A 56,172-nucleotide genomic window follows, 5' to 3' on the forward strand; every position below is an offset into this window, starting at 1 on the left:
GAGGCGCCTTGAACTTGGATAGCTGATCGGAGGCTTGGTCGAAGCTGCGTAGATGTTCAGGCGTTGCCTCGTAGTGCGAGACATCGTCCATGGGTAAGCCATCCTGGCCCAGCATGAGGGAAACTTTATTACGGTGCTCGGTCATGTCGCTCACTCCCCTTGGTAGGTTCTTGTCCAGGCCAGCAGTAGATCACTCCGGCTTTCTTTTAATTCGGGATCGCCCGGCTGTTCATGTCTGGTCAAAATCCATGCTTTTATATAAATATTGATGATGCGATCATTGATTTCCAAATAAATTCGTGCATGATGTTTCATGTAAGTGGCCCAGTACTCATGGACACTTTCGCGTGGCACGTTATGCAGGATTTCATGCCCCGGAAATACCGTCTCCAGGTCTATCTCCGTTTCGCGTTCGATGCCATCCAATGCCGTCCATTTGATGTCGACAGGCGAAGGGAATCCGTGAGTCTCGAACGCTTCCGTACTGCCAAACGAAGCGCTCCAGTTTTCCTTGGGGAGAGGTTTCCCAGAAGGTTCGTCGAGATATAAAGAGAGCTGGCGGCGATTGAAGATGATTCTGCACTTGAGTGTATTGAAGCAATATGCACCCAATGAATAACTATCGAACCGAAGTGGCCACGGCTCTTTCGGTTCTTTTCGTCTGAAAAGGTTGTCGATGATCTTCATGGTCTGGCTTCCTGGGTGGAGGTGTTTTCACAGGGATAGCTGAGGGGTTTGAACTTGGATAGCTGATCGGAGGCTTGGTCGAAGCTGCGTAGATGTTCAGGCGTTGCCTCGTAGTGCGAGACATCGTCCATGGGTAAGCCATCCTGGCCCAGCATGAGGGAAACTTTATTACGGTGCTCGGTCATGTCGCTCACTCCCCTTGGTAGGTTCTTGTCCAGGCCAGCAGTAGATCACTCCGGCTTTCTTTTAATTCGGGATCGCCCGGCTGTTCATGTCTGGTCAAAACCCATGCTTCAATATAAATATTGATGGTGCGATCATTGACTTCGAGAAAGATCCAGGCGTGGTGCTTCATGTAAGTGGCCCAGTACTCATGGACACTTTCGCGTGGCACGTTATGCAGGATTTCATGTCCCGGGAAGACCGTCTCCAGGTCTATCTCCGTTTCGCGTTCGATGCCATCCAATGCCGTCCATTTGATGTCGACAGGCGAAGGGAATCCGTGAGTCTCGAACGCTTCCGTACTGCCAAACGAAGCGCTCCAGTTTTCCTTGGGGAGAGGTTTCCCAGAAGGTTCGTCGAGATATAAAGAGAGCTGGCGGCGATTGAAGATGATTCTGCACTTGAGTGTATTGAAGCAATATGCACCCAATGAATAACTATCGAACCGAAGTGGCCACGGCTCTTTCGGTTCTTTTCGCCTGAAAAGGTTGTCGATGATCTTCATGGTCTGGCTTCCTGGGTGGGGTGTTTTCACAGAGACGGCCGGTCTGGCGCTGTCCCCGCACGGATCGATGTTTGCCGTTCGCCACGGATGTTTGCGGCTGCTGCTCGTTTCCCTCGCGGCCAGCATAACCGGCGTGGTCTGTGGGTGTGGATGCCGTATTTGCCGGTGGCGTTCGGATCGAGCGCGAGGGCGGTGTTGGCCGGGTCGAGGCCGGCCCGGACGCGGGTGGTGTTCACCGCCAGATGGACGGCGGCCAGTGTTTCGGTATGGGGAGCCACGCCGTGGCTGGCATAGGTATTGGCCAGCTGGGCGAGGTCGCGTTGCTCCTGGGTCGGGGCCTGCCAAGTGGGCAGGGCGGCCATCGTCCGGGCGTGCTGGGCCAGTTGAGGTTGCAGGGCGGCGCGGGTGGCCGCGAGTTCGGCGGCGATAGGGCCAGTCGCTACTTCATCGCCGTGCCGCCACAGGCCATCGTCGCCGCGTTGGTAGGGGCGGGCGTTGGAGGCTTGCAGGTGGTCGGGGTCGCGGGCGGTGTGGATGGCGGCCGGGATGGAAACGGTCTCGATGTTCGCCCAACCATTGAGCCGGTGGGCCACGTCGTAGCGGGCGGCGAGGGCGGCGGGGCCGTGGGCGATATTGGCCTGGATGACGTCGGCGGCCTGGCGGTCGAGTTGGGCGGCGCGTTCGGGGGAGGCCACTTCCGGCTGATAGTGATAGCCGCCGTTGGGCCGCGCGTCGGTGGCGCGATTGCGCTGCCATTGCTGGGTATCGGGGTCGTGCAGCCAGGGGGCCGGGGTAAGGCTGGGGCGATCCTGGTCGTTGACGTCCAGTTAGCGGGTATTTTCGGCCTTCGCTTCGCGGCGGTGCATGACGATGCCGGCAATCGCCACGCCAGCGGCCACCACGGTGACGATTAGGGTCGCCAGTGCGTTGATTTCCGGTGTCACGCCGAGTTTGACTTTTGAATAGATCACCATCGGCAGGGTGCTGGCGCCGGGGCCGGAGGTGAAGCTGGCGATTACCAGGTCGTCCAGCGAGAGGGTGAAGGCCAGCAGCCAGCCGGCCACCAGCGCCGGGGCGATCAGCGGCAGGGTGATGAGGAAGAAGACCCGCCAGGGGCGGGCGCCGAGATCCATCGCGGCTTCTTCCAGGCTTTCGTCCAGGGCCACCATGCGCGAGCGCACCACCACGGTGACGTAGCAGGCGGTGAGCGTGATGTGGGCGAGGGTGATGGTCAGCATGCCGCGCTCGGGCCAGCCCAACAGTTGTTGCAGGGCGACGAACAGCAGCAGCGAGGACAGACCGAGCATCACGTCCGGCATCACCATCGGCGAGGAGTTCATCAGGCTCAGCGTGCCGCGCCCGGGAAACTTGCCGAAGCGCGAGAGCGCCAGCCCGCTGGCGGTACCGATGCACACCGCGGCACTCGCCGAGATCGCGGCGATGGTCAGGCTGCGGCCGAGCGCGGTCATCAATTGCTCGTTCTGGAACAGCGCCGTGTACCAGTGGATGGAGAAGCCGCCCCAGACCGTGGCGAGGCGGGAGGCGTTGAACGAATACACGATCATCGAGACGATCGGGATATAGAGAAAGGCGTAGCCCGCCAGCATCACCGCGCCCAGGCCCCAGTTGCGTCGTTTCATGCGTGGGCCTCGCGCTCGGCGCGGCGGTTTTCGAAGTATTCGAACAGCAGGGTGGGGATGACGATCAACAGCAGCATCGCGATGGCGACCGCGGAGGCCACCGGCCAGTCGCGGTTGGTGAAGAACTCGGTCCAGAGCACGCGGCCGATGGTCAGCGCATCGGGGCCGCCGAGGATGTCGGGGATGACGAACTCGCCCACCGCCGGGATGAATACCAGGAGCGCGCCGGCGATGATGCCCGGCATCGACAGCGGCAGAGTGATGCGCAGGAACGATTGCCACGGACGAGCGCCGAGATCGGCGGCGGCTTCCAGCAGCGTGAAGTCCAGGCGCATCAGGGTGGCGGTGAGCGGCAGGATCATGAACGGTAGGTAGTTGTAGACGATGCCGATGTAGACCGCGAGATCGGTATGCAGGATGGCGCCGCCCGGATCGATGAGGCCAAGCGCCGCCAGCGCCTGCGAGGCCAGGCCATTGGCCTTGAGGATGCCGATCATGGCGTAGGTGCGCAGCAGCGAGCTGGTCCAGAACGGCAGGATCACCAGCACCAGCAGCAAGAGCCGGAGTACCGGCCTGGCGCGTGCGATGCCGTAGGCGATGGGGTAGCCGAGCAATAGGCAGAGCAGGGTGGAGACGCTGGCGAACAGCAGCGATTTCAGATAAGCGGCGACGTAGAGCGGGTCCTGCAACAGCAGTGCGTAGGCCGAGGTGTGCAGGCGCAGGCTGGTGGCGCCCTCGGCCGTGGTTTCGAGCAGCGGCGTGTAGGGGGGCGATTGCCCGAACACCGCTTCGGCGAAGCTGATCTTCAGCACGATGAGGAATGGCACCGCGAAGAACAGCAGCAGCCACAGCACCGGCAGCATGGTGACGAGGAAACGGCCGCGCCGGGTGCGGAACTCCGTGCCCACCGCGCGGAACCAGCCGAACAGGTTGCGCACCACCTCGTCCCAGAACGACCATGCTCCTTGCGCGCGCGGGTCGTGCGCGTTCATGCCGTGAGCACCACGGCGCTGGCCGCGCTCCAGGTCAGCCACAGGGTTTCCTCCCACTCGTAATGTGGCTCGGAGCTGCGTTCGATGTGGGTTTCCTGCACGCGGATCACCGTGCCGGATTCGGTTTCGACGTGGTAGATCGAGACATCGCCCAGATAGGCCACGTCGCGCACCTTGCCGACGGCGACGTTCTCGTCGCGTACTTCGGCCTCGTGGACGTCGATCTTCTCCGGCCGCACCGCCACGCTGACCGCCGTGCCCTCCGGCAGCGGGTCGGCCTGGCGGGCGAGGATGACGCCCCCGGCCACCGCTTCGCACTGGATGCGGGCGATGCCGCTCGTGGCGTCGTGCGCGAGCACCCGGCCCTCGAACACGTTGATACCGCCGATGAACTCGGCGACGAAACGGGTGGCCGGGTATTCGTACAGCGCCGCCGGTGTGGAAACCTGGACGATGCGGCCGGCATCCATCACCGCGATGCGGGTGGACATGGTCATCGCCTCCTCCTGGTCGTGCGTCACCATCACGAAGGTGGTGCCGACCCGCTCCTGGATGTTGACCAGTTCGAACTGGGTGCGTTCGCGCAGGCGCTTGTCGAGCGCGCCCAGCGGCTCGTCGAGCAGCAGCAGCTTGGGTTGTTTGGCCAATGCGCGGGCCAGCGCCACGCGCTGGCGCTGGCCGCCGGAAAGCTGGTCGGGTTTGCGGCCGCCCAGTTGCGGCATCTGCACCAGCTCCAGCATCTGCCGCACGCGGTCCTTGATCTCGCCGCCGGCCATGCCGTCCTGCTTCAGGCCGAAGGCGATGTTCTGCGCCACCGTCATGTGCGGGAACAGCGCGTAGCTCTGGAACATCATGTTGACCGGCCGCTTGTACGGCGGCAGTGCGGTGACGTCGATGCCGTCGATCAGCACCCGGCCACTGTCCGGGGTTTCGAAGCCGGCCAGGACGCGCAGCAGCGTGCTCTTGCCGGAGCCGGAGCCGCCGAGCAGGGCGAAAAATTCGCCACGGTAGACGTCCAGCGAAATGTCGTCGCAGGCGTGCAGTTTGCCGTAGGTCTTGGTCACGGCCTCGATGCGGACGAAGGGTTTGGCGTCGGCGTCGCGCCAAGGCTCGACCGGGAGGGGGCGGGGCGAGCTCATGCGCTCAGCGCCCGCTCTTGATCGCGGTCCAGGCGCGCACGCGCTGGCGTTGCATGCTTTCGGGCAGCGATTTCGGGTCGACCAGTTTGGCGCGCACCGCTTCCGGCGGATATACGCCGGGATCGTTGGCGATGCCGGGATCGACCAGCGCGGTGGCGTCCTTGTTCGGGTTGGCGTAGGCCACTTCGTTGCTGACCGCCGCGATCACTTTCGGGTCGAGCAGGTAGTCGATGAAGGCCATCGCGTTGCTCGGGTGCCGGGCGTCCTTCGGCACCGCGATGACGTCGATCCAGCGGATCGCGCCTTCCTTCGGAATCACGTAGCGGATGTCCGGCACCGACCGGCCGGCGGCTTTGGCGGCCTCCACCGCGACGTCGCGGGCCTGACCCACGTCGCCGGAATAGCCCATCGCCACGCAGACGTCGCCATTGGCCAGGGCGTCCTTGTACTCGGCGTTGTTGAAATTGCGGATGTGGGGACGGATCGCGCCGTACACCCGCTTGACCCGCTCGATTTCGTCGGCGCTGCCGGCATTGGGGTCGCGGCCTTGCCAGATCAACGCGGCGCCGAAGGCTTCCTGGTCGTCGTCGAGCACGCTGATGCCGCATTGGGCGAGCTTGGCGGCATTGGCCGGGTCGAACAGCAGCGACCAGGAATCGATGGGCGCGTCCTCGCCCAGGATTTCCTTCACTTTGCCGACGTTGATGCCCAGGCCGGTCGTGCCCCACATGTAGGGCGCGACGTGGGCGTTGCCCGGATCGATGTCCTCCAGGCCCTTCAGGATCGCCGGGTCGAGGTGTCGCCAGTTCGGCAGTTTGGTCTTGTCCAGCGCGGCGTACATCCCGCCCTTGACCTGGCGCTGGGCGAACGGTCGCGCCGAGGGGAAGACCACGTCGTAGCCGGAATTGCCGGCGGAGAGCTTGGTTTCCAGCGTCTCGTTTTCGGAATAGACATCGTAGTTGACCTTGATGCCGGTCTGTTTCTCGAAATTGGCGATGGTGTCCGGGGCGACGTAATCCGACCAGTTGTAGACGTTCAGCACCTTCTTCTCCGGGCCCGGAGGGGCGGCGGCGGTGTCGCCGGCGGGCTTGCCGCCACAGGCGGCAACGAGCAGGACAACGCAGGCGAGCGGGGCAAGGCGCAGGGTCACGGGTGGCTCCGGGGTGAGATGTTCGATGCGAATTCTACGTGCTGAGCGCAGCCTTGCCGCGCAATTCGGCGCGACGAAGGCGATGTCTGGCGCTATCGTATGCGCCTCTCGATTTCCGCCGTGGAGGCGATCATGCGTGTTTCTTCTCTGGGCCTGGCCTTGAGCCTGTCGCTGCTGGCCGCGCCGGCTTTGGCGCAGGAGGTCGGGCCGGAGGTTGGGCGGGAGGCCGCCTGGACGCTTGGCGGCGGTGTCACCGGCGTCAGCGATTACGTCTGGCGCGGGATTTCCCAGACCCGCGGCAAGCCGGCTTTGCAATTCGATCTCAACCTGAGCCATCGCAGCGGCTTCCATGCCGGGGTCTGGGCCTCGAACGTCGATTTCACCGCGACCGGCGACGAGAACGACGGCATCCGCTACGAGCTTGATCCCTACATCGGCTGGTCGGGCGAGGTGTTCGGCAACGGCAGCGAGCTGGAGCTGTCGCTGAGCCGCGTCACCTATCCACGCGCCAAACCGGGCTTCAACGTGAATTACACCGAGATAGAAGGCAAGCTGACCTTCCCGCAACACGTCTATGTCGGCCTCGCCTATTCGCCGGACATCTTCAAGCTGGGCGCGCGCGGCATTTATTACAACGCCGGTGTCGATCTGCCGTTGGGCGAATCCGGCTGGGGCCTGAAGGCGCAGGCCGGCCACTACGATCTGAAGAAGGCCGCTGGCGACAGTTACGACGATCTCCTGCTTGGCGTGAACCGGCAGTTCGGCCCGGTCAAGGCCGAACTGGCCTGGACGGATACGACGAGCTATGGCGAGGCGTTATCAGAAAACCTCGACGAAGCCAGTCAGGCCGGCGCGCGATGGGTGTTGAGCCTGGGCTGGGAGTTCTGATCCGCCTTGCGCCGCTGCCGGTTATTGGTTACCCGAGGCTGAGGCCCATGTCCGGCCTGGGGTGACGATCGGTCTCCGGGCGGTGGTTTTATCCTGCCCGGCCTGACATTCATCCTGGGTGGCCCGGGCATCCGGTAACGGCCGGACGCCCGGGCCATGTTTCCGGCGCGGCGGTGCGGTTATCGTCGATCCGTATGGGCGGGCAGGGATGGCGGTGCTCTTCCCAGCGACACCGCGACAAGCACGAGGGCGATCAGGGCGAACGGCGCCCATTCGCGCCACTGGTACACGAGCGTGCCGATGACCGGCGCGACCACCATCGATAGTCCCTGCGCCACCGATATCGCCCCGGCGCAGGCGCCCTGTTCGTGCGCCTCGACCGCGTTGGCGGCCAGCGCCGAGGTGGCGGGAAACGCCATGCCCAGGCCGAAACCGGCGATGAAATAGCCCAGGCAGATCGATAGCGGATGGGCGAAGAGCAGCACGGAGCCGAAACCGGCCGCACCGAGCAGCGTGCCCCAGCGCAGCCATCGCGCGGGCGTGACATCGGGCCGGCGCGAGACCAGCGTCTGCGCCACGATCAGGGCCAGTCCGGCGCAGCCCAGCGCCGCGCCGACCCAGGCGGCGGAGTCCCGCGCCTCCACGCGCAGCCGGTCGATCAGAAAGAACCCCAGGCAGATGTTGGCGATGATCACGCTGCCGTACATGGCGAAGGTGGCGAGCCAAGCTCGACGGATGCGGCGGTCGCCAGGGTTCATCCGGGCCATTTGTGTGGCGGCGGCGGGCTGACGGGATTCTTTCAGGCGCGAGAGCAGGGGGAGCGCGAATAACGGGAGAAGCGCGAAAACCGCCAGCGAAAGCGCGATGTCGTGACGGCCCACCCAGCCGGCCAGCGGAGGCGAAAGCACCATGCCGATGGCCCCGGCCGCGCCCAGACGGGCCATTGCCGGGGCGCGCTCGGTGTGGGCGGTCCGGTCCGCCACCCAGGCCATCGCCGCCACCGGGATACCGGCGTAGAAGCCGCCCATCACGCCGCGCGTCAGCAGCATTACCGCCAAGCTCAATGTCGCGGCGGGCGTGGCGTGCGGCGTCTGTCGCAGCGCCCACCAGGCATAGGCGGCCAGCGCCAGATAGGCCAGGGTGAAGCCGATCATCGAGATGCGCAGTGTCGTTACCCTGCCGCGCCTGTCGGCCACCTGGCCCCAGGCGCCGGCCAGTCCTATCCATATCAATCCCACCACGCCGAAGAGCATGCCGATGTGCCATGCCTTTAGGTTCAGGAGATGCGCCAGTGGGCTGGCCAATGCCACGAAGGCATAGATGGCGGCCATGCAGATCAGGTTGACCAGCAGCAGCGGCCGCATGTCGTTCATGGGATTTCCCAGTGCGGATGCTTCCGGATTCATGCCGCGGCCCGCCATTGCTTGACACTTTGCCGTACCCGCCACGGTGCGGCATGGCGGCCGTCTCTCGCCGGTAATTCGGCAGGGGGGCCGGCTTCGGGTAACTGGTCGTCGTCGATGACCAGGATCTGCCGCGCTCCGGTCGTGGTCGAAAGCCGGTGTGCGATCACGATGACGGCGTGTTCTCTCCCCGGTGCTGAGCTTGCGTGTTGCACGGCGCGTTTTTCGTCGGTCTCGAACGCTTGGCTCGCCTCGCGGTGGCCTTCGCGCATGTATGTCGTGGACGGGGGTGGAGCTTGCCGCGACGGATGCCACGCGTGGTGCGGCGGTTCGTCGAAGGACCGGGAAGCCTCACGGCGGTGATGGGACGGCGGGAGTGCGGAGGGGGACGTTTGCTTGGGCATGCCAGTTTCCGTATCGGGATGGAATGGCTGGGTCATGCCGGCGGATGCCCTGGGGCGCTTGCCGCAACCTGGCTGCGAGGGTCGAGTATGGGGGTGTCTTGTCGCCATCACCATTTCCGCCGAATGGAGAAATCCACCGGAATCATCACTTCCACAGGCATCGGGGTGATGTCGGGCGGCGGCGGCGGTACCGGATTGGCGCGTTGCACGGTGGCGAGTGCGGCTTCGTCGAGCAGGTCGTGGCCGCTGCCGCGCGTGATGCGCCAACCAAGCAGATTGCCCTGCCGGTCTACCGAGATGCGCACGTAGACGGTGCCTTGCAACCCGGCGCGCTCGGCTTCGCGCGGATAGCGGCGGTGGCGTTCCAGGTGCGCTAGCAGCGCGCCCTGCCAGTTGGACACACGGGTTTTTCCAATGCCCGAGAGCGCCTGCCGGCCCGCCGCCTGCTCGGCGCTCGGCAAGGCGGCACTGGGGGGCGCGCTGGCGAGGGAGGCTTCGCTTTCGTGGGCATTGTCGGCTTCGGGTGTTTCCGCGGGCGCGGGGTCGGGTACCGGTGCGGGCAGTGGCTCCACGTCGGGGTGCGGCGGCTTCGGCTGCTCGGGTTTGGGCTTGGGGCGCGGCTTGGGGCGTGCCGCGTCCTGTGCCGGTTGTGGCGGCCCGGGCGGCAAGTCCGTGGGCGGCGCGGCGGTTTTCGGTTCCGGCGTCATGTCCACCAGCAGCGCCGGCATCGGCGTGGTGGGGGTATCGGGCAGGCGCGCCCAATATAGCGAGGCGCCGATGGCGGCGGTGTGTAGTGCCAGCGCGGCGGCGAACCCGCCCGCCCATCGCACCCAGCCCCGATGGCATCCGTTCATGGCGCCGACCCCTCCAGCCCGACCAGCGCGACTTTCAGATAACCGATGCGGCGCAGGCTGTTCATCACCTCGACCAGCTCGCCGTAGGGCACTTGCTTGTCGGCGCGCAGGTGGATGCGCTCGTCATGGTTGCCGTCGGTCAGCGCATCCAGCGCCGCGCCCAGTTTCTCGGGTTCGACGTGTCTGTCGTTCACGTGCAGGGTGTCGTCGGCCCGCACGGTCAGGAATACCGGGGGCTTGTCCGCCGGGCGGGGCGGGGCGTTGCTTTCGGGCAATTCCACCGGCACGTTCACCGTCGCCAGCGGCGCGGCCACCATGAAGATGATCAGCAGCACCAGCATCACGTCGATGAAGGGGGTGACGTTGATCTCGTGGTTTTCCTCGGGCAGGTCGTCGCCCGCGTCGCGCATTCCGATCGCCATGACGTCCTCCTCAATCCGCGTTGCCGGTCGCGCCGCGATCCAGCTCGCGCGAGACGGTCTGCTCGATCAGCGCCGAGACATCGCCCAGTTCCCCGCGTAGGCTGCCCAGCGAGCGGGTGAAATGGTTGTAGATGACCACCGCCGGAATCGCCGCCACCAGTCCCAGCGCCGTGGCCAGCAGGGCTTCGGCGATCCCCGGCGCGACCACCGCCAGGTTGGTGGTATTGGCCTGGGCGATGCCGATGAAGCTGTTCATGATCCCCCACACCGTGCCGAACAGGCCGACGAACGGCGCGACCGCGCCGATGCTGGCCAGGATGCCGATCCCCTGGCGCGCCTCGCGCAGCCAGCCAAGCTCGATGCGCGAAAACCGCGAGGCCACCCGCTCCTTTACCCCGGCCGGGGCATCCAGCGTGCTGGAGAGCGCCAGCTCCGCCCGGGCCGCTTCCAGCAGTTGGCGGGCGGTGTCGTCGCCATCGGCGGGGAACTCTCCGGGGTCGGGTAATTGCCGGCTTCCGGCCAACAGGTTCCGCGCCGCGCGCAGGCGGCGGCGGCGGCGGGCGAGTTCCCGCTGCTTGACGATCAGCACCGTCCAGGTCACGAGCGAGGCCAGCACCAGGCCGATCATCACCGCCTTCACCACCCAGTCGGCGGAAAGATACATGCCCCAGGGGGTGAGGTTGGCCGCGTGTTCGGGCGAAAAAGTCGGAGTGTTCTGCATGGGGTTCGGCTCGTATGGAAAAGGATGGATGACGATGAGGCGGCGTCCCTTGCCGCTCATGCGTCGGGGGGGCGGGCGCGTTGCGGCAGCGGCCGTGTCGCGACGAACACGGCCCCGGCCAGCAGCAGCGCCAGCGCGGCGAACGCCGGCAACGCCGGCGGGCGGGTCAGCCCGATGAAGAGGGCGAACCCGAGCGCCATCCCGGCCAGCGCGTAGCGCTTGCCCCGGCGGGAAATCGCGCCTTCCTCGTGCCAGTCGCGCAGGGTCTGCCCATAGCGGGGATGCGCCAGCAGGCGTGCCTGCAAGCGCGGCGAGGAGCGGGTGAAACAGGCCAGCGCCAGGAGCAGGAAGATGGTGGTCGGCATCACCGGCAGCAGCGCGCCAATGAAGCCGAGCGCCACCATCAACCAGCCCAGGGCCAGCCACAACGTCCGCATGCCGGCCGGGCGCTCAGGCGAAGCAATGGGCGGCATGGGCATGTACCCGTCGGAACGCCGTGCGCGCGGCCTCGGTGGCCTCGGCGCGCGCCGCCTCGTCCAGCGGCTCGCTGTCGAGCACCTGGGTGAAGGCGCGCCAATGCGGCGCGCGGCCATCGGGATGCGCGGCCAGGTGGCGCGCGCCGAAGTTCGCGCCCAGGCCCAGCCGAGCGGCCTGCTTGAACAGGATCGCCGCGCCCAGGTTGGAGCCTTCGGCCACGTAGAACCAGCCCAGCGCGGCCGGCAGCGGCATATCGGCATCGATCACCGCGGCGGTGTCCTCGGGCACGGGGATGTCGAGATCCCGCATGTCCTGGCGCAGGGCCTCCAGCCGCTGGCGCTCGGTCAGGTCGGCCACGCGCGCGCGCAGGCCGGCGTGGGCGAACAGCGGCGCGATGTCGCGGTGGAACAGGTACTGCATGCGCAGGAAGCGGCCGTAGTGCGCGCGGCTGGCGAACGGCTCGCTTCGCATGATCGTCTGGTCCAGCGCGTCATGGGTTTCGCGGGTGGCTTCCTTGAGCTGCTTGCTGAAAGGAGAGGGCATCGGGTCGGTCATGATTTCGTGTCGGTTGGGGTGGAGAAATTCGGATCAGAAGCGGCGTTCGAGCCGCAGGCTCGCGCTGTTTCGTTCGTGGCCGTAGAGCCAGTCCACGCTGCTGCGGGTGCGCCCATGCCGCAGCAACAGGCCGGGCGTCAGCCCGAAAACGTCGAATGCGGGCGCGCGCAGCAGCAGCGTCCAATGCTGCTCCAGGTCTTCGCGGCGGGCGCCGAGCAAGGGGTTGAAGGCGGCATGGCGGCGTTGCCGCAAGGTGGCCATCAGCATGGCGTCGAAGCGCTCGCCGAAGGCTTTGTGCGCGCCCAGCCGAAGCCCGTACGAGTGCCAGCTTTCCACCTCCACGCGGGCGCGGCGGCGGGTGATGTCCGGGCCGCCGAAGAGCGTCCAGCGCCCGGGTAGGCTCTGCCAGAGGGTGGCGAAAACCGCGCTCTGCGTGCCGTCCAGACGGTCGTAGCCCTGCCGCAAGTGCCGTAGATAACGGTGGCTGCCTTCCACTTTCAAGAAGCGCTGGGGGGAAAGCGAATGCGACCACTCCGCCTGCACCCCGTACCCGCGATACAGCGTGCGGTTGCCCAGCAGGGCATGTTCGTAGAGCGGGGCGAGGGTGAATTGATGGCGGGCGTTCTCGAAACTCCAGCCGGCCTGGAGGCTGGCATTGCCATCGTTGAAGGCGCTATGTCCGCGCCATGCCTGCCCGTAGGCCAGTCCGCGCACGTACAGGCCGTGGTGGCCCGAAAGTGGGAAGCGCCGGGCGATGGCGGCCTCGTAATCCAGCCCCGGCGCGGCGATGGCTTCGGGCGCGATGCGCTCGACCAGGCATTTGCCACTGCCCGTATCCAGCCACAGGCAGGTGCGGTCGCGCGAGGATTGGTTGAGGTTGCTGCTCCAGAGCGCGCCGACGGCCACCGAGCCTTGCCAGCTCCGGCGCTTTTCGAGCGATTTGATGAAAGTATCGACGTTGTGCGTCACGCCGCGCGTTCTGATGTCTTCCGTGTCCAGCCCGGCGCGGATGTCGCGGAACATCCGTTCGGCTTCCCCGTCCTGGTGGTTTTCGAACAGCACCCGCGCCAGCTCCAGTCGGCCCGGCAGGAAATCCGGCTGGATCGCCAGCAGCGCGCGGTATTCCGCCTCGGCCTGGGCGAGGTGCCCCGCCTGTCGCGCCAGCGCGCCCTGGGCGTGGTGCACCAGCATGTTGTCGTGGCCGGGCAGTTGTAGATAACGGTCGAGAAAGCGCCGCGCGTCCGCCCATTGGCGGCGGCCGATGGCCAGGTACAGCGCGCGCCCGGTCTGGTCCACGTCGGGGGCGACGGTATAGGTCTGGCCGTCGATGGTCAGGGTGTCGGCGGCGCTGGCATCCTGACGTGCTTCCTCTTCAAGCAGGGCGCGCTCCTTGGCGCGCGCATCGCGCTCGATGGCGTGGTCCAGCCGCAGCCGGGTATCGTCGCGCGCCTGCGCAAGCAGGGCCGGCGGAACGACCAGCAGGCAGGCCAGCAAGGCGCGGGCTTGCCGGGCGGCGGGTCTCGGTAATGGGGTTTCGTGCATATGAATCGGGTTGTCCGGCGTGTTCCGTGCCGGGGCATGGCTGGCCTCCTGCTGGCTTTGCCCCACCGCTTTTTGAATCATCGCGTGTGCCCGGTTCGTCCTGAATCGGGCGGGTGTCGGGACGTCAATCCCCGAGTAGTGCCTCCGGCACCGGGATTACGGCTGCTTGTTGCCGCCAAAGGCCGTGTCGTACTGGCTGCCGCCGGCAAAAGTGGCCATGCCGGCCAGCGCGGCCGCCTGGTTGCCGTAGAACTGGCCCTGCGAGCTGCCGCTGGCGCCATTGGGCGTGGACGTGTTGGTGGACATGGCCGTGGCCGTACCGTTGAAGCCGGAACCGCTGATGTTGGCGTTGATCGTTACCTTCAGGTCGCTGTTGGCAATGCTGCCGCTCAGCGTGTTGGCACCGAAATCGGCGGTGAAGGTGCCGGACATCAGGTTGGTGCCAAGCGTGTTGTGCTTGTTGATGCCCTTGACCGCGTAAGTGGCGCTGCCGCCGGTGGGCATGGTGGTGCCGGCCTTGTCGCCCACGTAGTAGACAGTGCGGTCGGTGAAGCCGCCGATGCTGCCGTTGGTGGACCACTCACCGAACCAGACGTCGCCCGCGCCGACCTTGGCGAAGCTGAACACGCCCATGCCCAGATGCGAACCTGGCAGATTGACGACTGGCAATGCCAGGCTGTAGACGGAGACGCCATCGGACGTGCCGTAGGGGATGCTCAGCTTGGCGACGCCTTGCAGGTCGACAATCTTCAGGTTGTATAGGGTGCGGACACCAATACCTGCAAACCCGGGCTTATGTGGCCCGCCATTCCCTACCGATTTGCCGGTGACGACATTTTTGGTATTGCTGGAACCGCCAACAAACTGATCCTCAGCTTGCGCCGAGCCGATCATACCGATCGCCAGCAGCGCCAACGCCAGGGTGGAAAACTTGTATTGCTTTTTCATGAGATATTCCTATTCAAGTTGAAGTTAAAGATGCCGGGCATCCCGCCCGCCTGCCACAGCTCCATGCATGGCCGCACGGTTCAGAACCGCGCGGTCAAACCCAGTTTCATGGTGCGCCCGGGCGAGGGCATCAGGCCCAGCGTCAGCGCGTCCATGTAGTAACGGTCGGTGAGGTTGTCGATGGTGAAATCCAGCGCCACCCGCTTGTTGAACCGGTAATTGGCGTAGAGGTCGGCCAAGGTATAGGGCGTCCACACCACGGTGGTGGAGCTGCTGCCCGGGGCGATCACCAGTGAATCCGCGCGTTGGCCGACATAGGTCACGCGCCCGCCCAGGCTCAAGCGCTGGTCGAACAACCTGACCCCGGCCTCCAGCGTGCCGGAGGTCTTGGGCGGGATATGGTTGACCGCATAGCCCAGCCCGGCGGCGGCATACCGCCTGTCCGCGATGCAGGGCTCCAACTGCGCACCAGGCTCAAAACTGAAATTGCAGAATTCGATCTTGCTGTAGCGGTTTCCAGAAATGGCGGCATGCCAGCGCGGTGTTTCGTATTCCAGGCTGGCCTCGTAGCCACGGAAGTCGGCATAATCGATATTGATCAGGCCACTGCCCTTGAGGTCGTTGGCGTAGGTGATGTAATCCTTGACGTGGTTGCGGAACGCCGCCAGCTTGAAGCGCAGCCGGTCGTCCTCGCCCAACACATCGCTTTTCAGCAGGTTGAAGCCGATCTCGCGGTTACGCGCGTGTTCCGGGCGTACGGGGTTGGCCGGGTTGGGGTCGGCCGAGCCGCCTCTGGATACTTCGAACAAAGCCGGCATGCGTAAGGCCTCGGCATGGCGGAGGTAGATTTGCATGCCTTCCAGTGGCATGAAGGTGACTGCGATGATCGGGGCGGTGCCGCTGGCGCTTCCTTCGTAGTTTCCCTTTTCACAAAGCTGTTTCGTGAGTTTGCAATTGCTGTTGCGGTCGTAAGAGCTGAATCGGCTGTGGCGCAGGGTGCCGTTGAATTTTAGCCAGTCCAGTGGTGTCCATTCGGCTGACACATAGGCGCTGCTTTCCTTGCGTTTGGCATCCCGGTCGCCTGAGAACAGGGCGAATCCCGCGTTGGCGTTGCGGTCGCCCTCGTCGGTGGATTGTCCGGGTAATGGCTGCAAGTTCTCCTTTTGCAGGCTTGCGCCGTAATCGAGCATAAGCATTCCCATGCCGGTATCGATCTCGGACTGGTTGCTGATATTCAGCCCGCGTCGCACGGACTGGAAGTGCATAGTCGTTGTGTGCTTGAAAAGGCCAAAGGCCGGAAATGAATAAGCCAGCCGCATGATGTTGTTCACCCGTGTCTGCCACAGGTTGAGCTTGAGGGAAATCAGCGGATTCCGGGGGTCGAGCTTGTAGCGCACGGTATGGGTATTGGCATCCACCGTGCTGATGCCGGATTGGATCGGGCCTTCGCCACGAATCACCATGGAGGGCATCAGTTCACCGTATTCGCTCTTGTAATTCATCAGGCCGATTTCCAGCGCCTGGTCGGGCGAGGGGTTCCATTTCCCTTTCAGCAGCCACGAGGTGTTGTCGGTTGACGTGTTGAGGATTTCCTCACCGCCGCGGAATTGGTTGAGGTTGGTTTGCGCCACGGGCTTGACATAGGTCATCCAGAAGTCGGGCAGGCTTGGGTCAAGAATGACGTTTTCTTTTTGGTAGCCCATGAACCTGGGAATGGCTGGCCCGTTTTTACCGGAAAAATAATTGCCGCTTTTGCGCCGTGCGTAGGCCGTGACCAGCTCGAAATTCGTCCATTGCTTGGCAAAGGCCAAGCTGCCGTAGCCGCCGGTTGGCTGACCAAAGCCAGGGCGTGCCAATCGTTCTGAATGGGGTTGATTGGCGGATGGCGCGGCGCTTATTTTGGCGCAAGGCGCGTAGCCCATTTGTAGTAGTGCTGGTGAGCAATCAACGAGATAAATGGTGTTGGGCAGGCCACCGCTGGTAAACGCCGGCGGCGGGCTGCGGCTGTTGTCGCTGTAGCCCAGCCGTACCCGCAGGCCCCAGTCCTTGTCGTCGGTAATGATGTCGCGCGCCTCCAGGGTGCGCATGCTCACCACGCCGCCGGTCGCGCCCTGGCCTTCCGCGCCGCCACTGGGGCCTTTGCTGACGGTGATGCCGCCAATCAGATCCGGGTCCACGTAGGTGCGCCCGGCCACGCCGGAATAGCCGCGATACACGGTGTTCTGCTGTTGGCTGCCATCGATCACCACCGGCACCCGGCCCACGCCCTGCATGCCGCGGATGTTCACGTCCAGCGCGTTGCCGCCCATGCGGTTGTCGCCGTTCAAGACGCCGGGGATGCCCTTGAGCACGTCGCCGGCCTGGGTGCCGCGGAAGCGCTCGATGCGTTGCTGCGAGATGTGCGCACCGGATTGCGGCGCTTCATAGAACGTATCGGCCGGTGTGCCCTCACTCGTGCCGCGCCCTTCCACCGAGAGCACGTCGGTGACCATCACGTCATCCGTATCGGCCGGGGCGGGGAGGCGTTGGAGGGTCAGCGCGCCGGGCCGTGGCTGGCGCCAGGTCAGGCCGCTGCCGGCCAGTAGCTGGCGCATGGCCGTCTCCAGGGTGTAGTCGCCCCGCAGCGGCGGGCCTTGCAGGCCGTGGGTCATGGCCGGGTCGAAGCTGATGGAGACGCCGGTGGCGGCGGCCAGCCGGTTCAGGCTGGTGGCGAGCGGCGCGGCGGGCAGGTCGAGGGCATGCGCGCGCGCCTGCGCCTGGGCGGGCACGGGGCTGGCGAGTAGCACGGGCGAGGCCAAGGCCAGCGCGCAGGCGAGCGCCAGCGGCAAGGGGCGGGGAGAGGGGCGTGATGGCACGGTGCTGATTCCTATTGAAAGTCATTATCGTTTTCATTGCCCGTCGAGTCAGGCAAAGGGGCCAAGCCGTTCCATCCCGGTGGGTTTTCTGGGCGCTGGGGACGCTTGCCGCGTGGTACCGGTGCGCTGTCGGTTTCCGGGGTGTCCCAGAGGGTTTTCCGGGAGCTGGAAGCGCTTACTGGGCCAAGGGGAGCGCCGGGCGCAGCCGTACCCACCAGCGGGTGCGGTGCTCGATGCGGATGGGGAAGGCGTCGGCAAGCAGGGCCAGCGCGGCATCGATATCGGCTAGTTGGAACATGCCCGAAACCAGGATGCCGGCGATGGCGGGGTCGCAATCCAGCCAGCCACGGCGGTAGCGGGCCAGCTCCGCCGTGAGCTGCTCAAGCGGCATGGCGTGCGCGGCGAGGCGGCCATGCAGCCAGTCGAAGGCGGTTTCCGCAAGGGCGAGGCTGGCGCCCGCGCCATCGGCGCCGAAACGCATTTCCTGGCCGGCCTGGACGATACGTGCGCGTTGCGGTGCGCGCGCGGGGATGGCTTTCACTTCACCGCGTTCCACGGCGAGGCGGGTGGCGGTATCTTCCAGGCGCACGCCGAAGCGGGTGCCGAGGGGGTGCAGCATGCCGTGTGGCGTGTGTAGCCGCCACGGGCGCGCGGGGCGCATGGGGTCGGCGGCGGTCTCGATCATGACCTCGCCACGGATCAGCCGCAACAGCCGCTGCTGGTCGTCGTAGGCCACTTCGATGTGGGTACCGGTGTTGAGCCGGAGGTGTACGCCATCGGGCAGGCGCACGTCGCGTTGCTCGCCGATGGCGGTGTGAATGACTTCGCCGGCGGGCAGGGCGCCGGTTTCGCGTAGCGTCAGCCAGCCCAGGGGCGCGGCGACGGTCAGTGCGGCCGCCGTTCCCAGCCATTGCCGGCGCTGTCGGTCGATCTTGGCGGGGGGGAGGGCCGTGCTGCCAAGCGAGGGCGGCAATGTGTCGAACAGCGAGCGGAGCGCGCCGGCCCGCCGCCAAGCCGCCGCGTTGGCGGGGGCGGCGGCCAGCCAGTGGCGATGCGCTTCCAGCTCGTCCGGGCCAGTGCTGTCATCCTCCAGGCGCACCAGCCAGTCGGCGGCTTCGCGCAGGGCTTGTGGGAGGTCGGTGGCGCTGTCCATGCCTATTCCATCGCTTGCAGGCAGTCCAGCCAGGCGGCGGCCATGTCGCGCTTGACGGTGCGCACGGATATGCCGAGGCGCTGGGCGATTTCCGCGTAGCCCAGCCCATCGAGCCGGGAGAGCAGGAAAACCTCGCGGGTGCGGGCGGGCAGGTTACCCAGCATCCGGTCCAGCCGGAGCAGGGCGTCCAGCGCGGCCTGCCGCTCCTCCGCTGGGGGGCACCAGGGCAGGGACAGCGTGGCGAGGTGCTCCAGATACGCGCGCTCGATGTCGCGGCGTCGCCAGAAATTGATGAGCAACCCTTCCGCCACGCAGGTGAGATAGGCGCGTGGCGTGCGCAGGTCGGGGGCTTCCTGCTTGTTCATCAGGCGCAGAAAGGTGTCCTGGGCCAGGTCGCGCGCGGACTCTTCCCCGCCCATGCGCTTTCTCAACCATCCCAGCAGCCAGTGGTGATGTTGAAGGTAGAGCGTGTTCAGTTCCGCGTGCGGGAGGGACAAGGCAGGAATGTCTTCCAGTTGAGAATCATTATCATACAGGCCGGTGGCCGTTTTGGCTTCCCGCGCTTCATGGATCGGCCGGGCTGGGAGCAATCGGGCTTGCAAGCGCGTGGGGGCGTCGGCGTCGTTCGCCCGTCATCGCGTCTGGCGTATGACGCATGGTCAACGACGCGCGCGCTTCATTGGCGTGCCGCGATTTGCCGATGGTTCGAGGATTGCGCGCGGTGTCACTCCAGGCCAGGGGGCGTCGATGTTTCGCTGGCGGCGGGTTGGCTGGCCGGTACCGCTCGGTTGCCGGCCGGCGCCCTTCGTCGGGTAATGCGCATTTCGCTTGCATGCGCGCGGCATCGCGGCTAGGCTGCGCTGCCGTTGCGAATCCGCGCAACGTGTTTTCTTCGAGTCGAGCACGCTTTCGATCATGCCGAATCCCCACTACATCGCCAACCGCCCGATGCCATCGCCGCTCAAGCGCGTTGCGGGCCTGCGTGCGTGGTTTGCATACGAAGGCAAGCGCCCCACACCCTGATCGACTCCTGCCCGGGAGATCGGTCACCCCGATCTCCCGAGGAACCGCGAATGCCCTCGGACACCAACCCGGGGGCATTTTCGTTTGAGCATTCGCAAAGGAAGTTCTGGACAAGCGTGCATCGCGCGATCCCGAGGCACACGGGCATGCTGGCCGGTGGTATGGGGCGCGCAGGACGCGACGAGCGGGCCTCGCCCGTATCGGCGCGGCGCCTTGGGTGCCTTCGGTGCGGGCCGTGGCGCGATGCGACGCAACGAATTGCCGCTTCGAAGGAGGCGGCAATGCGCAGTCGAAATCTTGGGCGGCAACAGCGGTACGGGCTTTCGTTCCCGTCCGGTGCGCACGGCGTTGCCGCAAGCGTATGCCGATGCCGCTTCGAGACGGCTGCGACGACGTTGGCTCAACTGGGAGAGCAACAGCTTCGGATGCTGTCGGTTGCGGGTTCGAGTCCCGCACGTTGACCACTGGATAGCTCAGTCGGGTAGAGCAGTGGACTGTTAATCCACCTGTCGCGGGTTCGAGTCCCGCTCCAACGATGGCTGGTTTCAAATCAGCACGTCGGGCGCAAGCCCAAACCGGAACCGCCCCGCGCGTGTTTCGCCAGGCGCGGCAGTGGATCGCGGCGCGCAACGAATCACGCGGCGGGTGCCTGGCCGGCACCGCGTCCTGGCGGTGGCAGACAACGTGGCGAAACAGCGGCGCGTCGGCATGGGCGCAACCGTGGAACCACGATAGATGCCAACGCCAGCACCGGCCGCCCACCAGGCGCGCGTCAGGGGCGTTTCCACTTTTTCCGCCGAACGCATCGCGCGCGCGGCACGAACGCGGCAACCGGCTCCCCGCGCCTCAGCGAGCCGGATCACCAGAGCCAAACCACAAGGAGAAAACCCATGATGTTCTGGACCCAACGGGTCGTGATCGGTGATGCTGAGCGCGGCCTGGTGTATCGCAATCGTCGTTTCGAGCGCATCCTCGCGCCCGGCGTGCATCGCCTGTTTGCATGGCGTGGCCGGCCGGAAGTCGTCGTACACGACATTCGCAAGCCGGAATACGTCGGCAACGATACCGACGCGCTGGTCGCCGCGCTGGGCGACAAGCTCGGTGAAACCTTCGTGCTGGCCGACGTGGGCATGGACGAGGTTGGCCTGGTGTCGAAGAACGGCAGGCTTGAGGACGTGCTGCCGCCGGGTTCGCGCAAGCTGTACTGGCGCGGCTTGGTACGGGTCGGGCTGGAAAAGCCGTCGCTTGCCGAGAGCCTGCGCGTCGTGCCAGCGGTGACGCGTCGCCTACGCCAGTTGGGCGTGCTGGCGCGCGTTGCCGTGGTGCTTGATGTTCCGGTGGAATCGGCGGGCCTGGTGTTTGTCGACAACGTGCTGGCGGAGGTGGTCGGTGCCGGTAGCTACGCCTTCTGGAACTTTCAGAAGAATGTGGCGGCGGAAACCGTCGAGCTGCGAGTGCAGAGCATGGAAGTCTCGGGCCAGGAACTGTTGACCCGGGACAAGGTGAGCCTGCGCGTGAACCTGGCCGCTTCGTTGCGAGTGAGCGACCCGGTCGCCGCGCGTACCCGGGTGGCGAAGTATGGCGATTACCTCTACCGCGAGTTGCAGTACGGTCTGCGCAAGGCGGTGGCGGTGAAGACGCTCGACGAGTTGCTCGGCGACAAGGCCACGCTGGATGCGGAAATCCTTGCCTACGCGCGTGCTCGCGTGGAGACGCTCGGCATCGATGTGATCGGTGTCGGCGTCAAGGACGTGATCCTGCCGGGCGAGATGCGCGAGATCCTCAATGGCGTCGTGCAGGCGGAGAAGCAGGCGCAGGCCAACGTGATCCGCCGCCGCGAGGAGGCGAACGCCACGCGTTCCCTGCTCAACACCGCCAGGCTGATCGAGGACAGCCCGGTCTTGATGCGCCTGAAGGAGCTGGAGGCTCTGGAGAAGGTGACGGAAAAGATCGACAAGCTGACCGTGTTCGGCGGCCTGGATGGCGTCATCAAGCAACTCGTGACGCTGAAATAAGCCAACGACATCCCGCGCGCCGGTAAGGATTCGGCGCGCGGGTTCTTCAAGGAAAGGAAACATATGAACGCTTCAAACTTCGAATGGCTGCATATGGAGGGCCGGACCCCGATCAAGGGCTGGGTGCGTGGCGTGCAACTGGAGGCGCGGGCGCGCGAGCAGTTGCGGAATATCGCAAGCCTGCCCTTCGTCGGCCCTTGGGTGGCGGTGATGCCGGATGTCCATCTGGGTATCGGGGCCACGGTGGGGTCGGTGGTGCCGACGCAGGGGGCCATCATTCCCGCCGCGGTGGGCGTGGACATCGGTTGTGGCATGGCCGCGGTGCGCACCACGCTCAATGCGCGGGATTTGCCCGATTCCCTGGCAAGGCTGCGTTCGGCCATCGAGCGGGCGATCCCGGTCGGCAATGGCCCGGGCGGCGATCATCGCAAGATGCCCGACAGCATCGAAACGGCTCTGGCCAACTCTGGTCTATGGCAGCGGCTTGAGCGCATCAAGGCCAAGCACCCTCGGGTCCGGATCGACAAGGTGGACAGGCAACTGGGCACGCTTGGCGGCGGCAACCACTTCATCGAGGTCTGTCTGGACGAGAGCGAAGCCGTATGGGTGATGCTGCATTCCGGCTCCCGGGGGACTGGCAATCTGATCGGCAGCTATTTCATCCAGCGCGCCCGCGCAGAGCTGGGCAAGCGGGTGCTTGGCTATCACGTTCCCGACGAGGATCTCGCCTTCTTCATGGAGGGCGAGGCATTGTTCGACGATTATGTGGAAGCCGTTAGCTGGGCGCAGGACTACGCCCGGGCCAACCGCGAAGCGATGATGCGGCGGACGCTTCACGCCATGCGCGGCGAACTGCCGAAGTTCAAGCTGCAAGCCGTGGCCGTCGATTGTCATCACAACTACGTGCGGAAGGAAACGCACGGTGGGCGGGAGATGTTCGTGACCCGGAAGGGCGCGGTGCGGGCGGGCAAGGACGAACTCGGCATCATTCCCGGCAGCATGGGTGCGAAGAGTTTCATCGTTCGTGGCCTGGGCAATGACGACAGCTTCCACAGTTGCAGCCATGGCGCGGGCCGGGTGATGAGCCGGCGCGCGGCGCGAGAAAGCATCACGCTGAAGCAGCACCGCGAGGCGACCGCGCACGTCGAATGCCGGAAGGACAACGGCGTGATCGATGAATCGCCCGCCGCCTACAAGGACATCGATGCGGTGATGGCGGCGCAGGCCGACCTGGTCGAAGTCGTCCATACCTTGCGTCAGGTCGTATGCGTCAAGGGTTAGACGATGGCCCCGTGGATTGGGGCCGTCTTTCGATATGACGCCATCGTTCGGGGGGGGGTGGCCGAATCGCTCGGTGTCGTCGTCGTGGTGGAGGGTATCGGCTTCACCGTACAGGCGAAACAGGGCCGGTAAGAAGCGCTGTGTGTGCCCGCTTGAGCTTGGGCCAGCCGAGCGACCCCAAAGAAAAAGGGCCGGCAACCGATACGTTGCTGGCCCTTTGTTCTTTGTAGATGGCGCGCCCGGAAGGATTCGAACCTCCGACCCCCAAGTTCGTAGCCTGGTGCTCTATCCAACTGAGCTACGGGCGCGTGGCAGGAGCGAGATTATGGGGAAGCATGCTTGGCGCGTCAACCCCATTCATCGAAATTGATGAAACCAGTTCGTGGGTCATGGCGTTGCCGGGCGCGATGGGCATGTTTCTTGGGGGGATTGGCGGTGATGGTGGCTGCTGGCGGTGCTGCTCGGAACAGGCGAGCGGGGTGTCCATGGGCGTAGTGGCGCGATGACATCGCACCGACCTCACCCTTCGAAACGATGGCGCGCGGCGCCGAAGTTGGGAGAGGCGATACCGGGCATTGGCGATGTGGCTCCCGTCGGCCGGGACTTGTCGCGCATGGTGTGTTTCCCACGCCGGGTAAAGGGCCGGATACGCAAAACGCCCCGGGTAGGGGCGCTTTACGTATCTGGCGGAGACTGAGGGATTCGAACCCTCGATGGAGCTTTTGACCCCATACTCCCTTAGCAGGGGAGCCCCTTCGGCCTCTCGGGCAAGTCTCCGGGATGGTTTCGCGGCTTGCGAAGGCCGACAAGGATAACGGTTCAACCGTTCGTGGGCAAACCCTCGTTGGTTGTGTGCCCGTCGCTGTCCTGGATGCGCTTGTAGATCTCCTCCCGATGGACGGCTACGTCCTTCGGCGCGGTGATACCGACGCGAACCTGATTCCCCTTCACTCCAAGTACCGTCACGGTCACCGAGTCGCCGATCATCAGCGTTTCGCCGACCCGGCGCGTCAAGATCAACATTGTCGTCTAGCTCCTGTGTGGCTTGATCCACACTTTAATTTAATGATGTTGTTGAGTATTCCACCATCACATTATGAATGAAAGCGGTTGAGCTGATCCACCTGGCGGGTTCACCCGGGGATCAGGCGCGTGCGCCGACCCAGTCCGCCACGCCGGACAGTGCGGATTTCAGGGCCGCTCCATCCTCGCCGCCGCCCTGTGCCATATCAGGCCGCCCACCGCCTTTGCCGTTGATTTGACGGGCGACATCGCCCAGTAGTTCCCCAGCCTTGAGTTTGCCTTGCGCGGCGCCGCTGACGCCGGCCACCAGCGCCACCTTGCCCTTGCCATCCGCGCCGGCCAGGACGATCACGGCGTCGCCCAGTTTCTGTTTGAGCTGATCCATGGCGTCACGCAACGCCTTGGCGTCGAAGCCTTCCACGCGGGCGGCCAGCACCTTCAGGCCGGCCACTTCCCGCGCCAGTTCGGCCAGCTCGCCGGCGGTCGAGCTGGCCGCCTTGGCCTTCAGCATTTCCAGCTCGCGTTCCAGCTTCTTCTGGCGATCGATGAGCATGCGCAGCTTGTCACCGATCTCGGCCGGGTTGCCGCCGACGAGCGCGGCGGCTTCGGCAAGGCGGCTCTCCTCGTGCGCCACGTGGTCGAGCGCGGCCTGTCCGGTCAGCGCTTCGATGCGGCGAACGCCGGCGGACACGCCGCCTTCGGATGCGATCTTGAACAGGCCGATGTCGCCGGTACGGCGCGCATGGGTGCCGCCGCACAGCTCGATGCTGTTCTCGCCGAATTTCAATACCCGTACCCGTTCGCCGTACTTTTCGCCGAACAACGCTATCGCACCGAGGTCCAGCGCTTCCTGCATCGTCATCTGGCGGATTTCGCCCTTGTGGTTGGCGCGGATCTCGGCATTGACCCGGCGCTCGATCTCGCCCAGCTCGTCGTGGCCGAGGGGCTGGAAGTGCGAAAAATCGAAGCGCAGGCGATCCGGCGCCACCAGCGACCCTTTCTGCTGCACGTGCGTGCCGAGCACTTGACGCAGGGCGGCGTGCAGCAGATGCGTGGCGGTGTGGTTGAGAAGGGTGGCGGCGCGGCGAGTGGCGTCGATGGCGCCGTGGACGTGGTCGCCGATGCGCAGCACGCCGAATTGCAGGCGGCCGGCGTGGCCGTGGAACTGGCCGGCCAGCTTGAGCGTGTTGGTGACGGTGAAACGGCTCTCCACGCCGTCCAGCCCGCCGGTATCGCCGACCTGTCCGCCGGATTCGGCATAGAAGGGCGTGCGGTCGAGGATGACCACGATGTCCTCGCCCGGTTCTGCGGTTTCGACCGGCTTGCCCGCCTGCATCAGCGCGACGATCTTCAGGCTGCCGCTTTCGGTTTCGTCGTAACCGAGGAATTGGGTCGGCGCGAGCTGGGCCACCAGTTCGGCCGGCAGCGCCAGACCGCCGCCGAACTTGCCGGCCGCGCGCGCGGTGTCCTTCTGCTGCTGCATGGCGGCGTCGAAGCCGGCCACGTCCACCTCCATGCCGCGTTCGCGCGCCATGTCCTGGGTGAGGTCGAGTGGGAAACCGTAGGTGTCGTAGAGGCGGAAGGCATCGGCGCCGGGGATGTGACCCTCGGATTTTTCCGCCACTTCGTTGAAGATGCGCATGCCGGCATCGAGCGTTTCAGCGAAGCGTTCTTCTTCCGCCTTCAACGCACGCTCGATGGTGGCGCGCTGCTCGCGCAGGATGGGGTAAGCCTCGCCCATCAGTTCGTCGAGCGTGGCGACCAGGCGGTGAAAGAACGGTTGGCGCACGCCCAGCATCCAGCCGTGGCGCAATGCACGGCGGATGATCCGGCGCAGCACGTAGCCGCGTCCTTCGTTCGAGGGCAGCACGCCATCGGCGATCAGGAAACTGGCGGCGCGGATGTGATCGGCGATGACGCGCAGCGACTTGTTGCCCAGATCGGATGTGGCGGTGAGTTCGGCGACCTTGCCGATCAATGTCTGGAACAGATCGATTTCGTAGTTGGAATGCACCCCTTGCAGCACCGCCGCTAGCCGCTCCAGGCCCATGCCGGTGTCCACGCAGGGGGCGGGCAGCGGCGTCAGGTGGCCATCGGAATGGCGGTCGAACTGCATGAACACGAGGTTCCAGATTTCGATGAAGCGGTCGCCGTCCTCGTCCGGCGAGCCGGGTGGGCCGCCCGCGTACTGCTCGCCATGGTCGTAGAAAATTTCGGTACAGGGGCCGCAAGGGCCGGTGTCGGCCATCTGCCAGAAGTTGTCGGAGGCGAACGGTGCGCCCTTGTTGTCGCCGATGCGGACGATCCGGGCTTCCGGCAGGCCGATCACGTCGCGCCAGATGCCGAAGGATTCGTCGTCGGTGTGGTAGACGGTGGCGAGCAGGCGTTCGGCCGGCAGCTTCCAGACGTCGGTCAACAGCTCCCACGCCCAGACGATGGCGTCGCGCTTGAAATAGTCGCCGAACGACCAGTTGCCGAGCATTTCGAAGAAGGTGTGGTGGCGCGCGGTGTAGCCGACCGAGTCGAGATCGTTGTGCTTGCCGCCGGCGCGCAGGCAGCGCTGAACGTCGGCCGCGCGCACGTAGCTGCGTTTCTCCGCGCCGAGGAACACGTCCTTGAATTGCACCATGCCGGAATTGGTGAACAGAAGCGTCGGGTCGTTGCCCGGTACCAGCGGTGCGGAGGGAACGATGGCGTGGCCGCGTGTGGCGAAGAAATCGAGGAAGTCGCGGCGGATGTCGGCGGTGGTTTTCATGCGTGTTTCGTGTCCGGATGTCTGGCGTGGCGGACACGGGATCGCCCGCGTTCCCTGCAAATGAGGGGGCGGGCGGCGTCCGGCAAGCTGGGCCGGCTAGTTTACAGGCGCAATCGGCTCGCGCTTGCGCAAAACAGTATCGTGCGCAGGGCCGGGCGCGGCCCGTGGCGAGCATCGTTTTCTCCCTGGCGCGGGTCTTCGCCGGCGGGGTACGGCTGGCGCCGGGCGGCGAAATCCGCCAAACTTGATCGTTCGTTCGCCCGCTTGATGAGGGGGCGGGCATGTCTTGATCCGGTCATTTCACGTTCAACCCGCCGCGGCATTTGGCGGGCAGGAGTCATCCCATGCAAGTTTCGATCGAATCCACCAGCGACCTCGGCCGTCGCGTGGTGTTCCGTGTTCCATCCGCCGATATCGAAAACAAGGTCAACGTCCGCCTGCGCGAGATCGCGCGCGATGCCCGCATCAAGGGCTTCCGTCCTGGCAAGGTGCCGATCAGCGTCATCGCCAAGCGCTTCGGCGAACAGGTGCGCGCGGAGATTCTCGACGGCCTGCTGCGCGAGGGCTTTGGCAATGCGCTGAAGGAGGAAACCTTCCAGATCGCCGGCAATCCGCGCATCGAGCAAGACACCGACGCCAGCGGCGAAGGCGAGCTGACCTATGTCGCCGATTTCGAAGTGGTGCCGGAGTTCGGCGAGATCGATCTCGCTCAGCTCGACGTGATTCGCAACATCGCCGCAGTGGAGGACGCCGACATCGATCGGATGATCGAAAACCTGCGTGAGCAGCGTCGCAGCTGGTCGCCGGTCGAGCGCGCCGCGGCCGAGGGCGATCTGGCCGATGTCGAAATGTTCTCCGTGGCCGAGGGCGTGCGCTTGCCGGCCGAGGGCGGCGAGCGCGGCTCGGCGGTACTGGGCAGCGGTATGCTGTTCGCGCCGATCGAGGCGGAGATCGTGGGCCTCAAGGCGGGCGAGGAAAAGACCGCGAAGATCGAGTTCCCGGCCGAGTGGCCGGTGCCGGCGCTGGCCGGCAAGACAGCCGAGGTCACCCTGAAGGCGGTACAAGTGGCCGAGCCGGTGTTGCCGGAGGTCGATCACGGCTTCATCCGCAGCTTCGGGGTGAAGAGCGGCGAACTGGCGCAATTCCGCGACGAGATTCGCAGCAACCTTGAGCGTGAGTTGAAGGGCGCGTTGATGTACCGTCTGCGTCGCGCGGTGGGCGAGCAGATCATCGAAAAGTACGGCGATATCGCGATGCCCCCGAAGCTGGTCGAACAAGAAGCCCGCAACATGGCCGAGACCGCCGCGCAGCAGGCGCGCGAACAGGGGCAGCAAGTGCAGCTCGACCACGCGCAGTTCATGGAGGCCGCCGGCAAGCGCGTGTTGATCGGCCTGTTCACCGGCGAGGTGGCCCGCCGCAACAAGCTGATGCTGGACCGTGGCCGGCTGATGGAGACCATGCGCCTGATCGCCTCGACCTACGAAGAGCCGGATCAGGTCATTGAACTCTATCGCAACGATCCCCAACTTCTGGCTGGTTTGCAAAACCGTGTGATGGAAGAGCAGGTGACCGACTGGATCGCCGAGCAGGCCCAGCACACGGAACAGCCGCTGTCCTTCCAGGACGCCATCCGCGCCGAGTGATCGGCGCCCTGGCGGCCGCAACCGGAGTAGCCCATGAGTCTTGAGACGAAAGCCCTGAACCTGGTGCCGATGGTGGTCGAGCAGACCAGCCGCGGCGAGCGTGCCTACGACATCTACTCGCGCCTGTTGAAGGAGCGGGTGATCTTCCTCGTCGGCGGTATCGACGACCACATGGCCAATGTCATCGTGGCTCAGTTGTTGTTCCTGGAAGCGGAAAACCCGGAAAAGGACATCAGCATCTACATCAACTCCCCGGGCGGCATCGTCACCGCGGGTCTGGCGATCTACGACACGATGCAGTTCATCAAGCCGGATGTCTCCACCATCTGCATCGGTCAGGCCGCTTCGATGGGCGCGCTGTTGTTGGCCGCGGGCGCGGCGGGCAAGCGCCATGCCTTGCCGAATTCGCGGGTGATGATCCACCAGCCGCTGGGGGGCTTCCAGGGCCAGGCCACGGATATCGATATCCATGCCCGCGAAATCCTGACCCTGCGCCAGCGCCTGAACGAGATTCTGGCCCGCCACACCGGTCAGTCACTGGAAACCATTGCCCGCGACACCGAGCGCGACAACTTCAAATCCGCTGAGGCCGCCCGCGATTACGGGCTGGTCGACCAGGTGCTGGAGCGTCGCCCGGAAGACTCGATCCAGCCGAATTGATCGGCCGTTTCGCTGTCCGGAAATGCAGGCCCGGTAGCCCGCCGGGCCTGTGCTATTCTCGGCCGGAACCCGTTTTTCACGGGGTTTCCAGCCGCATCCACGCATCACGGAAACACCACGCATGACCGAAGACCGCCAGAGCCGTTCCGGCGACAACACCAAGATCCTCTACTGCTCCTTCTGCGGCAAGAGCCAGCACGAGGTGCGCAAGCTGATCGCCGGTCCGAGCGTGTTCATCTGCGATGAATGCGTCGATCTCTGCAACGACATCATCCGCGAGGAACTGGCCGAGAAGTCGCAGACGGCACGCAGCGCGTTGCCGAAGCCGAAGGAGATCCTCGAAGTTCTCGATCAGTACGTGATTGGCCAGGCGCGCGCCAAGAAGACTCTGGCCGTCGCCGTCTACAACCATTACAAACGCATCGAAAGCCGGCAGAAATCGGATGACGTGGAGTTGGCCAAGTCCAACATCCTGCTGGTCGGCCCGACCGGCTCGGGCAAGACGCTGCTTGCGGAAACGCTGGCGCGCATGCTGAACGTACCCTTCACCATGGCCGACGCCACCACGCTGACCGAGGCCGGCTACGTCGGCGAGGACGTGGAAAACATCATCCAGAAACTCCTGCAAAAATGTGATTACGATGTCGAGAAGGCACAGGCCGGCATCGTCTACATCGACGAGATCGACAAGATCAGCCGCAAGAGCGAGAACCCTTCGATCACCCGCGACGTTTCCGGCGAGGGCGTGCAGCAGGCGCTGCTGAAGCTGATAGAAGGCACCGTTGCCAGCGTGCCGCCGCAGGGCGGGCGCAAGCACCCGCAGCAGGAGTTCTTGCAGGTCGATACCCGCAATATTCTGTTCATCGTCGGCGGTGCTTTCGCCGGGTTGGAGAAGGTGATCCAGCAGCGCAGCACCGAGGCGGGTGGCATCGGCTTCAATGCCAAGGTGAAATCGAGCGAACGCAAGGCCGAGGTCGGCAAGGTGCTGGCCGAGGTCGAGCCGGAGGACCTGATCAAGTTCGGCCTGATCCCCGAGTTCGTCGGCCGCCTGCCGGTGGTCGCCACGCTGGAGGAACTGGACGAAGCGGCTCTGGTCAAGATACTCACCGAGCCGAGGAACGCCATCACCAAGCAGTTCCGCAAGCTGTTCGAGATGGAAGGGGTGGAGTTGGAGTTTCGTCCCGACGCCCTGGCGGCCATCGCCCGCAAGGCGCTCAAACGCAAGACCGGCGCCCGTGGCCTGCGCACCATCGTCGAATCGACCCTGCTCGACACCATGTACGACCTGCCCTCGATGGACAACGTCGGCAAGGTGGTGGTGGACGAGTCGGTCATCGAGCACAAGACCGAGCCATTCGTCATCTACGAGAATCCGCCCGCGGAGGCGGCGATGCCCAAGGCATCGGGTGAATGAAGTCGAATGAGACCCCGGCCAGCGCCGGGGTTTTCGTTTGTGGCGCTTGCGTCGTCGTATCGTGAGCCCCATAAAGGGAGCCATGGGCTTGGCCCACGAGATTCGGAGCGAATGAGAAATGAGCGAACAGGAAAACCTGATACCCCGCGCGGTGCTGCCCGTGCTGCCATTGCGAGACGTGGTGGTATTCCCGCATATGGTCATCCCGTTGTTCGTCGGCCGCGAGAAATCGATCCGCGCGCTGGAAATGGCGATGGAGACCGATAAGCGCATCGTGTTGGTGGCGCAGAAATCCGCCGAGACCGATGACCCGGGAGCCGATGACGTCTATCGCATTGGCGCGCTGGCGCAAGTGCTGCAACTGTTGAAGTTGCCGGACGGCACCATCAAGGTGCTGGTCGAAGGCATCGGTCGCGCCCGGGTCTCCCACTTCAGCGAGCGGCAGGGCGCCTTGCTGGCGGAAGTCGGCGAATTGCCGGAAATCTCCTCGCGCGACTCGCGCGAGCTGGAAGCGGTGGCGCGCTCGCTGCTGGTGTTGTTCGAAGACTACGTCAAGTCCAACCGCAAGCTGCCACCGGAGCTGATTCAGACCCTGGCCGGCATCGATGCCCCGGCGCGCTTTGCCGACACCGTATCGGCCCATCTCGGCGTGCGCCTGGCCGACAAGCAGAAGCTGCTGGAAACGCTCGATACCGGCGCACGGCTGGAGATGCTGATCGGGCTCGTCCACGGCGAACTGGATGTGCAGCAGCTGGAAAAGAAGATCCGCGGCCGGGTGAAGTCCCAGATGGAGAAATCCCAGCGCGAGTACTACCTGAACGAGCAGATGAAGGCGATCCAGAAGGAACTGGGCGAAGGCGAGGACGGCGGCAACGAACTGGACGAGATCGCCCGTAAGATCGCCGCCGCCGGCATGCCCAAAGCGGTGGAAACCAAGGCGAAGAGCGAATACAACAAGCTCAGGCAGATGTCGCCGATGTCGGCCGAGGCCGGCGTGGTGCGCAACTATCTGGACTGGCTGCTGGGGGTGCCGTGGAAGAAGCGCAGCAAGGTGCGGAAAGACCTCAAGGTGGCGCAGGACGTGCTGGACGCCGACCACTTCGGCCTGGAAAAGGTCAAGGAACGCATCCTCGAATATCTGGCGGTGCAGTCGCGCGTATCCAAGATGAAGGGGCCGATCCTTTGCCTGGTCGGCCCGCCCGGCGTGGGCAAGACCTCGCTCGGCCAGTCCATCGCCAAGGCGACCAACCGCAAGTTCGTGCGCATGGCGCTGGGCGGCGTGCGTGACGAAGCCGAGATCCGTGGACATCGCCGCACCTACGTGGGTTCGATGCCGGGGCGCATCGTGCAAAACCTCAACAAGGTCGATGCCAAGAACCCGCTGTTCGTGCTCGACGAGATCGACAAGATGGCGATGGACTTCCGTGGCGACCCCTCCGCGGCGTTGCTGGAAGTGCTCGATCCCGAACAGAATCACGCCTTCAACGACCATTACCTCGAAGTCGATCTGGACCTCTCCGAGGTGATGTTCATCGCCACCTCCAACTCCATGAACATTCCCGGCCCGCTGCTCGATCGCATGGAGGTGATCCGCATCCCCGGCTACACCGAGGAGGAAAAGCTCAACATTGCGATGCGCTATCTGGTGCCCAAGCAGATCAAGGCGAATGGCCTGAAGAACGGCGAGATCGAGATACGGGAAAGCGCGATTCGCGACATCGTTCGTTACTACACGCGAGAATCCGGCGTACGTAACTTGGAGCGCGAGATCGCCAAGATCGCGCGCAAGGTGGTGAAGGAAATCGCGCTGGCCGGCCCCGCGAAGGGAACACCGAAGACGGTCGAGGTAGGCGAGGAGAACCTCGCCCAGTACCTTGGCGTGCGTCGCTTCGACTACGGCCGTGCCGAGGCCGAGAACGAGATCGGCCTGGTTACTGGCCTGGCCTGGACGGAAGTTGGGGGCGACCTCCTCCAGATCGAGTCCACACTGGTACCGGGCAAGGGGCAGCTCATTCTCACAGGCCAGCTTGGCGATGTGATGAAAGAGTCGGCCTCGGCGGCGTTGTCCGTGGTGCGCTCGCGCACCGAGCGTTTCGGTATCGACCTGGACTTCCTGTCGAAGTTCGATGTCCACGTCCACGTACCCGATGGCGCCACGCCCAAGGACGGCCCCAGCGCGGGTATCGCCATGGCCACCGCGCTGGTTTCGATGCTGACCAAGATCCCGGTGCGCGCTGATGTGGCGATGACCGGCGAGATCACCCTGCGCGGGCGCGTTTCGGCGATCGGCGGGTTGAAGGAGAAGTTGCTGGCGGCGCTGCGTGGGGGCGTCAAGACCGTGGTCATTCCCCAGGAGAACGAGAAGGACCTGGCCGACATCCCCGAAAGCGTTACCCGTGACATGCGTATCGTGCCGGTGAAGTGGATCGACGAGGTGCTGGATATCGCGTTGGAGCGGCCGCTCACACCGGCGAACGTCGAGGTGCCGGAAACGGCGGCTGAGTCCGTCATGCCGGTCGAACCGATGCTCAAGCCCACGGAGGACAAGCGCAAACGCAAGGCGGAAGTCAAGCATTGAGGGCGCAGCCTCCATGGATGAAAAACGCCTGATTTCCGGCGTTTTTCTTGCCCGGGCTTGCCTGGCACTGTATAAAAGGCGGGTTGCGGCCATGCCGCCGAACACCGCCACACCGCAGGCCGTCGAGCCATCGCGGATCACAATAAAGACGGCTGATGCCGTCGATTGCAAGGAGATAAAAATGAACAAGGCAGAACTGATCGATGCCGTTGCCGCTTCTTCCAACCTGTCCAAGGCCGATGCGGGCCGTGCCGTGGATGCTTTCGTTCAGGCTGTCAGCAGCGCGCTGAAATCGGGTGAGAGCGTTGCCATCGCCGGTTTCGGCAGCTTCGAAGTGCGCGAGCGCGCCGCCCGTACCGGTCGCAACCCGAAGACTGGCGAAGCGTTGCAGATCGCCGCTTCCAAAGCCCCGGCGTTCAAGGCCGGCAAGGCGCTGAAGGATGCGGTGAACTGATCCCCGCGATCTCGTTCGATGCGAAAGCCCGGTCTTGTGCCGGGCTTTTCCGTTTTGTCGCGGCGGTTTGCGGCCAAGCGCCTGTGCGGGTATCATGCCGACCCTTCGCGGTTCGCGCCGCGAGGGGAGCTTAGCTCAGCGGTAGAGCGTCTCCCTTACAAGGAGAGGGTCGGGGGTTCGATCCCCTCAGCTCCCACCATCTTTCCGGTCGCGTTATCGCGTGGTGCGGAAAAACAAAAAAGTGTTGTCAGATTGGAAAGGTCGATGTAGACTTTCTCTTCTTCGCGGAGCGGTAGTTCAGCTGGTTAGAATGCTGGCCTGTCACGCCGGAGGTCGCGGGTTCGAGTCCCGTCCGCTCCGCCATTTAAAATGGCAAAGCCCCTGAGTTTCTTTTGAAACTCAGGGGCTTTTCTTTTGGTGCATGAGCGCGTCTTGTCATGATGGGGGTGTTGCCGTTGCGATGCCTGTTCGCGTGCTCCCCACCTGCCACGCTCTAAAGTTCGAATCCTTGCCATGTCCGAATTAAAGGCGGAAAGAAATGGCTGTCAGTTCGGACCCTGGCGGGTCGGGTAGTGTATTGCTCTCTTTCCCAGCCGTTGGCGGATTTGGCTATGCGGTACCGCAGCGGAAAAAAACGTAGCAGTCAAACATGGGGCGTGTTGCCGAGACGCCTGGCTTTGCTGATAACCCCAGCGTGCGTTATGCGCGCCGGGGCTATTGGTTGCTTTTTATTGATGCCCGATGGCTTTCAGCTTCTTTGCTTGCGGCCTCGCTGAAATAATTCCGGCATTCAAGAAAGCGCGATAAAGTGACCGAGAGGGAACCGAATGATCTTGGAGCCGTTTTCGATGGCGAATTCTACGAGTCCCGGCTCGCCTTTGATTGTGATGTGACCGGGGTGCCGGCATGGTGGATCGTGGGCTTGCCGCTGCTGTGGAAGTGTAAAACTGCTTATGCGGTCACTCGAACTTTATATGTCCCGTACTCATGTTGCCAATTTCGCTGATTGGCCTGCTTGTGGCTCTTTGGGGTTCCGTCCTCCTCTTCGAGGATGGCAGGTTGGGCGCCAGGTAGCCGCAGAGACACGCCATCCACAGTCAAGCGGTAGGTATTCGTGATGCCAGTGGCTGAGGGATTTGATGGATGGGTTCCTCCGCGACGCGAAACGGGAGGACGCGACTTGACGGCTGTCCGTACCGGCATATTGCCGGCACGAAAAAACCGGCGCTTGGCCGGTTTCTCGAAAATGCCTTGTTTCAAGGCTTTTTTGGTCGGGGAGACAGGATTCGAACCTACGACCTCTACGTCCCGAACGTAGCGCTCTACCAGACTGAGCTACACCCCGATTGCGAGCTGGGCATTCTATAGCCTCGGCGGTTGGCGGCGCAAGCCCCCGCGATCGATCAGGTGCGGCTCGTTACACTAGACGGCTTTCCAGAGTCCCCGAGGTTGCCTTGATCAAGCCCCGTACTCCGCCCGGCGTGATGGAGCTTCTGCCGCGCGAACAGATCGCGTTCCAGCGCATGCTCGACACCATCCGCGAGACTTACGAGTCTTTCGGCTTCCTGCCGGTCGAGACGCCGGTGTTCGAACTATCGGACGTGCTGCTGACCAAGAGCGGTGGGGAGACCGAGCGCCAGGTCTACTTCGTGCAATCGACCGGCGCCTTGGAGAAGAAGGGCGAGGGGTTGCCGGAACTGGCGTTGCGTTTCGACTTGACCGTGCCGCTGGCGCGTTATGTGGCCGAGCACGAGCATGCGCTGGCTTTTCCGTTCCGCCGCTACCAGATGCAGCGAGTCTACCGTGGCGAGCGCGCCCAGCGCGGGCGCTTCCGCGAGTTCTACCAGTGCGACATCGACGTGATCGGCAAGGATGTGCTCAATCCGCGTCACGATGCGGAGATTCCGGCGGTGATCCATGCCGTGTTCGAGCGGCTCGCCATCGGCGATTTCACCATCCAGTTCAACCATCGCAAGTTGCTGCGCGGTTTCTTCGAAGGGCTGGGCATCGTCGACGAGCGGCAGGACCGGGTGTTGCGCGAGCTGGACAAGCTCGACAAGCGCGGTGAGGCGGCGGTGCGCGAAACCTTGACCGGCGATGGCTTCACGCTTGCCGGCGAGGTTGCCGATAAGTTGCTGTCGTTCTCCCGCGTCCGCTCGGCCGGCCATGCCGACGCGCTGGAGAAGCTCGCGGCGCTGGGCGAGGGCACGACGCAATTCAACGAAGGCCGCGATGCGCTCGTCGCCACGCTGGAGCAGTTGAAGGCGATGGGCATCCCGGAGTCGCGCTATGCGATCAACCTGTCGATTGCCCGTGGGCTGGATTACTACACCGGCATCGTCTACGAGACCACGCTGGATGCGCATCCGGAGATCGGGTCGATCTGCTCGGGCGGCCGTTACGACAACCTCGCCAGCCATTACAGCAAGTCCCGGCTGCCGGGCGTCGGCATTTCCATCGGCCTGACCCGGCTGTTCTGGCAACTGTGCGAGGCCGGCATCATCGATGTCGCCGCCAGTTCGGTGGATGTGCTGGTGGGGCTGCTTTCCGAGGACGACTTCGCCGAGGCGCTGGCGCTCTCGCAGCGGTTGCGCGGCGGTGGGCTGAAGGTGGAAACGCAGATGGCGCCGAAGAAGGTCGCCCGGCAATTCCAGTACGCCGACCGGGCGGGCATCCGTTTCGTCGCGTTGCGTGGCGAGGGCGAGCGAGCCGCCGGCACGGTCACGCTGAAGGATCTGTCCAGTGGCGAGCAACAGGTTGTGGCGTTGGATGAGGCCACCGCGTGGATCGATACCCGCATCAAGGGAGAAGCTTCGTGAGCGCGGGCAAGCGGGAGGTCATCCGCCTCGATGGCCATTCGTTGACGCGCGTGGAGCTCGTGTCCATCGCGCATGGGGCGCGGGTCGAGCTGGATGCCGGGGCGTTGCGGCACGTGGAGCGCGCCGCCGCGTTCCTGGCCGAGCAAGTTGCCCGTGAAGAGCCGATCTACGGTGTTTCCACGGGTTTCGGCAGCAATGCCGACAAGCTGCTCGGCGCGCATCACCTGCGCGATGCACTGGATGTCGACGAACCTCGCGAGGTTTCCCTGCACGAGGAATTGCAGCAGAACCTGATCGTCACTCACGCGGTCTGCGTGGGCGAGCCGTTCGCGCCTGAGGTCGTCCGGGCGATGATGGGGATTCGGATCAATACGCTGCTGCGCGGGCATTCCGGTATTCGCGTACAGACCTTGCAGGCAATGGCGGCGATGCTGAATGCCGGCATCGTGCCGGTTGTGCCGCAGTTGGGTTCGGTCGGGGCCTCGGGCGATCTGGCGCCGCTCTCGCATCTGGCCATTGTCTTGCTGGGTGGCGGCGAAGTTTTCTTCCAAGACCAGCGCATGAAGGGGAGGGAGGCGCTGGCGCGGGCCGGTCTCGCGCCGGTCAGGCTGAGCTACAAGGAGGGATTGGCGCTCAACAACGGCACCGCGCAGATGTTGGCGACCGGCGTGCTTGCCGTCGCCCGGCTGGAAAACCTGCTCGATACCGCCGATCTCGCGGCGGCGATGACCATCGACGCCTTCGCCGGCCGTCTCGGGGCTTTCGCGTCCGAGGTGCATGCGTTGCGTCCGCATCCGGGGCAGGTGCGCGTGGCGGAAAACCTGCGCCGTCTGCTCGATGGCTCGACACTTGCCGACATCCCTTATCACCTGGTGCCGCGTTTCCGCCAGTGGCAGCCGCGCAGTTGGGATACGCCGGAGGCGCGGGCGCTGACCTTCGACATCGGCTGGGACTGGGTGCCGGATGATCAGCGGCATGGTCGCGAGAAGTTCTACCGGCGTTTCAAGCCGTTTCGCGGCGGCAAGAAGCACCAGCCTCAGGACAGCTACAGCCTGCGCTGCATCCCGCAGGTGCATGGCGCTGTGCGCGATGCGGTGGCGCAAGCCGCGCGTGTGCTCGACATCGAGCTGAACGCCGTCACCGACAACCCGCTGGTTTTCCCGGATGCCGAGGCCGAACACGTCGAACAGCAGGTGATTTCCGCCGGGCATTTCCACGGCATGCCGTTGGCGCTGGCGATGAGCTACGTCAAGGCGGCGATCCCGGTGCTGGCCTCGATCAGCGAGCGGCGCCTCAACAAACTGGTCGACCCGGCCACCAACGATGGGTTGCCGGCGTTCCTGATCGGCAACGAGGACGGTACCGATTCCGGCTACATGATCGTGCAGTACACGGCCGCGGCCATCGTCAACGATCTTGCTTCCCGGGCGATGCCGGCTTCGGTCTATTCGGTGCCGACCAGCGCCAATGCCGAGGACCATGTTTCCATGGGCGCCAACGAGGCGCGTCATGTGTTGGCGATGGCCGATGACCTTGCCAAGGTGCTGGGATTGGAACTGGCCACCGCCGCGCAGGCGCTCGATTTCCGCCGCGACATGATCAACGCCGCGCGCGATCTGGCCCGCCGGGTCGATGCCGGGGCATTCGCGGCCAAGGTGCTGGGCGGGCCGCTGGCCGACGCGCCGAACCGGGCGTCGTTCCTCGCCGAGGTCGATGCCTTGCGTCGTGAGCTGGCCGAGGCCGACAGCTTTCACCCCGGGCATGCGGTGGCCGCCGCGTACGAGGAAGTGCGGCGGCATCTTGGCTTCATGCGGCGCGATCGCGCACTGGATGGCGATGTGGCCGCCGCCGTGGCGATGGTCGTCAGTGGCGCGGTTCTGGCGGCGGCGAAGCGGGCCGAAGCCTAGCGGATACCGGCTGGATAGCCGGTTTCGAGGCGCCCCCGGTCCGGCTGGGGGCGGCCTGGTTCAGTGGACTGATGAATCCGGCCCGGCAGGGGCTTGACATCCGTTCGCTCTTCTGGACTAATGCGCTAGCGCGTTAATACATTAAATTATTGGAACAAGCGATGAAGCAGCGCCCGCAATCGGCTTCCCAATCCGAAGCCAGCACCGATCTCGATGCGCTGGCCATGGCGATGGCGGTATTGAAAAGCCCGGAGGAAGTGCGTGGATTCCTTGAAGACCTATGCACGCCGGCCGAGCTGGAGGCAATGAGCGACCGCTGGAAGACCGTGCCTTTGCTGCTGTTGGGCGTGCCGTACCGCGATATTCACGAACGCACCGCGGTCAGCGTGACCACGGTGGGGCGGGTGGCGAGAACGATCGAACACGGCAGCGGCGGCTACAGGCAGGTGGCGCACAGGTTGCGTTTGCCCGGCGCCTGAGCGTCATGCGGTTCCCATCCATTCCGAGACATACGATGAATCCTCCTTCCGCCAACACCGCCATGCGTGACCGTCTGCGCATCGCGATACAGAAAAACGGCCGCCTGGCCGAGCCGGCGCGCGCGCTGCTTGGCAGCTGCGGACTGTCCTGGCGCGAGAGCCCGGACAGGCTGTTCTGCTACGGCGAGTCCGCGCCGATCGACTTGCTGCTGGTGCGCGACGACGACATTCCCGGGCTGATCGCCGATGGCCTGTGCGATCTCGGCGTGGTCGGTCGCAATCTGTTGCTGGAGCAGGCCGCCGGGCGCGAGGCCGATGGCAAGCCGGCGGCCTTCCGCGAATGGCGCGCGCTCGGTTTCGGCGCCTGCCGGTTGTCGCTCGCGGTGCCGCAGGCATGGGAGTGGCAAGGGCCGGAGCAGCTTGCCGGCCTGCGCATCGCCACCAGTTACCCGGCGATACTCGGCAATTGGCTGCGCGAGCAGGGCATAGCGGCGCAGTCGGTCGAGCTGTCCGGTTCGGTCGAGATCGCGCCGCGTCTGGGCCAGGCCGATGCGATCTGCGACCTGGTGTCGAGCGGCGCCACATTGGCCGCCAACCAGTTGAAAGCGGTCGAGGACATCTTGCACAGCGAGGCCGTGCTGGCCGGCCCCACGGGGGCGCTGACACCGGTGTTGGCCGGCCTTGCCGACATGTTGCTGCGGCGGATGGATGGCGTGATCCGCATCCGCGACAGCAAACTTCTGATGTTCCAGGCGCCGTGTGAGATGGTCGAATCGCTGATCCGCCTGTTGCCGGATGCCGAGCCACCGATACGCTACCCGCTCGACGGTGGCGAATTGGTGGCCCTGCAAGCGCTTTGTCACGGCGTGGTCAGTTGGCAACGGCTGGAAGAGCTGAAGCGGGCCGGTGCGCGCGGCCTGATGGTGCTACCGGTGGAAAGGATGTTGGCATGAAACGAGTCGATTGGAACGCGCTGGACGAAAACGCCCGCGAGCGCCTGTTGCAGCGTCCGACGCGTGCATTGTCGGTGGAAGTGCGGGCATCGGTGCGGGCGATTCTGGAAGACGTGTCATTGCGTGGCGATACCGCCTTGCGGGTGCTCACCGAATATCACGATGGTGTTCGTCTCGATGCGCTGGAAGTCGAGGCCGATGAATTCGCCACGGCCGAGGAGACGGTGCCCGCCGAATTGCGCGCGGCAATCGCCGAAGCCGCGGCGCGAATCGAGGCTTTCCACCGCGCCGGCATGCCGAAGCCGTACTTGCTCGATACCGCGCCCGGCATGCGGTGCGAGCGTGTGTTGCGGCCGATCAGCCCGGTTGGCCTGTACGTGCCGGCCGGCAGCGCGCCGCTACCTTCCACCGCCTTGATGCTGGTCATTCCGGCGATGCTGGCCGGGTGTCCGGAAATCGTTCTGTGCACGCCGCCGCGCAAGGATGGCAGCGCGGACCCGGCGGTGCTGGTGGCCGCGCGCATCGCGCCCAACATCCGTGTATTCAAGCTCGGCGGTGCGCAGGCGATTGCCGCGATGAGCTTCGGCAGCGAAAGCGTGCCCCGATGCGACAAATTGTTCGGCCCCGGCAATGCCTGGGTCGATGAGGCCAAGCGCCAGGCATCGCAACGCAGCGATGGTCCGGCCATCGACATGCCGGCGGGGCCTTCCGAGGTGCTGGTGATCGCCGATGCCGGAGCCGATCCGGCCTTCGTCGCCGCCGATTTGCTCTCGCAGGCTGAGCACGGACCGGATTCGCAGGTGTTTCTGCTGTCGGATTCGGAGGAACTGCTCGATAGCGTCGCCCGGCGCGTTGATGTGCAACTCGCCGACCTGCCGCGCCGGGAAATTGCCGCCAGAGCCTTGGAGTCCTCGCGCCTGATCCGCGTGCGCGACATTGCCGAAGCCATCGCCATCGGCAACCGCTACGCGCCCGAGCATCTCATCCTGGCGGTGCGCGAGCCGCGGGCCTGGCTCGATGCCGTCACCAGCGCGGGCACCGTGTTCATGGGCGACTGGACGCCGGAATCGCTGGGCGACTATTGCTCCGGCAGCAACCATGTGTTGCCGACCGGCGGCGCGGCGAGGGCCTGGAGCGGGCTGTCGGTGTCCAGTTTCACGAAATCGCTGACGGTACAGACCGCGAGCGAGGCGGGGATCCGCCGCATCGGCCCATGCGCGGTCACGCTGGCCGATGCCGAAGGCTTGCAGGCGCATGCACTGGCCGTCCGCCTGCGTCTGGCGGCGCTGGCATGAGCGGCGCGGAGGCTTTGCTGCGCGAGGACCTGCGCGGCTTCACCGGCTATCGTTCCGCGCGCAGTGACGATCTTCGCGGCGCCATCTGGCTCAACGCCAACGAATCGGCCCATGCCAACGCCGCCGACGCCTCGGGCCGCTGCCGTCGTTATCCCGACCCGCAGCCGTGGGCGCTGCGCGCGCGCTTGGCCGAACTCTACGGCGTGGCGGAAGCGCAAGTGCTCGTTGGCCGCGGCAGCGACGAAGGCATCGACCTGCTGCTGCGCGCGTTCTGCATGCCGGGCCGGGGGCGCATCGTCATCGCCCCGCCGGTGTTCGGCATGTATGCGGTCTGTGCCCGTCTGCACGGCGCCGAAGTGATCGAGATACCGCTGGCCGAGAACGCCGCTGGTTTCGCCCCCGACTTTTCCGCTCTGGCCGATGCCGCCCTGGCCCACGACGCGCGCCTGCTCTTCCTGTGCAACCCCGGCAACCCGACCGGCGAATTGCTACCGCTGAATGCCATTGAACGCTTGGCCGAACGGCTGTCCGGGCGCTGCCTGCTGGTGGTGGATGAAGCCTATGGCGAATACGCGATGCAGGCGTCCGCCGCCAGCTTGATCGCGCGGCACGCCAATCTGGTGGTGTTGCGCACGCTATCGAAGGCGCATGCGCTGGCGGCGGCGCGGATCGGCAGTGTGCTGGCCGATGCCGGAGTCATCGCCTGCCTGCGCCGAGCACAGGCGCCGTACCCGTTGCCCACGCCCTGTGTCGAACTGGCATTGAGCGCCCTGGACACCGCCGCACTGGCCGATACCGATACCCACGTGCGGGAGGCGCGAATCGAACGCGCGCGCCTGGTCGGCCTGCTGGGGGCGTTGGCGGGCGTGCGCCGGGTGTATCCATCGCAGGCCAATTTCCTGCTGGTGCGTTTCGAGGATGCCCAATCCGCACTGGCCCGGCTGCTTGAAGCGGGCATCGTGGTGCGTGATATGCGCACGATGCCGCAACTGGGCGACGCCTTGCGCATCAGCCTGGGCACGCCGGCGCATAACGATGCGGTGCTCGCCGCACTGGCTAGCCTGGAGGCGGCATGAGCGCCTTGCAGCCGATTTTATTCGTTGACCGCGACGGCACGCTCGTCGAGGAACCGGAAGATTTCCAGATCGACAGGCTGGACAAGTTGCGTTTCGTCGAAGGCGTGATCCCGGCCTTGCTGCGCTTCGTCGATGCCGGCTGGCAACTGGTGATGGTGAGTAACCAAGATGGACTGGGCGGCCCGGGCTTTCCACAGGCGGATTTCGATGCGCCGCATGCGCTGATGATGCAGGTGTTCGAGAGTCAGGGCATCCGCTTCCGCGATGTGCTCATCGACCGCAGCCTGCCGGCCGACAACGCGCCGACCCGCAAGCCCGGCATTGGGCTGGCACTGCCGTATCTGCGGGATCGCGGTGTCGACTGGCGGCGCTCGGCAATGGTGGGCGACCGCGACAGCGACCTGCAATTCGCCGCCAATCTGGGCATCCGCGGTTTCAAGCTGGCTTCCCCATCGTTCGGCGAAGGCGCGCGTTGGGCCGACGTTGCCCACGCATTGCTCGATGCGCCGCGCACCGCGCGCGTTGAACGCCGCACGAAGGAAACCCGCATCGAGGTGTTCGTCGATCTCGACCGTGTCGCCGAACCGAAGATAAGTACCGGCCTTGGTTTCTTCGACCACATGCTGGAGCAGTTCGGCAAACATGGCGGCTTTGCGTTGGAACTGCGGTGCGCGGGCGATCTGCGGGTCGACGAGCACCACACGGTCGAGGATTGCGCGCTCGCGCTGGGCCAGTCCCTGCGCGAGGCGATTGGCGATAAGCGCGGCATCGCCCGCTACGGTTTCGTGTTGCCGATGGACGAAGCGCTGGCCAGCGCGGCACTGGATTTCTCCGGCCGCCCGTGGCTGCAATTCTCGGGCGCTTTCCGTCGCGAGAAGGTCGGTGAGCTGCCCACCGAACTGGTAGAGCATTTCTTCCGCTCGCTGTGCGAATCGGCGGGCCTGACGCTCAATGTGAAGCTCGAAGGCGACAACGATCACCATCGGATCGAAGCCTGTTTCAAAGCGGTGGCGCGCGCGCTGCGGCAGGCGATACGCCGTGAAGGCCACGAGTTGCCCAGCACCAAGGGGGCATTGTGATGAGCGCCCTGAACGTCGCCTTGATCGACGCCGGTGGCGCCAACCTCGGCTCGGTGCGTTATGCGTTGGAGCGGTTTGGCATCGAGGCGCGGCTCGTGCGCGATGGCGACGAATTCGGGACGCCGGATCGCGTGGTGCTGCCCGGCGTCGGCGCCGCTGCCACCGCCATGGGCTTGCTCGGCGAGCGTGGCCTGATTCCGCCCTTGCGCCGGCGGGTGGCGCCGCTGCTCGGCATCTGTCTGGGCATGCAGTTGCTCTTCGAACATTCGGAGGAGGGGGGCGTGGACTGTCTCGGGCTTCTGGCCGGCCGTGTGCGCGGGCTTACCCCGGCGCCAGGCATCCGCGTTCCGCACATGGGCTGGAATCGTTTGTCGCCCCGGCGCCCGTCGATGCTGCTGGAAGGCGTCGAGGCCGATGCGCAAGCGTATTTCGTGCATGGCTATGCAGCCCCGGTGACGGCCGATTGCATCGCCACCACCACCCACGGTGATACCTTCGCGGCGGTCGTCGAGGCCGGCAACGTCTGTGGCATGCAGTTCCACCCGGAGCGTTCGGCCGCGGTCGGGGCGCGCATGCTCGCCAATTTCATCGGGAGGCGGTCATGAGCTTCATCCTCTATCCCGCCATCGATGTGCGTGCGGGCCGCGTGGTGCGGCTCAAGCAGGGCGATTACGCGCGGGAAACCCGCTATGGCGATGCGCCGGCCGATGTCGCCCGCCGTTATGCCGAGGCGGGTGCGGCCTGGCTGCACCTGGTCGATCTGGACGCCGCATATGCGGGCGGTTACACCCTTTACGAGTTGCTGCGCGCGATTGTCGGTGAGACGGATTTGCAGGTGCAGACCGGCGGCGGCGTACGCGGCGAGGCCGATGTCGAAAGGATGCTGGAGGCGGGGGCGGCCCGGGTGGTGGTCGGTTCGCTGGCGGTGCGGGAGCCGCGGCGCGTATTGGGCTGGTTGCATCGCTTCGGCGCTGAACGGATTGCCATCGCGCTCGACACCCGGCAGGGGGACGATGGCGAATGGCGGCTGCCCTCGCACGGCTGGACCGAGGACTCGCCGCACCAGTTGCACGAATTGGCGGCGAGCTACGCCGATGCCGGTCTGCGGCATCTGCTTTGTACCGATATCGCCCGCGACGGCATGCTGGCCGGGCCAAACATCGATTTGTATCGCCACTTGCGCGCGGCCTTGCCCTCGCTGCGGATCCAGGCCAGCGGCGGTATCCGCGATATCGGCGACATCCGCGCCGCGCGTGATGCCGGGTGCGCCGGCGCGGTGCTCGGCAAGGCGCTTCTCGAAGGTCGCTTCACGCTGGCGGAGGCGTTGCGATGCTGAGCCGTCGCATCATTCCCTGCCTCGACGTGCGTGGTGGCCGCGTGGTCAAGGGCGTGCGCTTCCGCGATCACGTCGATATGGGCGATATCGTCGAACTCGCCCGGCGTTACCGCGAGGCCGGCGCCGACGAGCTGGTGTTTTACGACATCACCGCCAGCCCGGAGGGGCGTGCGTTGGATCGCGACTGGGTGGAACGGGTTGCGCGCGCGATCGATCTCCCGTTCTGCGTGGCGGGCGGCATTCGCAGCGTGGCCGACGCGCGCGCGGTGCTGAATGCCGGCGCGGACAAGGTGTCGATCAACACGCCGGCACTGGAGCGCCCGGCGCTGATTAGTGAGCTGGCCGATGCGTTCGGCATGCAGTGCGTCGTTGTCGGTATCGACTCCGAGCGCGAGGCCGATGGCGAGTGGCGGGTGCGTAGCCACACCGGCGATGTCGCGCGCACGCGGCGGCTGGCGCGGCGCACGCTGGAATGGCTGGAGGAGGCGCAGGCGCTGGGCGCCGGTGAAATCGTACTGAACTGCATGGGCAGCGACGGCGTGCGCGCCGGCTACGACATCGCGCAGCTACAGGCGGCGCGTTCGCGTTGCGCGGTGCCGCTGGTGGCGTCCGGCGGCGCCGGCGCGGTCGAGCACTTCGCCGAAGTGTTCCGTCAGGCCGATGTCGATGGCGCGCTGGCGGCCAGCGTGTTCCATGCCGAGACCATTGCCATCCCCCGACTCAAACGTGAATTGCAGGTGCAAGGCATACCGGTGAGGCTGACATGATCGAGATCGAATCGTTGGACTGGGAGAAGCAGACGGGCTTGCTGCCGGCGATCGTGCAGGATGCCGCCAGCCTGCGTGTGTTGATGTTGGGCTGGATGTCGCGCGAATCTCTGGCGCATACGCTGGAAAGCGGCCGAGTGACTTTTTTCAGCCGCAGCCGCGGAGCGCTGTGGACCAAGGGCGAAAGCTCGGGCAATTTTCTCGATCTGGTCGCGGTCGAGACCGATTGCGACCGGGATGCGCTGTTGCTGCGGGCGCATCCGCATGGCCCGACTTGCCATCTGCAACGCGAGAGTTGTTTCCCCGGGGCGCCAGGAGACGTGATCGGCGCGCTTGACCGGCTGGTGGCGCAACGCGAACGCGAACGGCCGCCGGGCAGCTATACCGGCGTGCTGTTCGAAAGCGGTGTCCGCCGCATCGCTCAGAAAGTGGGCGAAGAGGGGGTGGAAACCGCGCTGGCGGCGGTGGCGCAGGGTGATGACGAACTGCTGGACGAAGCCGCCGACCTGGTCTTCCACCTGCTGGTATTGATGCGTGCGCGCGGACTTGGCTTGGACGACCTGCGCGCACGCCTGCAAGCGCGACGCTAGAAATGGGGAGGCGCATCAGCGCCTTGCCGCATCGTGAAGCGGTACCGATGCCGGGGCGGATGGATCTGTTGGCCGCCCACCGGCCATGTTTCCGAAGGCCTTTCCGGAGCCGTTTCCATCCCGCGGGGCCAGGGCGATAATCGCCGGATGAAGAGAATACGCTTGGCTTCCTGCCTGCTGATCCTTGCCAGCCTGTCCGTTCATGCGGGTGAGCGTGGATGCCATGTCGGTTCGGTCTACGAGGATCGCGATGGCGATGGCCGCCGTGGCGGCGATGAACCGGGCCTGCCGGGGATTGCCGTTTCCAATGGCCGCGACATCGTGCGCAGCGATGCCCGTGGCGATTACCGGCTGCCGGCGCGCCCGGGCGCGGAGGTCTTCGTCATCAAGCCGGCCGGCTCGACGGTGGCCCGGCGCGAAGACGGCCTGCCCGATCATTGGCGCGCCGGCGCCGATTGCCGGCCGTTCGGGGTGCGTCGCGCGCCGGCATCCTCCGGCGACCTGCAAGTACTGCTGTTCGGCGACCCGCAACCGAAATCGCCGCGGGACATCGATTACTACCGCCGCGACATCGTCGAGCCGCTGATCGGCAAGACCCGCGCCAGGCTGGGCATGTCGATGGGCGATATCGTCGATGACGACCTCTCGTTGTACCCGGCGCTCAATGCGGCTACCGCCCGCCTGGGGCTGCCCTGGCTGCATGCGCCCGGCAACCACGATCTCGACGTCGGTGCCGACGATGCCGGCTCGCTGGCTACTTTCCGTTCGCACTTCGGGCCGGATACCTTCGCCTGGGAGGAGGCGGAAGCGAATTTCATCGTGCTCGACGATGTCGTCTGGCAACCTGCCTCCACCCCGAAATACATCGGCGGGTTCCGCGAGGATCAGTTCGTTTTCCTCGAAAACTACCTGCGTCAGGCACCGAGAAATCGTTTGCTGGTGCTGGCGCTGCACATTCCGCTGTTCGAAGCGCCGGGGCGCGACACCTTCCGCGACGAAGACCGCGCACGGCTGTTCGCCTTGCTGCGCGATTTCCCCCGTGTGCTGATCGTCAGCGCCCATACCCACACCCAGCGGCATGTCTTCCACGGCATGGATACTGGTTGGCACGGCGTCATGCCGCTGCACGAATACAACATCGGCGCGGTTTGCGGTGCGTTCTGGTCGGGCGTCGAGGATGCGGCCGGCATCCCGGCGGCGACGATGGCCGATGGCACGCCAAACGGTTGGGCGATGCTGACGGTCGAGCTTGGCGGTGAGTACACCCTGGCCTGGCACCCGGCGCGCGATGCTGCCGATACCGGAATCGGTCTCTACGCGCCGAGGGTGCTGCGTCGTGGCGCTTATCCGGCCTGGGCCGTCTACGCCAACGTATGGATGGGGATGGATGACACGCGGGTGGAATACCGTATCGATGGCGGCGCGTGGAAGCCGATGCGCAAAGTGTCGCAACCGGACCCGGCCATGCTGGCGGAAAACGTCCGCGACGACGAAGCCGCCGCACTCCGCGGCTACGATCGCTCGCCGGAGGCGACGCCATCGCCGCATCTCTGGCGCGGCGCGTTGCCGACCGACCTGGCGACCGGTGAGCATGATGTGGAAGTGCGTGCGCTGGATCGCTGGCACGGCTGGCGGCAAGCCAGGACGCGCTACCGGCTGCGGGATGCCGAACCTTGAAGCCTCGATGCCACGCGCGGGCGTGGCGGCGGCGGTCCGTCGAATGGGCCGGGGACGGTGTGCGCCTTAACTCGACGCCACGCGCGGGCGTGGCGGTGGCGGATACCTCAAGGGATGATCGCGGCGAATGACTCTACCCGCGCGTGGCCGTGGGTGGCCTCGCCGATACGCGGCTCGGGATAATCCTCACGGCGGTCCAGCAGCACGGTGCGCATGCCGGCCTCGCGCGCGGCATCCAGCTCTTCGACCACATCGGAGAGGAACAGGATTTCGCCCGGCGCGCGGCCGAGGCGCGCGGCGATGGCGCGGTAGCTGGCCGCCTCGCGTTTGTGCCCCATTTCGGTATCGAAGAAGGCATCGAACAGCGGCAGCAGGTCGCCGGCATCGGAATGGCCGAAGAACAGTTTCTGCGCCGGCACCGAACCGGAGGAATACACGGCCAGCGGCAAGCCGTCGGCGTGCCATTCGCGCAGTTTCCGCACGGCATCGGGATAGACGTGCGCGGTGAAATCGCGGTTCTGGTAGCCCGCGCGCCAGATCATGCCTTGCAGCGCCTTCAGCGCTGTGTGCTTGCGGTCCTGGTCGATCCAGCCTTGCAGGGTCTCGACGATCGTCGCGTCGTCGCACATCGCGCCGTGCCCGGTGGCGACGTCGTCCAGCCAGCGTCGCACGTCGGGCTCATCGCCATGCTCGCGCACGAAGCGGGGCAGGGCGCGACGGGCATGGGGGAACAGCACGTCCTTGACGAAGGAGATCGAGCTGGTCGTGCCTTCGATGTCGGTGAGGATGAGGGGGGGCATTTTTCTCTCACTTGCCGGAGGGTGTGGGCTGGGGTGTTGGCGGGCGGGAAAACGGCGTGCGTCCCGCCCGCCGCCCGCCGGATTGAAGCGCCTCATGGTTGTCGGCGGCGCTTATTTCTCGTAGCGCGGGAAACGCCGGGCGATGTCGCTGCCGGTGAAGTCGCCGACCCAGCCATCGGGGTTGGTGAAGAAGCGGATGGCGACGAACGCCGGTGCCGCGCCCATGTCGAACCAGTGCGCGGCGCCATCGGGAACGTGGATCAGGTCGCCTTTCTCGCACAGCACTTCGTACACCTTGCCGTCGGCGTGCAGCGAAAAGAGGCCGCTGCCATCGACGAAGAACCGTACTTCGCCTTCCTTGTGGGTGTGTTCTTCCAGGAATTTGGCGCGCATCGCTTCGCGTTGCGGATGGTCGGGCGCGATGCTGACCACGTCCACGCTGTTGAAGCCGTTGGCCTCGACCAGCCGGTCGATGTCGTCGCGGTAGGCGGCCATGATCGCCTCGGGCGTGTCGCCGGCCTTGACAGGCTTTACCGCGAGCCATCGCTCGAACACCACGCCGATATGGTCCAGTTCGCGGGCGATTTCCATGTGCGCGTGGGTCTCCAGCAACACGCTGCCGGGATCGTTGTCGTCGTAGACGCGCAGGCGGCTCATCGCTTCAGCTCCCGTATCTTCAGTTCGCAGGCCAGCAGGAATTCGAAGGCTTCCAGGTGGCGGCGCGCCTCGGGCATGTCGCGGCCCCAGGCATAGAGGCCGTGGCCTTCGATCAGATAGCCCCACATCGGCCGGGTTTCGAGCGCGGTTTCCACTTTCGGCATCAATTCGCGCATGTCCTGGGTATTGGCGAACACCGGCACGTCGATCGCGCCTTGGTGGGTGTGGTTGCCGGCGAAGGCTTTTTGCAGTTCGTAGTCCTCGAAGCGCACATGGCCCTGTGGCGCGAACAGCCGCGAGGCTACCGTCTGCACCAGCGAATGGGTGTGCAGCACGCAGCCGATTTCCCGGGCGCGGCGGTAAAGCTGCGTGTGCAGCAAGGTTTCGGCCGATGGGCGCAGTTCGGTGGCGACGGGGCGGCCGTCGAAATCCACCACCATGACGTCGCTCTCACAGAGCTTGGATTTGTCGCGGCCGGAAACGGTGATGGCCGCGTGGCGTTCGTCCAGGCGCATCGAGAAATTGCTGCTGGTCGCGGGCGTCCAGCCGGCGTGGCCGAGTTCGCGGACGTGGGTGATCAGTTCACCGGTCAGTTGGCGCAGGTGCTGGCTGTCATAGGGAAGGGGGCTGTGCATGGCCGCAGTTTACAAACAACCGGCCATGCGCGAGTCAACGGTGGCGGTTCAGCGACGCTGGCCGAGCAGCCGGTACAGCGCCCAGGCAATGACCACGACGACCGCGCCGCCGGCCAGCATTTTCCAGTCGGAAGACCACAGCAGCAGCACGCAAGCGACCAGCGCGCCGATGCCGAGCAGCCGGTCGCTGGCGCTGGGGCGCCGGGTGGCGGTGCCCAGCACCAGCGCCAGACCGGCCGCCGCGTAGGCCAGCACCACCAGCGTGACGACGATTTCGATCAATACCTCGAACTGCCCGGAAACGGTGGGCGAAAGCGTCAGCAGTGCCAGCAGGGTCATCGCGCAGGCGATGATGAACAGCCCGATCGCGGCGGCGCCATGCTGGTTGAAACGCCCGAATGCTGCCGGCAGAAAGCCACGTTGCGCCGCGCGCGCGCCGGACTCGCCAGTCACCAGCATCCAGCCGCCGAGCGTGCCGGAGGCTTTCAACGTGGCCGCGATCGCGATCATCGCCGCCGCCCAGGGGCCGAAGATCGTGGTGGCGACCAGTGCGAACGGCGCACTCGATGCCGCCAGTTCCGAGGCCGGGACGATCCCCATCACCAGTACCGAGGAGGTCATGTAGACCAGCCCGGCGATGGCGACGCCGCCCAACGTGGCGATTGGGATGTCGCGGTCGGGATCGCGTACCACGCCGGCGATCATCGCCCCGGTTTCCAGGCCGACGAAGGCCCAGAAGATGGGGGCCAGCGCGCCGAAGACGACGCTGGCGTCCGCCTTGCCGGTGACGTTCCAGGCCGCATCGTAGATGCCACGGTCGAAGGCGCCCCAACCGAACAGCAGCACCATCGCCACCGGCATCAGGCCGAACACCACGCAGAAACTCTGGAACTTGGCGACTGGCCGCGGCCCCAGCAGGTTGATGGCGAACATCAGCCAGATGAGCCCGATCTGCCCGCCGACCTGCACGGCGGGGTTGCCGGCGTCGAGCGGTAGCAGCGTCACCATGTAGCCGAAAGCGGCGACCGCGATGGCGTTGTTACCGATCCAGGACGATAGCCAGTACGTGGTCGAGGCGATGAAGCTGGCATCGCGCCCCACCGAAGGCCGGATGTAGTCGTCCAGGCATTCCAGGTCGGGGTAAGTGCGGGCGAGCCGCGCGAAGGCCGCGCCCAGCATCATCGCCAGCACCGTGCCGAGCAGCCAGCTGAACACCGTCACCGCGCCGGAGCGCGCCAGCGTGGCGGGCAGGAGGAAAAAACCCGAGCCAATCATGTTGTTGGCGACCACGAAGGTCGCCAACACGGGGCCGATTTTGCGGGCCGTCACCGTATCAGCCCTTGTTCCGCTGGCGTAGTTTGCTGTGGCGATAGCCGTAGACGAAATAGATGACGAAGCCGATCACCGTCCAGCCCAGCATCACTTCCCAATGGTCGCCGAAGGGTTGCCAGAACAGATACAGGCAGGCGAGCACGCCCAGCGGACAGATCAGCAACGCCAGCGGCACGCGGAACGGGCGCGGCAGGTCGGGGCGGGTGTAGCGCAGGACCAGCACGCCGGCGCAGACGGTGGCGAAGGCCAGCAGGGTGCCCATCGACACCAGGTCGCCCAGGAAATCCAGGGGCAGGAATCCGGCCATGCTCGCGGCCAGCACGCCCACGATCACCGTGCCGACGTAGGGGGTGTGGTACTTCGGATGCACCTTGGCGAACAGGCCGGGTATCAGGCCGTCCTTCGCCATCGAATAGAAGATGCGTGGTTGTCCCATGAGCATCACCAGGATCACCGAGGAAAGCCCGGCGATGGCGCCGATCTCGACGAGGGTCTTCAGCCAGGCGAGCGCGGGATAGGCCTCGAGGGCGGTCGCCACCGGCTTGGCCGTGCCCAGTTCGGTGTAGGGCAGCAGGCCGGTCAACGTGGCGGCCACCGCGATGTAGAACAGCGTGCAGACCACCAGCGAGCCGAGGATGCCGATCGGCATGTCGCGTTGGGGATTCTTGGCCTCGCCGGCGGCGGTCGATACCGCATCGAAACCGATGTAGGCGAAGAACACCACCGCCGCGCCGCGCACCACGCCCTGGACGCCGAAACGGTTGTCGCCCTGACTTTCCGGGATGAACGGGTGCCAGTTGTCGGGGTTGACGTAGCGGGAGGCGAAACCGAGGAAGGCGACGATGACCGTGACCTTGATGGCCACGATCAGCGCATTGACCCAGGCCGATTGGGTGATGCCGCGGTAACACAGTGCGGAAATCGCCGCAACGATCAGCACGGCCGGGAGATTGAGCAAGGCCCCGGTGCTGACGAACGATTTGAGTTCCGCCGAGTACGCATAAGGCGCCTGCGCCAGTATTTCGGGAATGCCGAGCCCATAGGACGACAGAAAGCTGTTGAGATACCCCGACCAGCCCACCGCCACCGAGGATGCCGCGAACATGTATTCCAACACCAGATTCCAGCCGATGAACCAGGCGACGAGCTCGCCCATGGTGCTGTAGGTATACGAATAGGCCGAGCCGGAGACCGGCATCATCGAGGCGAACTCGGCGTAGCAGAGGCCGGCGAGCGCGCAGGCGAAACCAGCCAGCACGAAACTCAGGATGACCGCGGGGCCGGCGTAGTTGGCCGCGGCGGTTCCGGTCATCACGAAAATGCCGGCGCCGATGATCGCCCCCACGCCAAGCAGCACCAGGTGTCGGGCGGTCAGGACGCGCTTGAGCGATGCCTCGCCCTGCAAGCTGCCCTCGACCGGCTCGCCCGCATCAACGTGGCCGGCCGCCTGGATGGGCTTGGTCATCAAGAGGTCTTTCAGCATTCGTGTTTTCCCGGGAGGCTGTCGAGCACCGAGGCGGTGCCTGAATCGATTGGAGTCCGAACATTACTCCAGTGGCGAAACGCTCGACAAGCACCGTTGCATTTTGCATCGCAACGTGGATTCGCCTCGGATGCGGAGCGCCGAGCGCGGATAATTGATCCTTTCGTCACGACTGGGCCAGTCCTCGATGCCTGAATTACCGCTTTCGCCCGCCCGCCAGTCCCTGCTTGGATCGTTCCGGCGTTTCGCCCGGGCGGAACCCGCGGCCGCCGCGACCGCCGCCGATTTCATCCAACTGCTGGGCGATGCCGCCAACCCTTTTGTGCGCGAACGCCGGGAAGGCCATTTCACCGCTTCCTCGTGGCTGGTCAGTGGCGATGGCCGGCGCGTCCTGCTGACCCATCACCGCAAGCTTGGGCGCTGGTTACAACTGGGCGGCCACGCCGATGGCGAGGAAGACCTGGCGCAGGTCGCCTTGAAGGAGGCGGAAGAGGAATCCGGCTTGTCCGGCCTGCGTGTCGAGTCGGCCATCTTCGATCTCGATCGCCACTGGATTCCCGAGTACAAGGGTGTGCCGGGGCATTGGCATCACGATGTGCGCTTCGTCGTCCATGCCGAAGGTGGCGAGGCGTTCGTCGTCAGCGAGGAATCGCTGGCGCTCGCCTGGCGCGATATCGATGGGTTGGCCGAGGATGCGCGGGCCGACGAATCGCTGCGGCGGATGGCGCGGCGCTGGCTGGCCGACGCCGCCTGATCAATACAGCACGCGGGTGCGCAGCGTGCCGTCGATCGAGGCCAGCCGCTCACGCAGCCGGCCGGCCTGGTCGCGGTCGGAAGCGGCGTCGATCACCACGTAGCCCAGTTCCGGGTCGGTGCGCAGGTACTGGCCGTCGATGTTGATGCCGGTGCTGGAAAACACCTCGTTGATCTTCATCAGCACGCCCGGCGCGTTGCGGTGGATATGCAGGAAGCGATGGCTGCCCTGATGCCCGGGGAGCGTTACTTCGGGGAAGTTGACCGCCGAGAGCGTGCTGCCGTTGTCGCTGTAGCGCACCAGCTTGGCCGCGACCTCGGCGCCGATGTTGTCCTGCGCCTCCAGCGTGCTGCCGCCGATGTGCGGGGTCAGAATCACGTTGTCCATGCCGCACAGTGGGCTTGCGAACGCCTCGGCGTTGCCTTCGGGTTCGACCGGGAACACGTCCACCGCCGCGCCGGCGAGGTGCCCGCGCGCGAGTGCGTCGGCCAGCGCATCGATATCCACGACCGTCCCGCGCGAGGCGTTCAACAGATGCGCGCCGGGTTTCATTCTGGCCAGTTGCGCCTCGCCGATCATGAGTCGCGTCGCCGGCGTTTCTGGCACATGCAGGGTCACGATGTCACTTGCCGCCAGCAGGGCGTCGAGCGAGCCGGCATGGCGCGCGTTGCCCAGCGCCAGCTTGGTCTCGATGTCGTGGTAGATGACGTGCATCCCCATCGCCTCGGCCATCACCCCCACTTGGGTGCCGATGTGACCGTAGCCGACGATGCCCAGCGTCTTGCCGCGCACCTCGTGGCTGCCGGCGGCCGATTTCGACCAGCCGCCGCGATGGCATTGCGCGGATTTCTGCACGATGCCGCGCATCAGCATGATGCTCTCGGCGATCACCAGCTCGGCCACGCTGCGGGTGTTGGAGTAGGGCGCGTTGAACACGGGAATGCCGGCGTGCTTGGCCGTGGCCAGATCGATCTGGTTGGTGCCGATGCAGAACGCGCCGATGGCGAACAGCTTGCGCGCCTCGGCCATCGCCGCGGCGTCGAGCCGGGTGCGCGAACGGATGCCGACGATGTGCGCCTCGCGCAGTTCGCGGTGCAGCTCGGGCACCGGCAGCGCCTTGTCGAAGCGGCGGATGTCGCTGTAGCCGGCATCGGCGAAGATGCCGGCGGCGGTTTCGCTGATGCCTTCCAGCAGTAGAACGCGGATGTCGGATTTGGGAAAGGAGGTCGGAGACATGGCGTGGCGGCGAAACGGGAGAGTATGGCGTTCCATTCTGCGCTTTTTGCTGCGACGCCGCACGATTGGCGTTAGTCTCCCGGCATGGATGCTCGCCTCGATGCCCTTCGCCAAATTCTGCCCGGCCCGCGCCTGTTGAACGCACCGGACGACCTGGAACACTATGGCCGCGACTGGACCCGGCGCTGGACGCCCGCGCCGCTGGCCGTCGCGTTGCCGGCCACGGTGGAGGAAGTCGTCGGCATCGTGCGCTGGGCGCGCGAGCATCGGGTGGCGTTGGTGCCCTCGGGGGGACGCACCGGCCTGTCTGGTGGCGCGGTGGCGGCCAACGGCGAGCTGGTGCTCAGCCTGGAGCGGATGAACAAGGTGTTGGCCTTCGACGCCATCGACCGCACGGTTGAAGTGCAGGCCGGCATCGCGCTGGAGGCGGTGCACAACATCGCGCGCGAACACGGCCTGCAATATCCGGTGGATTTCGCCTCGCGCGGCTCGTGCAGCATCGGCGGCAACATCGCCACCAATGCCGGCGGCATCCGCGTACTGCGCTACGGCAACACCCGCGAGTGGATCGCCGGGTTGACCGTGGTGACGGGCGCGGGAGAACTGCTGCGGCTCAACAAGGGGCTTGTCAAGAATTCCAGCGGCTACGACCTGCGCCAGTTGTTCATCGGCGCCGAGGGCACGCTGGGCGTGGTGGTCGAGGCCACGCTCAGGCTGGCCGCGCCGCCGCCGCCCACCCGGACGATGCTGCTGGCGCTGGCGGATTTCGACGCGGTGATCCGCGCCTTCATGGCGATGCGCGCCGGGTTGCGGCTGGAGGCGTTCGAGTTTTTCACTTCGTTGGCTCTGAAGCATGTGGTGGAACACGGCGCGCAGCCGCCTTTCGACGACGATTACCCATTCCACGCGGTGGTCGAGTATGCGCACGAGGGCGAGGCCGATGAAGCGGCCGCGTTGGCGCTGTTCGAGCGGGGGCTGGTCGAAGGCTGGGCGCTGGATGGCGTGATTGCGGGCAGCCAGGCGCAGGCGGCGCAACTATGGCGCTTGCGCGAGGGCGTTACCGAGGCGCTGGCCCCGCGTCTGCCGTATAAGAACGACGTCTCGGTGCGGATATCGGCGTTGCCGGCCTTCCTGCACGAGGCCGAGGCGCTGATCTCGGCCGAATATCCGCATTTCGAGGTGGTCTGGTTCGGCCACATCGGTGACGGCAATCTGCATATCAATGTGCTGAAGCCCACGGACATGGCGCAGGCGGATTTCGTCCGCGATTGCGAGCGGGTGACGCGGCTGCTGGCGGAAGTGCTGGCCAGGCATGGGGGCAGCATCTCCGCCGAGCACGGCATCGGCCTGGTCAAGAAGCCCTATCTGACCGGCACCCGCAGCGAGGAGGAGGTGGCGGCGATGCGAGCGATCAAGCGCGCGCTCGACCCGGACGGCATCATGAATCCGGGCAAGTTGTTCGACCCATGAGGGTTTCAGCAGCCGGTCGCGCACCGCCGGCTGCGGGGGCGAGTGGCGCGACCTCAGCCATCGGCATCCAGCCAGCGGCTCATCAACCGGCGCGGCTGGGCCTGGTAGCCGGCGCGCTCGTAGATACCGCGCGCGTGCGGGTTGTCGTCGCTGACTTCCAGCCGGAGCGCGCGGCAGCCCTCGGCCAGGGCCAGTTGCTCGGCTTCGCGCAGCAGCCGCTTGCCGAGGCCGAGTCCTTGGAAGGCCGGTAGCACGTAAAGCTCGTCGAGCAGGGCGTAGCGGCCATCGAATTCCAGGCTGAAACAGAAGCCGACCACCGCGTAACCGGCCAGTTCGCTGTCGCGCTCGATGACCAGCAGCCGGCCGGCGCGCGGGTTGTCGATCAATGCCGCGAGCGCGGCCTGTTGACGCGCTTCGTCCCAGC

At 65.4% G+C, this 56,172-nt stretch carries 51 protein-coding genes and 7 tRNA genes (1 of these 58 only partly in view); 26 read left to right on the forward strand and 32 right to left on the reverse strand.

Annotated features, from left to right (window positions below; all coding sequences use genetic code 11):
* Window positions 1-150: 150 nt before the first annotated feature.
* From EBB59_RS09720 to EBB59_RS09750, 8 genes are all read right to left on the reverse strand, one after another.
* Window positions 151-687 carry a hypothetical protein gene (locus EBB59_RS09720; RefSeq protein WP_122101970.1) on the reverse strand — a complete coding sequence of 179 codons (537 nt, stop codon included), beginning with the start codon at window positions 685-687 and terminating at the stop codon, window positions 151-153.
* Entirely contained in the window at window positions 684-872 is a 189-nt protein-coding gene (locus tag EBB59_RS13500; RefSeq protein ID WP_147455561.1) for a hypothetical protein, read from the reverse strand. The genes EBB59_RS09720 and EBB59_RS13500 overlap by 4 nt, the downstream gene beginning before the upstream one ends.
* A gap of 5 nt (window positions 873-877) precedes the next feature.
* The gene (locus EBB59_RS09725; protein ID WP_122102039.1) at window positions 878-1,414 is read right to left on the reverse strand and encodes a hypothetical protein; all 537 of its coding nucleotides are present in this window, start codon (window positions 1,412-1,414) and stop codon (window positions 878-880) included.
* 26 nt (window positions 1,415-1,440) lie between these two features.
* The gene (locus EBB59_RS09730; RefSeq protein ID WP_122101971.1) at window positions 1,441-2,109 is read right to left on the reverse strand and encodes a hypothetical protein; all 669 of its coding nucleotides are present in this window, start codon (window positions 2,107-2,109) and stop codon (window positions 1,441-1,443) included.
* A 132-nt stretch (window positions 2,110-2,241) separates the two neighbouring features.
* The gene (locus EBB59_RS09735; protein WP_122101972.1) at window positions 2,242-3,054 is read right to left on the reverse strand and encodes an ABC transporter permease subunit; all 813 of its coding nucleotides are present in this window, start codon (window positions 3,052-3,054) and stop codon (window positions 2,242-2,244) included.
* Window positions 3,051-3,917, reverse strand: a complete 867-nt coding sequence (locus tag EBB59_RS09740) for an ABC transporter permease subunit (RefSeq protein ID WP_211327729.1) — start codon at window positions 3,915-3,917, stop codon at window positions 3,051-3,053. The genes EBB59_RS09735 and EBB59_RS09740 overlap by 4 nt, the downstream gene beginning before the upstream one ends.
* Before the next feature lie 125 nt (window positions 3,918-4,042).
* The gene (locus EBB59_RS09745) at window positions 4,043-5,185 is read right to left on the reverse strand and encodes an ABC transporter ATP-binding protein (RefSeq protein ID WP_122101973.1); all 1,143 of its coding nucleotides are present in this window, start codon (window positions 5,183-5,185) and stop codon (window positions 4,043-4,045) included.
* A 4-nt stretch (window positions 5,186-5,189) separates the two neighbouring features.
* Entirely contained in the window at window positions 5,190-6,335 is a 1,146-nt protein-coding gene (locus EBB59_RS09750) for a polyamine ABC transporter substrate-binding protein (RefSeq protein ID WP_211327726.1), read from the reverse strand.
* Window positions 6,336-6,467: 132 nt separating this feature from the next.
* Here EBB59_RS09750 and EBB59_RS09755 point away from each other — a divergent pair, with 132 nt between their 5' ends.
* A complete protein-coding gene (locus EBB59_RS09755; protein WP_158601773.1) occupies window positions 6,468-7,223 on the forward strand; it encodes a TorF family putative porin in 756 nt (251 codons plus the stop codon).
* A gap of 179 nt (window positions 7,224-7,402) precedes the next feature.
* Here the strand turns inward: EBB59_RS09755 and EBB59_RS09760 are convergent, their stop codons facing one another.
* The 12 genes from EBB59_RS09760 to EBB59_RS09815 all read right to left on the reverse strand — a co-directional run bounded on the left by EBB59_RS09760 (window position 7,403) and on the right by EBB59_RS09815 (window position 19,054).
* Entirely contained in the window at window positions 7,403-8,596 is a 1,194-nt protein-coding gene (locus tag EBB59_RS09760; RefSeq protein WP_211327727.1) for an MFS transporter, read from the reverse strand.
* Window positions 8,597-8,625: 29 nt separating this feature from the next.
* Window positions 8,626-8,898 carry a hypothetical protein gene (locus tag EBB59_RS09765; RefSeq protein WP_122101975.1) on the reverse strand — a complete coding sequence of 91 codons (273 nt, stop codon included), beginning with the start codon at window positions 8,896-8,898 and terminating at the stop codon, window positions 8,626-8,628.
* A gap of 239 nt (window positions 8,899-9,137) precedes the next feature.
* Window positions 9,138-9,884, reverse strand: coding sequence for an energy transducer TonB (locus tag EBB59_RS09770; RefSeq protein WP_122101976.1), 747 nt, complete (start codon window positions 9,882-9,884; stop codon window positions 9,138-9,140).
* Window positions 9,881-10,306, reverse strand: a complete 426-nt coding sequence (gene exbD / locus EBB59_RS09775; RefSeq protein ID WP_122101977.1) for a TonB system transport protein ExbD — start codon at window positions 10,304-10,306, stop codon at window positions 9,881-9,883. Before exbD ends, EBB59_RS09770 begins: the two co-directional genes overlap by 4 nt.
* Window positions 10,307-10,316: 10 nt before the next feature.
* Window positions 10,317-11,027 (reverse strand): tonB-system energizer ExbB, encoded by a 711-nt coding sequence (gene exbB / locus EBB59_RS09780; RefSeq protein ID WP_245979221.1) that lies wholly within the window; start codon window positions 11,025-11,027, stop codon window positions 10,317-10,319.
* A 56-nt stretch (window positions 11,028-11,083) separates the two neighbouring features.
* On the reverse strand, window positions 11,084-11,464 hold the full coding sequence (locus EBB59_RS09785) for a YbaN family protein (RefSeq protein ID WP_122101978.1): 381 nt from the start codon (window positions 11,462-11,464) through the stop codon (window positions 11,084-11,086).
* Window positions 11,465-11,477: 13 nt separating this feature from the next.
* Window positions 11,478-12,059: a biliverdin-producing heme oxygenase gene (locus EBB59_RS09790; protein ID WP_122101979.1), complete on the reverse strand. Its 582-nt coding sequence runs from the start codon at window positions 12,057-12,059 to the stop codon at window positions 11,478-11,480.
* Between the two features lie 33 nt (window positions 12,060-12,092).
* Window positions 12,093-13,682: a surface lipoprotein assembly modifier gene (locus tag EBB59_RS09795; protein ID WP_122101980.1), complete on the reverse strand. Its 1,590-nt coding sequence runs from the start codon at window positions 13,680-13,682 to the stop codon at window positions 12,093-12,095.
* Between the two features lie 75 nt (window positions 13,683-13,757).
* Entirely contained in the window at window positions 13,758-14,549 is a 792-nt protein-coding gene (locus tag EBB59_RS09800; RefSeq protein WP_122101981.1) for a Slam-dependent surface lipoprotein, read from the reverse strand.
* Window positions 14,550-14,629: 80 nt separating this feature from the next.
* Window positions 14,630-17,404 (reverse strand): TonB-dependent receptor, encoded by a 2,775-nt coding sequence (locus EBB59_RS09805; protein ID WP_147455562.1) that lies wholly within the window; start codon window positions 17,402-17,404, stop codon window positions 14,630-14,632.
* A gap of 175 nt (window positions 17,405-17,579) precedes the next feature.
* The gene (locus EBB59_RS09810; RefSeq protein WP_122101983.1) at window positions 17,580-18,557 is read right to left on the reverse strand and encodes a FecR domain-containing protein; all 978 of its coding nucleotides are present in this window, start codon (window positions 18,555-18,557) and stop codon (window positions 17,580-17,582) included.
* 2 nt (window positions 18,558-18,559) lie between these two features.
* Window positions 18,560-19,054 carry a sigma-70 family RNA polymerase sigma factor gene (locus tag EBB59_RS09815; RefSeq protein WP_245979222.1) on the reverse strand — a complete coding sequence of 165 codons (495 nt, stop codon included), beginning with the start codon at window positions 19,052-19,054 and terminating at the stop codon, window positions 18,560-18,562.
* A 916-nt stretch (window positions 19,055-19,970) separates the two neighbouring features.
* On the opposite strand from EBB59_RS09815, the gene EBB59_RS09825 reads away from it, so the two are divergent.
* The 4 genes from EBB59_RS09825 to EBB59_RS09840 all read left to right on the forward strand — a co-directional run bounded on the left by EBB59_RS09825 (window position 19,971) and on the right by EBB59_RS09840 (window position 22,876).
* Window positions 19,971-20,044 (forward strand) — tRNA-Pro (locus EBB59_RS09825).
* Window position 20,045: 1 nt separating this feature from the next.
* Window positions 20,046-20,113, forward strand: a tRNA-Asn gene (locus tag EBB59_RS09830).
* Between the two features lie 360 nt (window positions 20,114-20,473).
* Window positions 20,474-21,595 carry a slipin family protein gene (locus EBB59_RS09835; RefSeq protein WP_122102045.1) on the forward strand — a complete coding sequence of 374 codons (1,122 nt, stop codon included), beginning with the start codon at window positions 20,474-20,476 and terminating at the stop codon, window positions 21,593-21,595.
* 63 nt (window positions 21,596-21,658) lie between these two features.
* The gene (locus tag EBB59_RS09840) at window positions 21,659-22,876 is read left to right on the forward strand and encodes an RtcB family protein (protein ID WP_122101985.1); all 1,218 of its coding nucleotides are present in this window, start codon (window positions 21,659-21,661) and stop codon (window positions 22,874-22,876) included.
* Window positions 22,877-23,107: 231 nt separating this feature from the next.
* Here the strand turns inward: EBB59_RS09840 and EBB59_RS09845 are convergent.
* The 4 genes from EBB59_RS09845 to alaS form a co-directional block, all read right to left on the reverse strand.
* Window positions 23,108-23,184, reverse strand: a tRNA-Arg gene (locus tag EBB59_RS09845).
* A 376-nt stretch (window positions 23,185-23,560) separates the two neighbouring features.
* Window positions 23,561-23,653 (reverse strand) — tRNA-Ser (locus EBB59_RS09850).
* A gap of 42 nt (window positions 23,654-23,695) precedes the next feature.
* The gene (gene csrA, locus EBB59_RS09855) at window positions 23,696-23,899 is read right to left on the reverse strand and encodes a carbon storage regulator CsrA (RefSeq protein WP_122101986.1); all 204 of its coding nucleotides are present in this window, start codon (window positions 23,897-23,899) and stop codon (window positions 23,696-23,698) included.
* 121 nt (window positions 23,900-24,020) lie between these two features.
* Window positions 24,021-26,654 carry an alanine--tRNA ligase gene (alaS, locus tag EBB59_RS09860; protein ID WP_122101987.1) on the reverse strand — a complete coding sequence of 878 codons (2,634 nt, stop codon included), beginning with the start codon at window positions 26,652-26,654 and terminating at the stop codon, window positions 24,021-24,023.
* A 344-nt stretch (window positions 26,655-26,998) separates the two neighbouring features.
* Between alaS and tig the strand changes: the two genes are divergently transcribed.
* The 7 genes from tig to EBB59_RS09895 all read left to right on the forward strand — a co-directional run bounded on the left by tig (window position 26,999) and on the right by EBB59_RS09895 (window position 33,766).
* The gene (tig, locus tag EBB59_RS09865; RefSeq protein WP_122101988.1) at window positions 26,999-28,297 is read left to right on the forward strand and encodes a trigger factor; all 1,299 of its coding nucleotides are present in this window, start codon (window positions 26,999-27,001) and stop codon (window positions 28,295-28,297) included.
* 33 nt (window positions 28,298-28,330) lie between these two features.
* Entirely contained in the window at window positions 28,331-28,957 is a 627-nt protein-coding gene (gene clpP / locus EBB59_RS09870) for an ATP-dependent Clp endopeptidase proteolytic subunit ClpP (protein WP_122101989.1), read from the forward strand.
* 121 nt (window positions 28,958-29,078) lie between these two features.
* A complete protein-coding gene (gene clpX, locus EBB59_RS09875) occupies window positions 29,079-30,371 on the forward strand; it encodes an ATP-dependent Clp protease ATP-binding subunit ClpX (protein WP_122101990.1) in 1,293 nt (430 codons plus the stop codon).
* 118 nt (window positions 30,372-30,489) lie between these two features.
* Window positions 30,490-32,949: an endopeptidase La gene (lon, locus tag EBB59_RS09880; protein ID WP_122101991.1), complete on the forward strand. Its 2,460-nt coding sequence runs from the start codon at window positions 30,490-30,492 to the stop codon at window positions 32,947-32,949.
* Between the two features lie 181 nt (window positions 32,950-33,130).
* Window positions 33,131-33,403, forward strand: a complete 273-nt coding sequence (locus EBB59_RS09885; RefSeq protein ID WP_122102046.1) for an HU family DNA-binding protein — start codon at window positions 33,131-33,133, stop codon at window positions 33,401-33,403.
* A 124-nt stretch (window positions 33,404-33,527) separates the two neighbouring features.
* Window positions 33,528-33,602: transfer RNA gene (locus EBB59_RS09890), tRNA-Val, on the forward strand.
* Window positions 33,603-33,689: 87 nt separating this feature from the next.
* Window positions 33,690-33,766 (forward strand) — tRNA-Asp (locus EBB59_RS09895).
* A 905-nt stretch (window positions 33,767-34,671) separates the two neighbouring features.
* Here EBB59_RS09895 and EBB59_RS09900 read toward each other — a convergent pair.
* Window positions 34,672-34,748 (reverse strand) — tRNA-Pro (locus EBB59_RS09900).
* Between the two features lie 109 nt (window positions 34,749-34,857).
* Here EBB59_RS09900 and hisS point away from each other — a divergent pair.
* The 12 genes from hisS (at window position 34,858) to EBB59_RS09960 (ending at window position 47,381) form a co-directional block, all read left to right on the forward strand.
* Window positions 34,858-36,222: a histidine--tRNA ligase gene (gene hisS / locus EBB59_RS09905; RefSeq protein ID WP_122101992.1), complete on the forward strand. Its 1,365-nt coding sequence runs from the start codon at window positions 34,858-34,860 to the stop codon at window positions 36,220-36,222.
* On the forward strand, window positions 36,219-38,129 hold the full coding sequence (locus tag EBB59_RS09910) for an HAL/PAL/TAL family ammonia-lyase (RefSeq protein WP_122101993.1): 1,911 nt from the start codon (window positions 36,219-36,221) through the stop codon (window positions 38,127-38,129). Before hisS ends, EBB59_RS09910 begins: the two co-directional genes overlap by 4 nt.
* 161 nt (window positions 38,130-38,290) lie before the next feature.
* Window positions 38,291-38,608 (forward strand): YerC/YecD family TrpR-related protein, encoded by a 318-nt coding sequence (locus EBB59_RS09915; protein ID WP_122101994.1) that lies wholly within the window; start codon window positions 38,291-38,293, stop codon window positions 38,606-38,608.
* Window positions 38,609-38,643: 35 nt separating this feature from the next.
* The gene (hisG, locus tag EBB59_RS09920) at window positions 38,644-39,561 is read left to right on the forward strand and encodes an ATP phosphoribosyltransferase (RefSeq protein WP_122101995.1); all 918 of its coding nucleotides are present in this window, start codon (window positions 38,644-38,646) and stop codon (window positions 39,559-39,561) included.
* Window positions 39,558-40,856, forward strand: a complete 1,299-nt coding sequence (hisD, locus tag EBB59_RS09925; protein ID WP_122101996.1) for a histidinol dehydrogenase — start codon at window positions 39,558-39,560, stop codon at window positions 40,854-40,856. The genes hisG and hisD overlap by 4 nt, the downstream gene beginning before the upstream one ends.
* Window positions 40,853-41,932: a histidinol-phosphate transaminase gene (gene hisC, locus EBB59_RS09930; protein WP_122101997.1), complete on the forward strand. Its 1,080-nt coding sequence runs from the start codon at window positions 40,853-40,855 to the stop codon at window positions 41,930-41,932. The genes hisD and hisC overlap by 4 nt, the downstream gene beginning before the upstream one ends.
* Window positions 41,933-41,937: 5 nt before the next feature.
* Window positions 41,938-43,011, forward strand: coding sequence for a bifunctional histidinol-phosphatase/imidazoleglycerol-phosphate dehydratase HisB (gene hisB / locus EBB59_RS09935; RefSeq protein WP_122102047.1), 1,074 nt, complete (start codon window positions 41,938-41,940; stop codon window positions 43,009-43,011).
* Window positions 43,011-43,616, forward strand: a complete 606-nt coding sequence (hisH, locus tag EBB59_RS09940) for an imidazole glycerol phosphate synthase subunit HisH (RefSeq protein ID WP_122101998.1) — start codon at window positions 43,011-43,013, stop codon at window positions 43,614-43,616. Before hisB ends, hisH begins: the two co-directional genes overlap by 1 nt.
* Window positions 43,613-44,347 (forward strand): 1-(5-phosphoribosyl)-5-[(5-phosphoribosylamino)methylideneamino]imidazole-4-carboxamide isomerase, encoded by a 735-nt coding sequence (gene hisA / locus EBB59_RS09945; protein ID WP_122101999.1) that lies wholly within the window; start codon window positions 43,613-43,615, stop codon window positions 44,345-44,347. The genes hisH and hisA overlap by 4 nt, the downstream gene beginning before the upstream one ends.
* The gene (hisF, locus tag EBB59_RS09950; RefSeq protein ID WP_122102000.1) at window positions 44,341-45,114 is read left to right on the forward strand and encodes an imidazole glycerol phosphate synthase subunit HisF; all 774 of its coding nucleotides are present in this window, start codon (window positions 44,341-44,343) and stop codon (window positions 45,112-45,114) included. Before hisA ends, hisF begins: the two co-directional genes overlap by 7 nt.
* The gene (hisIE, locus tag EBB59_RS09955; protein ID WP_122102001.1) at window positions 45,111-45,704 is read left to right on the forward strand and encodes a bifunctional phosphoribosyl-AMP cyclohydrolase/phosphoribosyl-ATP diphosphatase HisIE; all 594 of its coding nucleotides are present in this window, start codon (window positions 45,111-45,113) and stop codon (window positions 45,702-45,704) included. Before hisF ends, hisIE begins: the two co-directional genes overlap by 4 nt.
* 147 nt (window positions 45,705-45,851) lie before the next feature.
* Window positions 45,852-47,381 (forward strand): calcineurin-like phosphoesterase C-terminal domain-containing protein, encoded by a 1,530-nt coding sequence (locus EBB59_RS09960; protein WP_122102002.1) that lies wholly within the window; start codon window positions 45,852-45,854, stop codon window positions 47,379-47,381.
* A 107-nt stretch (window positions 47,382-47,488) separates the two neighbouring features.
* Here the strand turns inward: EBB59_RS09960 and mtnC are convergent, their stop codons facing one another.
* From mtnC to EBB59_RS09985, 5 genes are all read right to left on the reverse strand, one after another.
* Entirely contained in the window at window positions 47,489-48,181 is a 693-nt protein-coding gene (gene mtnC / locus EBB59_RS09965; protein WP_122102003.1) for an acireductone synthase, read from the reverse strand.
* A 111-nt stretch (window positions 48,182-48,292) separates the two neighbouring features.
* Window positions 48,293-48,838: a 1,2-dihydroxy-3-keto-5-methylthiopentene dioxygenase gene (locus tag EBB59_RS09970; RefSeq protein ID WP_122102004.1), complete on the reverse strand. Its 546-nt coding sequence runs from the start codon at window positions 48,836-48,838 to the stop codon at window positions 48,293-48,295.
* Window positions 48,835-49,473 (reverse strand): methylthioribulose 1-phosphate dehydratase, encoded by a 639-nt coding sequence (locus EBB59_RS09975; RefSeq protein ID WP_122102005.1) that lies wholly within the window; start codon window positions 49,471-49,473, stop codon window positions 48,835-48,837. The genes EBB59_RS09970 and EBB59_RS09975 overlap by 4 nt, the downstream gene beginning before the upstream one ends.
* A 48-nt stretch (window positions 49,474-49,521) precedes the next feature.
* Window positions 49,522-50,802: an amino acid permease gene (locus tag EBB59_RS09980; RefSeq protein ID WP_147455563.1), complete on the reverse strand. Its 1,281-nt coding sequence runs from the start codon at window positions 50,800-50,802 to the stop codon at window positions 49,522-49,524.
* A 4-nt stretch (window positions 50,803-50,806) separates the two neighbouring features.
* Window positions 50,807-52,288 carry an amino acid permease gene (locus tag EBB59_RS09985; RefSeq protein ID WP_122102007.1) on the reverse strand — a complete coding sequence of 494 codons (1,482 nt, stop codon included), beginning with the start codon at window positions 52,286-52,288 and terminating at the stop codon, window positions 50,807-50,809.
* 187 nt (window positions 52,289-52,475) lie between these two features.
* Here EBB59_RS09985 and EBB59_RS09990 point away from each other — a divergent pair, with 187 nt between their 5' ends.
* Window positions 52,476-53,042: an NUDIX hydrolase gene (locus EBB59_RS09990; RefSeq protein WP_122102008.1), complete on the forward strand. Its 567-nt coding sequence runs from the start codon at window positions 52,476-52,478 to the stop codon at window positions 53,040-53,042.
* On the opposite strand, the gene serA is transcribed toward EBB59_RS09990, so the two are convergent.
* Complete coding sequence (gene serA / locus EBB59_RS09995) at window positions 53,043-54,278, reverse strand: phosphoglycerate dehydrogenase (RefSeq protein ID WP_122102048.1); 1,236 nt, start codon at window positions 54,276-54,278, stop codon at window positions 53,043-53,045.
* A gap of 84 nt (window positions 54,279-54,362) precedes the next feature.
* Here serA and EBB59_RS10000 point away from each other — a divergent pair, with 84 nt between their 5' ends.
* Entirely contained in the window at window positions 54,363-55,748 is a 1,386-nt protein-coding gene (locus EBB59_RS10000) for an FAD-binding oxidoreductase (RefSeq protein WP_122102009.1), read from the forward strand.
* Between the two features lie 53 nt (window positions 55,749-55,801).
* Here the strand turns inward: EBB59_RS10000 and EBB59_RS10005 are convergent, their stop codons facing one another.
* Window positions 55,802-56,172, reverse strand: the 3' portion of a protein-coding gene (locus EBB59_RS10005; protein ID WP_158601774.1) for a GNAT family N-acetyltransferase. The gene runs 94 nt beyond the window's last position; only the last 371 of its 465 coding nucleotides appear in the window; its start codon lies off the right edge, out of view; it ends in the stop codon at window positions 55,802-55,804.

It is taken from the genome of Solilutibacter pythonis (assembly GCF_003697345.1).
Taxonomy (GTDB): Bacteria; Pseudomonadota; Gammaproteobacteria; order Xanthomonadales; family Xanthomonadaceae; genus Solilutibacter; species Solilutibacter pythonis.

Bases quoted from the DNA above. Each gene is read 5' to 3' on its own strand.
- exbB (WP_245979221.1), bottom strand. From the start codon at position 11,027: ATGCAGAACACTCCGACTTTTTCGCCCGAACACGCGGCCAACCTCACC.
- EBB59_RS09770 (WP_122101976.1), bottom strand. From the start codon at position 9,884: ATGAACGGATGCCATCGGGGCTGGGTGCGATGGGCGGGCGGGTTCGCC.
- csrA (WP_122101986.1), bottom strand. From the start codon at position 23,899: ATGTTGATCTTGACGCGCCGGGTCGGCGAAACGCTGATGATCGGCGAC.
- lon (WP_122101991.1), top strand. From the start codon at position 30,490: ATGAGCGAACAGGAAAACCTGATACCCCGCGCGGTGCTGCCCGTGCTG.
- EBB59_RS09960 (WP_122102002.1), top strand. From the start codon at position 45,852: ATGAAGAGAATACGCTTGGCTTCCTGCCTGCTGATCCTTGCCAGCCTG.
- EBB59_RS10000 (WP_122102009.1), top strand. From the start codon at position 54,363: ATGGATGCTCGCCTCGATGCCCTTCGCCAAATTCTGCCCGGCCCGCGC.
- EBB59_RS09755 (WP_158601773.1), top strand. From the start codon at position 6,468: ATGCGTGTTTCTTCTCTGGGCCTGGCCTTGAGCCTGTCGCTGCTGGCC.
- EBB59_RS09765 (WP_122101975.1), bottom strand. From the start codon at position 8,898: ATGCGCGAAGGCCACCGCGAGGCGAGCCAAGCGTTCGAGACCGACGAA.
- hisIE (WP_122102001.1), top strand. From the start codon at position 45,111: ATGATCGAGATCGAATCGTTGGACTGGGAGAAGCAGACGGGCTTGCTG.
- hisA (WP_122101999.1), top strand. From the start codon at position 43,613: ATGAGCTTCATCCTCTATCCCGCCATCGATGTGCGTGCGGGCCGCGTG.
- clpP (WP_122101989.1), top strand. From the start codon at position 28,331: ATGAGTCTTGAGACGAAAGCCCTGAACCTGGTGCCGATGGTGGTCGAG.
- mtnC (WP_122102003.1), bottom strand. From the start codon at position 48,181: ATGCCCCCCCTCATCCTCACCGACATCGAAGGCACGACCAGCTCGATC.
- EBB59_RS09985 (WP_122102007.1), bottom strand. From the start codon at position 52,288: ATGCTGAAAGACCTCTTGATGACCAAGCCCATCCAGGCGGCCGGCCAC.
- EBB59_RS09725 (WP_122102039.1), bottom strand. From the start codon at position 1,414: ATGAAGATCATCGACAACCTTTTCAGGCGAAAAGAACCGAAAGAGCCG.
- exbD (WP_122101977.1), bottom strand. From the start codon at position 10,306: ATGGCGATCGGAATGCGCGACGCGGGCGACGACCTGCCCGAGGAAAAC.
- EBB59_RS09990 (WP_122102008.1), top strand. From the start codon at position 52,476: ATGCCTGAATTACCGCTTTCGCCCGCCCGCCAGTCCCTGCTTGGATCG.
- EBB59_RS09915 (WP_122101994.1), top strand. From the start codon at position 38,291: ATGAAGCAGCGCCCGCAATCGGCTTCCCAATCCGAAGCCAGCACCGAT.
- EBB59_RS09795 (WP_122101980.1), bottom strand. From the start codon at position 13,682: ATGATTCAAAAAGCGGTGGGGCAAAGCCAGCAGGAGGCCAGCCATGCC.
- EBB59_RS09835 (WP_122102045.1), top strand. From the start codon at position 20,474: ATGTTCTGGACCCAACGGGTCGTGATCGGTGATGCTGAGCGCGGCCTG.
- EBB59_RS09740 (WP_211327729.1), bottom strand. From the start codon at position 3,917: ATGCTGCCGGTGCTGTGGCTGCTGCTGTTCTTCGCGGTGCCATTCCTC.
- EBB59_RS09970 (WP_122102004.1), bottom strand. From the start codon at position 48,838: ATGAGCCGCCTGCGCGTCTACGACGACAACGATCCCGGCAGCGTGTTG.
- EBB59_RS09790 (WP_122101979.1), bottom strand. From the start codon at position 12,059: ATGACCGACCCGATGCCCTCTCCTTTCAGCAAGCAGCTCAAGGAAGCC.
- hisG (WP_122101995.1), top strand. From the start codon at position 38,644: ATGAATCCTCCTTCCGCCAACACCGCCATGCGTGACCGTCTGCGCATC.
- EBB59_RS09745 (WP_122101973.1), bottom strand. From the start codon at position 5,185: ATGAGCTCGCCCCGCCCCCTCCCGGTCGAGCCTTGGCGCGACGCCGAC.
- EBB59_RS09720 (WP_122101970.1), bottom strand. From the start codon at position 687: ATGAAGATCATCGACAACCTTTTCAGACGAAAAGAACCGAAAGAGCCG.
- EBB59_RS09760 (WP_211327727.1), bottom strand. From the start codon at position 8,596: ATGAACGACATGCGGCCGCTGCTGCTGGTCAACCTGATCTGCATGGCC.
- alaS (WP_122101987.1), bottom strand. From the start codon at position 26,654: ATGAAAACCACCGCCGACATCCGCCGCGACTTCCTCGATTTCTTCGCC.
- hisH (WP_122101998.1), top strand. From the start codon at position 43,011: ATGAGCGCCCTGAACGTCGCCTTGATCGACGCCGGTGGCGCCAACCTC.
- EBB59_RS09885 (WP_122102046.1), top strand. From the start codon at position 33,131: ATGAACAAGGCAGAACTGATCGATGCCGTTGCCGCTTCTTCCAACCTG.
- EBB59_RS09735 (WP_122101972.1), bottom strand. From the start codon at position 3,054: ATGAAACGACGCAACTGGGGCCTGGGCGCGGTGATGCTGGCGGGCTAC.
- hisC (WP_122101997.1), top strand. From the start codon at position 40,853: ATGAGCGGCGCGGAGGCTTTGCTGCGCGAGGACCTGCGCGGCTTCACC.
- EBB59_RS09810 (WP_122101983.1), bottom strand. From the start codon at position 18,557: ATGGACAGCGCCACCGACCTCCCACAAGCCCTGCGCGAAGCCGCCGAC.
- EBB59_RS09785 (WP_122101978.1), bottom strand. From the start codon at position 11,464: ATGCGGACGTTGTGGCTGGCCCTGGGCTGGTTGATGGTGGCGCTCGGC.
- hisF (WP_122102000.1), top strand. From the start codon at position 44,341: ATGCTGAGCCGTCGCATCATTCCCTGCCTCGACGTGCGTGGTGGCCGC.
- EBB59_RS09975 (WP_122102005.1), bottom strand. From the start codon at position 49,473: ATGCACAGCCCCCTTCCCTATGACAGCCAGCACCTGCGCCAACTGACC.
- EBB59_RS09800 (WP_122101981.1), bottom strand. From the start codon at position 14,549: ATGAAAAAGCAATACAAGTTTTCCACCCTGGCGTTGGCGCTGCTGGCG.
- serA (WP_122102048.1), bottom strand. From the start codon at position 54,278: ATGTCTCCGACCTCCTTTCCCAAATCCGACATCCGCGTTCTACTGCTG.
- EBB59_RS13500 (WP_147455561.1), bottom strand. From the start codon at position 872: ATGACCGAGCACCGTAATAAAGTTTCCCTCATGCTGGGCCAGGATGGC.
- EBB59_RS09840 (WP_122101985.1), top strand. From the start codon at position 21,659: ATGAACGCTTCAAACTTCGAATGGCTGCATATGGAGGGCCGGACCCCG.
- tig (WP_122101988.1), top strand. From the start codon at position 26,999: ATGCAAGTTTCGATCGAATCCACCAGCGACCTCGGCCGTCGCGTGGTG.
- hisD (WP_122101996.1), top strand. From the start codon at position 39,558: ATGAAACGAGTCGATTGGAACGCGCTGGACGAAAACGCCCGCGAGCGC.
- clpX (WP_122101990.1), top strand. From the start codon at position 29,079: ATGACCGAAGACCGCCAGAGCCGTTCCGGCGACAACACCAAGATCCTC.